This is a genomic window from Chryseobacterium sp. CS2K3, assembly GCF_059515185.1.
Window position 1 is genome coordinate 230685 of record NZ_JCAKRW010000004.1, and the last position, 57671, is coordinate 288355.

At 34.3% G+C, this 57671-nt stretch carries 58 protein-coding genes and 1 other RNA gene (2 of these 59 cut by a window edge); 54 read left to right on the plus strand and 5 right to left on the minus strand.

All coding sequences use genetic code 11. The annotated features are described in order from the left end of the window. The 23 genes from atpG to AC5YGG_RS08570 all read left to right on the plus strand — a co-directional run. Nucleotides 1-225: the 3' end of an ATP synthase F1 subunit gamma gene (gene atpG, locus AC5YGG_RS08460; RefSeq protein WP_496144081.1), read on the plus strand. It extends 639 nt beyond the left edge of the window; the window shows 225 of its 864 coding nt (coding positions 640-864); its start codon lies off the left edge, out of view; it ends in the stop codon at nt 223-225. A 270-nt stretch (nt 226-495) separates the two neighbouring features. Beyond that, nucleotides 496-1854, plus strand: a complete 1359-nt coding sequence (locus AC5YGG_RS08465; protein ID WP_496144082.1) for a hemolysin family protein — start codon at nt 496-498, stop codon at nt 1852-1854. 11 nt (nt 1855-1865) lie between these two features. Next, the gene (locus AC5YGG_RS08470; RefSeq protein WP_496144083.1) at nt 1866-2171 is read left to right on the plus strand and encodes an ATP-dependent Clp protease adaptor ClpS; all 306 of its coding nucleotides are present in this window, start codon (nt 1866-1868) and stop codon (nt 2169-2171) included. A 497-nt stretch (nt 2172-2668) separates the two neighbouring features. After that, the gene (gene udk, locus AC5YGG_RS08475) at nt 2669-3283 is read left to right on the plus strand and encodes a uridine kinase (RefSeq protein ID WP_496144084.1); all 615 of its coding nucleotides are present in this window, start codon (nt 2669-2671) and stop codon (nt 3281-3283) included. Nucleotides 3284-3288: 5 nt separating this feature from the next. Beyond that, a complete protein-coding gene (locus tag AC5YGG_RS08480) occupies nt 3289-3645 on the plus strand; it encodes an FtsB family cell division protein (RefSeq protein WP_068943509.1) in 357 nt (118 codons plus the stop codon). A 105-nt stretch (nt 3646-3750) separates the two neighbouring features. Continuing rightward, nucleotides 3751-4914, plus strand: a complete 1164-nt coding sequence (locus AC5YGG_RS08485) for a methylmalonyl-CoA mutase family protein (protein WP_496144085.1) — start codon at nt 3751-3753, stop codon at nt 4912-4914. 395 nt (nt 4915-5309) lie between these two features. Then, nucleotides 5310-6455, plus strand: coding sequence for a class I SAM-dependent methyltransferase (locus AC5YGG_RS08490; RefSeq protein ID WP_496144086.1), 1146 nt, complete (start codon nt 5310-5312; stop codon nt 6453-6455). Between the two features lie 128 nt (nt 6456-6583). Further along, a complete protein-coding gene (locus AC5YGG_RS08495; RefSeq protein WP_496144087.1) occupies nt 6584-6859 on the plus strand; it encodes a hypothetical protein in 276 nt (91 codons plus the stop codon). Between the two features lie 169 nt (nt 6860-7028). Continuing rightward, complete coding sequence (locus AC5YGG_RS08500) at nt 7029-8408, plus strand: dipeptidase (RefSeq protein ID WP_496144088.1); 1380 nt, start codon at nt 7029-7031, stop codon at nt 8406-8408. A 243-nt stretch (nt 8409-8651) separates the two neighbouring features. After that, complete coding sequence (locus tag AC5YGG_RS08505; RefSeq protein ID WP_496144089.1) at nt 8652-9569, plus strand: T9SS type A sorting domain-containing protein; 918 nt, start codon at nt 8652-8654, stop codon at nt 9567-9569. A 260-nt stretch (nt 9570-9829) separates the two neighbouring features. Beyond that, nucleotides 9830-10720, plus strand: coding sequence for a choice-of-anchor J domain-containing protein (locus AC5YGG_RS08510; RefSeq protein WP_496144090.1), 891 nt, complete (start codon nt 9830-9832; stop codon nt 10718-10720). Between the two features lie 79 nt (nt 10721-10799). Beyond that, nucleotides 10800-11507, plus strand: coding sequence for an SDR family oxidoreductase (locus AC5YGG_RS08515; protein WP_496144091.1), 708 nt, complete (start codon nt 10800-10802; stop codon nt 11505-11507). A gap of 200 nt (nt 11508-11707) precedes the next feature. After that, complete coding sequence (locus tag AC5YGG_RS08520) at nt 11708-12454, plus strand: electron transfer flavoprotein subunit beta/FixA family protein (RefSeq protein ID WP_065398045.1); 747 nt, start codon at nt 11708-11710, stop codon at nt 12452-12454. A 41-nt stretch (nt 12455-12495) separates the two neighbouring features. Continuing rightward, a complete protein-coding gene (locus AC5YGG_RS08525; protein ID WP_496144092.1) occupies nt 12496-13443 on the plus strand; it encodes an electron transfer flavoprotein subunit alpha/FixB family protein in 948 nt (315 codons plus the stop codon). A gap of 188 nt (nt 13444-13631) precedes the next feature. After that, nucleotides 13632-14231, plus strand: a complete 600-nt coding sequence (locus AC5YGG_RS08530; RefSeq protein WP_496144093.1) for a bifunctional nuclease family protein — start codon at nt 13632-13634, stop codon at nt 14229-14231. Between the two features lie 22 nt (nt 14232-14253). Then, on the plus strand, nt 14254-15636 hold the full coding sequence (locus tag AC5YGG_RS08535) for a nucleoside permease (RefSeq protein WP_496144094.1): 1383 nt from the start codon (nt 14254-14256) through the stop codon (nt 15634-15636). A 297-nt stretch (nt 15637-15933) separates the two neighbouring features. Further along, nucleotides 15934-16338: a hypothetical protein gene (locus AC5YGG_RS08540; RefSeq protein ID WP_496144095.1), complete on the plus strand. Its 405-nt coding sequence runs from the start codon at nt 15934-15936 to the stop codon at nt 16336-16338. A gap of 2 nt (nt 16339-16340) precedes the next feature. After that, complete coding sequence (locus tag AC5YGG_RS08545) at nt 16341-16751, plus strand: hypothetical protein (RefSeq protein WP_496144096.1); 411 nt, start codon at nt 16341-16343, stop codon at nt 16749-16751. A 58-nt stretch (nt 16752-16809) separates the two neighbouring features. Further along, complete coding sequence (locus AC5YGG_RS08550) at nt 16810-17988, plus strand: acetyl-CoA C-acyltransferase (protein WP_496144097.1); 1179 nt, start codon at nt 16810-16812, stop codon at nt 17986-17988. 106 nt (nt 17989-18094) lie between these two features. Continuing rightward, a complete protein-coding gene (locus tag AC5YGG_RS08555) occupies nt 18095-19585 on the plus strand; it encodes an MFS transporter (protein ID WP_496144098.1) in 1491 nt (496 codons plus the stop codon). Nucleotides 19586-19820: 235 nt separating this feature from the next. After that, nucleotides 19821-20747, plus strand: coding sequence for a mevalonate kinase family protein (locus AC5YGG_RS08560; RefSeq protein WP_496144099.1), 927 nt, complete (start codon nt 19821-19823; stop codon nt 20745-20747). A gap of 10 nt (nt 20748-20757) precedes the next feature. Continuing rightward, nucleotides 20758-21687 carry a UbiA family prenyltransferase gene (locus AC5YGG_RS08565; protein ID WP_496144100.1) on the plus strand — a complete coding sequence of 310 codons (930 nt, stop codon included), beginning with the start codon at nt 20758-20760 and terminating at the stop codon, nt 21685-21687. Nucleotides 21688-21750: 63 nt separating this feature from the next. Beyond that, nucleotides 21751-22923 (plus strand): proline dehydrogenase family protein, encoded by a 1173-nt coding sequence (locus AC5YGG_RS08570; RefSeq protein ID WP_496144101.1) that lies wholly within the window; start codon nt 21751-21753, stop codon nt 22921-22923. 539 nt (nt 22924-23462) lie between these two features. On the opposite strand, the gene AC5YGG_RS08575 is transcribed toward AC5YGG_RS08570, so the two are convergent. Beyond that, nucleotides 23463-23999 (minus strand): helix-turn-helix domain-containing protein, encoded by a 537-nt coding sequence (locus AC5YGG_RS08575; protein WP_496144102.1) that lies wholly within the window; start codon nt 23997-23999, stop codon nt 23463-23465. 942 nt (nt 24000-24941) lie between these two features. Here AC5YGG_RS08575 and AC5YGG_RS08580 point away from each other — a divergent pair. Next, a complete protein-coding gene (locus tag AC5YGG_RS08580) occupies nt 24942-26051 on the plus strand; it encodes a M14 family zinc carboxypeptidase (protein WP_496144103.1) in 1110 nt (369 codons plus the stop codon). A gap of 613 nt (nt 26052-26664) precedes the next feature. Here the strand turns inward: AC5YGG_RS08580 and AC5YGG_RS08585 are convergent. Beyond that, the gene (locus tag AC5YGG_RS08585) at nt 26665-27180 is read right to left on the minus strand and encodes a DUF4920 domain-containing protein (RefSeq protein WP_496144104.1); all 516 of its coding nucleotides are present in this window, start codon (nt 27178-27180) and stop codon (nt 26665-26667) included. A 142-nt stretch (nt 27181-27322) separates the two neighbouring features. Here AC5YGG_RS08585 and AC5YGG_RS08590 point away from each other — a divergent pair, with 142 nt between their 5' ends. The 7 genes from AC5YGG_RS08590 to AC5YGG_RS08620 all read left to right on the plus strand — a co-directional run bounded on the left by AC5YGG_RS08590 (nt 27323) and on the right by AC5YGG_RS08620 (nt 36574). Next, complete coding sequence (locus AC5YGG_RS08590) at nt 27323-28735, plus strand: APC family permease (RefSeq protein WP_496144105.1); 1413 nt, start codon at nt 27323-27325, stop codon at nt 28733-28735. 169 nt (nt 28736-28904) lie between these two features. Then, nucleotides 28905-29345 (plus strand): GPW/gp25 family protein, encoded by a 441-nt coding sequence (locus tag AC5YGG_RS08595; RefSeq protein WP_065394267.1) that lies wholly within the window; start codon nt 28905-28907, stop codon nt 29343-29345. 24 nt (nt 29346-29369) lie between these two features. After that, nucleotides 29370-31253 carry a type VI secretion system baseplate subunit TssF gene (locus AC5YGG_RS08600; protein ID WP_496144106.1) on the plus strand — a complete coding sequence of 628 codons (1884 nt, stop codon included), beginning with the start codon at nt 29370-29372 and terminating at the stop codon, nt 31251-31253. A 97-nt stretch (nt 31254-31350) separates the two neighbouring features. Further along, on the plus strand, nt 31351-32238 hold the full coding sequence (gene bla, locus AC5YGG_RS08605) for a class A beta-lactamase, subclass A2 (protein ID WP_496144107.1): 888 nt from the start codon (nt 31351-31353) through the stop codon (nt 32236-32238). 243 nt (nt 32239-32481) lie between these two features. Next, the gene (gene uvrA / locus AC5YGG_RS08610; protein WP_496144108.1) at nt 32482-35313 is read left to right on the plus strand and encodes an excinuclease ABC subunit UvrA; all 2832 of its coding nucleotides are present in this window, start codon (nt 32482-32484) and stop codon (nt 35311-35313) included. 84 nt (nt 35314-35397) lie between these two features. Further along, a complete protein-coding gene (locus tag AC5YGG_RS08615) occupies nt 35398-36225 on the plus strand; it encodes a hypothetical protein (RefSeq protein WP_496144109.1) in 828 nt (275 codons plus the stop codon). A 214-nt stretch (nt 36226-36439) separates the two neighbouring features. Beyond that, on the plus strand, nt 36440-36574 hold the full coding sequence (locus tag AC5YGG_RS08620; RefSeq protein WP_076550267.1) for a bacteriocin-like protein: 135 nt from the start codon (nt 36440-36442) through the stop codon (nt 36572-36574). Nucleotides 36575-36607: 33 nt separating this feature from the next. Here the strand turns inward: AC5YGG_RS08620 and AC5YGG_RS08625 are convergent, their stop codons facing one another. Continuing rightward, nucleotides 36608-37156, minus strand: coding sequence for a hypothetical protein (locus tag AC5YGG_RS08625; protein WP_496144110.1), 549 nt, complete (start codon nt 37154-37156; stop codon nt 36608-36610). Nucleotides 37157-37294: 138 nt separating this feature from the next. Here AC5YGG_RS08625 and AC5YGG_RS08630 point away from each other — a divergent pair, with 138 nt between their 5' ends. The 4 genes from AC5YGG_RS08630 (at nt 37295) to AC5YGG_RS08645 (ending at nt 38942) form a co-directional block, all read left to right on the plus strand. Beyond that, nucleotides 37295-37807, plus strand: coding sequence for a DUF421 domain-containing protein (locus tag AC5YGG_RS08630; RefSeq protein ID WP_496144271.1), 513 nt, complete (start codon nt 37295-37297; stop codon nt 37805-37807). 5 nt (nt 37808-37812) lie between these two features. Further along, on the plus strand, nt 37813-38304 hold the full coding sequence (locus AC5YGG_RS08635; RefSeq protein WP_496144111.1) for a GNAT family N-acetyltransferase: 492 nt from the start codon (nt 37813-37815) through the stop codon (nt 38302-38304). Between the two features lie 126 nt (nt 38305-38430). Further along, nucleotides 38431-38616, plus strand: a complete 186-nt coding sequence (locus AC5YGG_RS08640) for a quinol oxidase subunit 4 (RefSeq protein WP_496144112.1) — start codon at nt 38431-38433, stop codon at nt 38614-38616. A gap of 104 nt (nt 38617-38720) precedes the next feature. Then, the gene (locus AC5YGG_RS08645; protein ID WP_496144113.1) at nt 38721-38942 is read left to right on the plus strand and encodes a hypothetical protein; all 222 of its coding nucleotides are present in this window, start codon (nt 38721-38723) and stop codon (nt 38940-38942) included. Between the two features lie 39 nt (nt 38943-38981). Here the strand turns inward: AC5YGG_RS08645 and AC5YGG_RS08650 are convergent, their stop codons facing one another. Next, entirely contained in the window at nt 38982-39296 is a 315-nt protein-coding gene (locus AC5YGG_RS08650; RefSeq protein WP_065394274.1) for a DUF4286 family protein, read from the minus strand. Between the two features lie 148 nt (nt 39297-39444). Between AC5YGG_RS08650 and gyrA the strand changes: the two genes are divergently transcribed. The 6 genes from gyrA (at nt 39445) to AC5YGG_RS08680 (ending at nt 46466) form a co-directional block, all read left to right on the plus strand. Continuing rightward, nucleotides 39445-42054, plus strand: coding sequence for a DNA gyrase subunit A (gene gyrA, locus AC5YGG_RS08655; protein ID WP_496144114.1), 2610 nt, complete (start codon nt 39445-39447; stop codon nt 42052-42054). Between the two features lie 28 nt (nt 42055-42082). Continuing rightward, nucleotides 42083-43120 (plus strand): tetratricopeptide repeat protein, encoded by a 1038-nt coding sequence (locus tag AC5YGG_RS08660; protein ID WP_496144115.1) that lies wholly within the window; start codon nt 42083-42085, stop codon nt 43118-43120. 212 nt (nt 43121-43332) lie between these two features. Then, on the plus strand, nt 43333-44169 hold the full coding sequence (locus AC5YGG_RS08665; protein ID WP_496144116.1) for a 1,4-dihydroxy-2-naphthoyl-CoA synthase: 837 nt from the start codon (nt 43333-43335) through the stop codon (nt 44167-44169). 74 nt (nt 44170-44243) lie between these two features. Then, the gene (gene menA, locus AC5YGG_RS08670; protein ID WP_496144117.1) at nt 44244-45173 is read left to right on the plus strand and encodes a 1,4-dihydroxy-2-naphthoate octaprenyltransferase; all 930 of its coding nucleotides are present in this window, start codon (nt 44244-44246) and stop codon (nt 45171-45173) included. 17 nt (nt 45174-45190) lie between these two features. Beyond that, nucleotides 45191-45637, plus strand: a complete 447-nt coding sequence (locus AC5YGG_RS08675; RefSeq protein ID WP_496144118.1) for an SRPBCC family protein — start codon at nt 45191-45193, stop codon at nt 45635-45637. A gap of 142 nt (nt 45638-45779) precedes the next feature. Beyond that, a complete protein-coding gene (locus AC5YGG_RS08680) occupies nt 45780-46466 on the plus strand; it encodes a metal-dependent hydrolase (RefSeq protein ID WP_496144119.1) in 687 nt (228 codons plus the stop codon). 116 nt (nt 46467-46582) lie between these two features. Here the strand turns inward: AC5YGG_RS08680 and ffs are convergent. Continuing rightward, nucleotides 46583-46680: signal recognition particle sRNA small type (ffs, locus tag AC5YGG_RS08685), an RNA gene on the minus strand. A gap of 131 nt (nt 46681-46811) precedes the next feature. Here ffs and AC5YGG_RS08690 point away from each other — a divergent pair. The 13 genes from AC5YGG_RS08690 to AC5YGG_RS08750 form a co-directional block, all read left to right on the plus strand. Continuing rightward, nucleotides 46812-47414 (plus strand): DUF4199 domain-containing protein, encoded by a 603-nt coding sequence (locus AC5YGG_RS08690; RefSeq protein WP_496144120.1) that lies wholly within the window; start codon nt 46812-46814, stop codon nt 47412-47414. Between the two features lie 15 nt (nt 47415-47429). Further along, on the plus strand, nt 47430-48380 hold the full coding sequence (locus AC5YGG_RS08695) for a glycosyltransferase family 2 protein (protein ID WP_065394281.1): 951 nt from the start codon (nt 47430-47432) through the stop codon (nt 48378-48380). Next, nucleotides 48380-48769, plus strand: coding sequence for a hypothetical protein (locus AC5YGG_RS08700; protein ID WP_496144121.1), 390 nt, complete (start codon nt 48380-48382; stop codon nt 48767-48769). The genes AC5YGG_RS08695 and AC5YGG_RS08700 overlap by 1 nt, the downstream gene beginning before the upstream one ends. A 110-nt stretch (nt 48770-48879) precedes the next feature. Beyond that, nucleotides 48880-49365, plus strand: a complete 486-nt coding sequence (locus AC5YGG_RS08705) for a hypothetical protein (protein ID WP_496144122.1) — start codon at nt 48880-48882, stop codon at nt 49363-49365. A gap of 120 nt (nt 49366-49485) precedes the next feature. Next, nucleotides 49486-49737 (plus strand): hypothetical protein, encoded by a 252-nt coding sequence (locus AC5YGG_RS08710; RefSeq protein ID WP_496144123.1) that lies wholly within the window; start codon nt 49486-49488, stop codon nt 49735-49737. Between the two features lie 170 nt (nt 49738-49907). Further along, nucleotides 49908-50609, plus strand: a complete 702-nt coding sequence (locus tag AC5YGG_RS08715; protein ID WP_496144124.1) for a GIN domain-containing protein — start codon at nt 49908-49910, stop codon at nt 50607-50609. A gap of 159 nt (nt 50610-50768) precedes the next feature. Further along, nucleotides 50769-51125, plus strand: a complete 357-nt coding sequence (locus tag AC5YGG_RS08720; RefSeq protein WP_496144125.1) for a four helix bundle protein — start codon at nt 50769-50771, stop codon at nt 51123-51125. A 257-nt stretch (nt 51126-51382) separates the two neighbouring features. After that, nucleotides 51383-53098: a phospho-sugar mutase gene (locus tag AC5YGG_RS08725; RefSeq protein WP_496144126.1), complete on the plus strand. Its 1716-nt coding sequence runs from the start codon at nt 51383-51385 to the stop codon at nt 53096-53098. A gap of 19 nt (nt 53099-53117) precedes the next feature. Further along, complete coding sequence (locus AC5YGG_RS08730; RefSeq protein WP_496144127.1) at nt 53118-54017, plus strand: hypothetical protein; 900 nt, start codon at nt 53118-53120, stop codon at nt 54015-54017. A 29-nt stretch (nt 54018-54046) separates the two neighbouring features. Continuing rightward, on the plus strand, nt 54047-55300 hold the full coding sequence (locus AC5YGG_RS08735; protein ID WP_496144128.1) for a pyridoxal phosphate-dependent aminotransferase: 1254 nt from the start codon (nt 54047-54049) through the stop codon (nt 55298-55300). 252 nt (nt 55301-55552) lie between these two features. Further along, complete coding sequence (locus AC5YGG_RS08740) at nt 55553-56539, plus strand: phosphatase PAP2 family protein (protein ID WP_496144129.1); 987 nt, start codon at nt 55553-55555, stop codon at nt 56537-56539. Nucleotides 56540-56789: 250 nt separating this feature from the next. Next, complete coding sequence (gene kdsB / locus AC5YGG_RS08745; protein WP_496144130.1) at nt 56790-57512, plus strand: 3-deoxy-manno-octulosonate cytidylyltransferase; 723 nt, start codon at nt 56790-56792, stop codon at nt 57510-57512. A 93-nt stretch (nt 57513-57605) separates the two neighbouring features. After that, nucleotides 57606-57671 carry the 5' portion of a histidine kinase gene (locus AC5YGG_RS08750; protein ID WP_496144131.1) on the plus strand. It continues 597 nt past the right edge of the window, so 66 of the gene's 663 nt are visible here — the first part of the coding sequence; the start codon lies at nt 57606-57608; its stop codon lies beyond the right edge, outside the window.

The window sequence follows — 57671 nt, forward strand, 5'->3', positions numbered from 1 at the left end:
GATAACTTGATTCCAAAGTCTATCAAAACTCAGGTTTTCAAAGCAATCTTAGATTCAGTAGCATCTGAGCACGGAGCAAGAATGACCGCAATGCACAAAGCAACAGATAATGCTCAAGCTTTAAAGAATGATCTAGTGATCTTCTACAACAAAGCAAGACAAGCTGCAATTACCAATGAAATTTTGGAAATTGTTTCAGGAGCAGAAGCTTTGAAAAATTCGTAAAGAATTATTTTAACATACAATCCAAAAGCATCGATATTATCGATGCTTTTTTGTTGTGTAAAGTCCAAAAAACTCATTTAACACTCAAAATATCTCTTTATATTAGAAAAACATATTACGTATCCAAATATTTTTTTAATTCTAAAATAGGTAGGTTTTAGAAGGTGAAAATTCTTCAAAAAAAATCCTTTATTGAAATAATCTATCCCCGATTCAGGTTATTTATATTTTGCATATCTTTGTAGCTAATATAATTTATACAACTTTTAAATGGACTCGGACATAGTCAGGCTTTTGCTGGCCTTATTTCTTGTTTTACTAAATGGCTTCTTCGTAGCCGCAGAATTTTCAATTGTTAAAGTTCGTTATTCTCAAATTCAACTTAAAGCTGCAGAAGGGGATTCTATGGCAAAGCAGGCAGAACATATCATCAAGCATTTGGATGAATATCTTTCCGCTACACAATTAGGTATTACGTTGGCTTCCCTTGCCCTGGGTTGGGTAGGAGAGAGCGCTCTTCATCATATCGTTGAAAATATTTTTCATTCACTTAATATAAATATGAGTCAGGCTACCATCACTTCGGTAGCATTGATAATAAGCTTTGTATTAATTACCATTATGCATATTGTATTTGGAGAGCTTATCCCTAAATCAATTGCCATCAGAAAATCTGAAGCAACAACAATGGCAACAGCGGTTCCATTGAGAGTTTTCTACACGATTTTTAAACCTTTTATCTGGTTGATGAACTCAATGTCTAACGGTTTTTTAAGACTTGTAAAAATCCATCCGGCATCTGAACAGGAGATTCACTCTACAGAAGAACTACAGCTTTTGGTAAAACAAAGTGCGGACAGTGGTGAAATTGAGGAAGAGAACTATGAAATTATCAAAAACGCATTTGATTTTACAGATCACTCTGCGAAACAGATCATGGTTCCAAGACAAAACATAACATCAATTGACTTTGAAGAAGATATCAACGAAATTATCAACAAAATTATGGACAGCGGATATTCCCGTATTCCTGTTTATCTTGATTCTATTGATAATGTAATAGGTATTTTCTATACAAAAGAAATTATCAGAGAATATGTAAAAAGGAAAGGAGCTTTAGATCATGAAGATCTTAAAGACCTAATGCGTGATGCCTTTTTCGTGGTGGAAAGTAAGAAAGTTTCAGACTTATTAAAAATTTTCCAACAGAAAAAACAACACCTTGCCATCGTTATTGATGAATTTGGCGGAACTGAAGGTATTATTACCCTTGAGGATATTCTGGAGGAGCTTGTAGGAGAAATTCAGGATGAAGAAGATGAAGAAGAAAAAATTGTTGATAAAATTGCTGATAATACCTATTGGGTACAGGCTACACAGCCTTTGGATGAAATTAATGAATTTTTACCTAAAAAATTACCACTTTCTGAAGAAAGCGAGTATAATTCATTAGCAGGATTTATCCTTTACGAATTGGAAGATATTCCTGAAGAAAACCAGGAATTTGACTTAGATAACTATCATTTCAAGATCCTGAAGATGAACAATAAGAGTGTAGAACTCGTAGAATTGGTTTATCTGGAACCTAATGCTCTTGATAATTTAGCAGACAAAATTGGAGAAGTTTAAAAATAGTTACTATGAATTTTTATAATACTATAAAAGACTACGAAAATCCAAAACGTCAGTATGAAGAAGAAGTTCTTGTGCTGGATGATACGGATGACGTCTACAAACTTGTATTACATAATGATGATATTCACACTTTCGATTATGTAATTGATAGCCTGATCGAGATTTGTAAACATACATTGGAACAGGCAGAACAATGTACAATTCTTGTTCATTACAAAGGCAAATGTACAGTAAAAACAGGCTCATTGGATCTTTTGAAGCCTATGCACGAAAAATTAATTTCACGCGAATTAACAAGTGAAATCGTATAAAAGAAAACCGACCAAACAAAGGGTCGGTTTTTTTGTGAAAATCTTTTAGGAATATTCCATGATAAGTCATTGTCATTCCGCTGTAGGAGGAGCTTCATGATTTAAATATTCTAAAATTTATGCCCCAGTTTTCATTTTTCTATAAATTTTTTTATACGGGCGTTCGCAAAATTTCTTAAGTAAAAAATAAAGAATTACACAGAGGCATTAATATTTAGTCAAGGCTTTATAGAGAACATTGCTGAATGAAATGCCTTTGCGAGCAAAAAATATCCATATAATTTTATAAATCCTTTGCGTATCTCTTGCGTTTAAAATAAAAAGACAAACTTTTTTTCTTCAAATCCATCCAATTTTAGGCAATGTCATAATTTTTGAGATTAATTACTTTAAACTCAATATATAAGAATTACCTAATTGCTCAATTTCGCTCCTTTCATTGCCACATTTTATCTAAAATAGTATATTTGTACCAACTATAAAGAAACAAAAAAACAATGCTTGTAATAGGAATTGCCGGTGGGACAGGATCCGGCAAAACTACAGTTGTTGATAAGATACTTCAGCAGCTTGATATCGAAGGAATGAATATCCTTTCTCAGGATAATTATTATCATGACAACCAAGGTCTTACATTGACAGAAAGAGAGGCTCTGAATTATGACCATCCGAAATCAATAGATTTTGAATTATTGATAAAACACGTAAAAGCTTTAAAGAATAATGAGCCTATTGAACAGCCTATTTACAGCTTTGTAACACATTCCAGAACGGGAGATCACGTTACTGTAGAACCTAAAAATGTATTGGTAGTAGAGGGAATTTTGGTTCTTACCAATAAAGAATTATTAAAAGAATTTGATCTGAAAGTATTTGTACATGCAGACTCTGATGAAAGATTAATCAGAAGGATCAGAAGAGATACCCAGGAAAGAGGAAGAGATCTGAGCGAAGTATTACACCGTTATCAGACTACTTTAAAACCAATGCACCAGGAATTCATTGAGCCATCCAAGAATGAGGCTGATCTTATTATCCCGAATATGAGACAGAATTCCGTAGCGATTGATTTTTTAACTACTGTTATTAAAAACTCGTTGAGAAAACATTAAAAAAAATGGAAGAAAATAACCTTATCAAAGACATTCAGCCGAAATCTGAAACATTCAAACTTATCCAAAAATATGTGTTGAATAAGTATACCATTACGATCTGTCTGTTTTTGGTATGGATGATTTTCTTCGACAAAACCTCATTTCTTGTAATTAACGAACTGAATGGTGAGATTCATAAATACGAAGATCAATTGGAGTATTACAAAAAAGAATACGAAAAGAATGATGCCTTCTACAAAAAATTGATGAACAACAAATCAGAGAAAGAAAAGTACGCAAGAGAGAATTATTTTATGAAAAAGCCTAACGAAGAGATCTTTATTCTGGTAGTCGACAGTACAAAAGTCGCTAAGAAATAAAAGAGTGGTAAAGGGCAGTAGTGAATGGTAAATGGGGTATTGATGAAAGCTATTCACTTGCGAGGCAAAATTCACCATCAACAATTCACAATTTAAACAAAACTAATGTCAGATACAGCTACACTTCCAAACTGGGAAAATTTAGTAAAAAAACAGCTTAAAACAGAAGATATTTATCCTATTCTTGAAAAGGAGAACCTTGAAGGGATAGAGGTGAAGCCTTTTTATACAGATGTTAAAAAACCTTTGGTAAATCTGCCAAAAGTTGAAGAAAGTACTCATTTGGTGGCAAGATATCATGAAAGTCTGGAAGAAGAAGTATTTGCCTTTTTACTTGATCAGAATGTTGAAAATCTGGATGAAAAAACCATTTTTATTAACAATAAAGAGCTTGCAGGACATATCAGCCCACAGGAAAATGATCAGTATTTTTCTTTAATTGATGTGTTTAATGAAAAAGAGGCAACTATTGATGATCAGCTGGCAAAAGAATTATTGTCAAAAGAATTCAAAAGAAGCATCTGTGTTGATATTTCACTACATCAGAATGCAGGCGCTGCTATTTATCAGCAGCTTGGTATTGCTTTGGCAAAAACAAAAGAGCTTGTAGAAGCATACGGATCGGAAATACTTAATAAACTGATCTTTAAAATTGCGGTAGGTGGAAATTACTTCTTTGAAATGGCAAAATTAAGAGCCTTTAAAATGGTTTTTAATCAACTTTCAAAAGAATATGGGTTGAATGAAATTCCTTACATATTTGCAGAAACCTCACTTAGAAATAAAGCCATTTCCGACAATGAAAATAACCTGATCCGTTCTACATTGGAGCTGGCTTCAGCAATGATTGGAGGGGCAGATGCCGTTTTTACAAACAATTATCTTGTAGAAAGAAGTACAGATAACTCTGAAGAAATTTCTTTCAAGCAACAGATTGTTCTGGCTTACGAAAGTATTATTAATGTATTCGAGGATGCCGCTAACGGGAGCTATTATGTTGAAGATATTACTCAGCAGATTGCAGAGAAATCTTGGGCTTTATTTGTTGAAATAGAAGAAGCAGGAGGTTACTTGGAGCTCTTAAAACAAGGAATCATTCAAAAAAAGATCTACGAGCAGGCTATTGCTGAGCAACAATGGATAGAAGAAGGGAAAATAAAGCTGATCGGAGTTAATTTATATCCAAAATTAGACGTTAAAAAGGCTATTAATGATCTTTATAACGAAAAAGAAATACAAGCCGTTCGTTGGGCAGAAATGTTTGAATAACCTTTTTAAACCACGGATTACACATATTTTCACAGATGATTATTCATAATATTCTGTGAATTTTTTTATACCATAGGTTTAAAATATAAAACAACTACTGAAAATTGAATTCAGTAAGGTTGATAATGTAAATATCTTAAAACTGACAAATTTAAAATTAGGGCTTTTAGTCAATTTTAATACCGACTATATTGATAAAAGTATTTTTAGAAAAATAAATGGAATGATAGATTAAACCAAGAATAATCATCCGTAAATAGGTGAAGACTGTAAATATTTTAATTTCACCACAGATTACACAAATTTTCACAGATGATTGCGTATAATGTATTGGCTATATATTTTTAATTAACAAAAAACAAAACATAATCATCTGTGTAAATCCGCGAAAATCTGTGGTTAAACTATTAAATAAAAAAGTCCAAGACTATATCAATGCGAATCTAAAAGCAGATTTGCACTCTCTATTGTTAAAAAAATCTCCGTTTCCTGAGGTTTCCATACAGGAAATTGTGCAGCAAATCAAAGGAAAACAAGTAGCAGAAAGAAAATTTCCCTTTTTATTGAAAGAAGGAATTATCTTTCCGCCACAACTCAATATGGAGCAGTCTTCATCTGAAAAAACAGCCCTTTATAAATCAGAAATTTTAAAAGGAAAAAAGTTTATTGACCTTACCAGCGGATTTGGAATTGATGCTTATTATCTGTCTCAAAACTTTGAGGAAGTTACTTTAATAGAGCAGAACACAGAGCTTTTGGAGATTGTAGAGCATAATTGGGGTGCTTTAGGAAGAAAAGCAAGATTTATTAACCGTAAATTAGAAGATTTTCTGAATGAAAACCAAGAATATTTCGATACTGTTTATTTAGATCCGGCTCGAAGAGATCAAAATAAAAATAAGGTCTTTCTTTTAGAAGATCTTTCTCCCAATATTCTTGAAATCCACGAGAATTTATTATCAATATCAGATCAGGTGATTATTAAGCTTTCTCCTTTGATTGATTTGAAGTATCTTGTTTCCGTTCTCCCGAATATTTTCAGAATAGATATTATTGCCCTTAAAAACGATGTAAAAGAAGTCGTAGTCTTTTTGTCTAAAGCAAATAGAAACGGGATTATTTGCAATTGTGTGAACCTTGAGAGCGGAGAATCTGCCTTTAGTTTTACATTTGGAGAAGAAGAAAATGCTCAATCTGAGTATTCCGAACCTGAAAAATTTATTTATATTCCCAATAATTCTATTTTAAAAGCTGGAATCTTTAATTTAATTGCAGAGAAATTCAGGGTAAAAAAATTACACCCCAATACTCATATTTATACTTCTGCTGATAAGAAAGAAGACTTTCCCGGAAGATTTTTTGAAATGGAAGTTGTTGATTCTAAAAACATTAAAAAGAAAGAGCAATTCAATATCATTTCAAAAAACTATCCTTTAAAGCCTGAAGAAATTAAGAAGAAATATGCATTAAAAGATGGCGGAAATAATTACCTTATTTTTACACAATCCAAAAAAGGGAAAATTATTTTAAAATCAGTCTAAAAATGTTGCCGAAAGAAACAGGATTTCTTAATTTTGGGCAATCTAAAATTTAAGCATGAAATTGCACCTTGTTTAGACAAATAGAATAGTGCGATTTTATATGATCATTAAAAAAATAAATTTTACATATGAAAAAATTAGTTATATGTTTAGCGATTGCAACAGTAGCTGTAAGCTGTAAAAAAGTACCGCAGGGAGGAAACAAAGGTACTTTGAAACTTGAAGAAGGAGTAGAAAGATATTCTGACGATGCTCAGGGTGGAGAAGCTCATGCTACACATGAGGCTACTGCTGAACACAAGGAAGAAGCTGCAAAACCAGAAACTGTAGCTCCTAAAACAGATAGTACTGCTGCTGCAAAGCCTACTGAAACCAAAGAAGAGGCTCCAAAAGCTGGACACTAATTATCAGTATACAATATACAATTGCCCTGTACAAGCAGGGCAATTTTTATTTTTAAAAATGACTGTTCCGCTAATTCCGGTGAAATAATCCTCTTCTTTAGAAAATCTATAGGTTTTTGCTTGGTCCAGCGGTGCATTTTTTTTAATTTTAACAAAATAAATTTTTACAATGCAAGAGACATTAAATTACATCAACGAAAACAAGCAGCGTTTCGTAGATGAATTATTTGAGTTATTGAGAATTCCTTCCATTTCTGCAGATCCGGCATATAAAGATGACGTATTAAAATGTGCAGATGTAGTGGCAGCACACCTTAAAAATGCAGGAGCTGATAATGTTGAAGTTTGCCAGACTAAGGGATATCCAATCGTTTTCGGAGAGAAAATTTTAGATAAAAGCTTACCTACAGTATTGGTATACGGACACTATGATGTTCAGCCTGCTGATCCATTAGAATTATGGACAAAACCTCCTTTCGAACCTTATATCGAAAAAACTGAACTTCACCCGGATGGGGCAATCTTCGCAAGAGGTGCTGCTGATGACAAAGGACAGTTCTTTATGCATTTGAAAGCTTTCGAAGCAATGATGAAAACCAATGCTCTTCCTTGCAACGTTAAATTTATCTTAGAAGGTGAAGAAGAAGTGGGATCTGTAAGCTTAGGAGATTGGGTAAATGAAAATAAAGAAAAATTAGCTTGTGACTGTATTTTAATTTCAGATACTCATATTTACAGTAACGAACAACCGACGGTTACAACGGGCTTAAGAGGATTAAGCTATGTAGAAGTAGAGGTAGAGGGTCCAAACAGAGATCTACACTCAGGACTTTACGGTGGCGCAGTTCCAAACCCTATCCACGTTCTTTCAAGAATGATCGCTAATCTGATTGATGAAAACGGTCATATCACTATTGATGGATTCTATGATAACGTAGAAACGGTTTCTGATGCTGAGAGAGCTGAAATGAACAAATTGAAAGACAATCCTGAAGAATTCAAAAAATCAATCGGTTTAAGCAATATTGAAGGAGAAAAAGGATATACAACATTAGAAAGAACATCTATTCGTCCTACTTTAGATTGCAACGGAATTTGGGGTGGTTATACAGGTGAAGGCGCAAAAACAGTAATTCCTTCAAAGGCTTTTGCTAAAATTTCAATGCGTTTGGTTCCTTACCAGACTCCTCAGGAAATCACTGAAAAATTCACAAAATATTTTGAAAAAATTGCTCCGGATACAGTAAAAATTAAAGTAACACCACACCACGGAGGTATGCCTTATGTTTTGCCTACGGATACTAAAGAATTTGCTGCAGCAAAACAGGCAATGGAATCTGCATTCGGAAAAGAAGTCCTTCCATACAGAGGAGGAGGAAGTATTCCAATTACAGCTATGTTTGAGCAGATTTTAGGAGCTAAATCTGTATTAATGGGATTCGGATTGGATTCTGACGCGATTCATTCCCCAAATGAGCACTACGGATTATTTAACTTCTATAAAGGAATTGAAAGTATTCCAATGTTTTTTGAAAATTATTCAAAATAACTATTGAATATTTATAAAATATTTTTACATATCAAGGTGTCTCTTTATGAGATGCCTTTTTTATTGGCTAATTATGATGTGAAAGAAAGTGTTGAATGTGTCTGATATTAGTTTGAATTGAGAGTATTCTAATAGGACTTTAAAAATAAATTCATTGAGAATAAAAGCTTTATTTTTTATTTGAAATAAAATATTTCATCTTTTAGGGAAAGTTTATATTTTTAATACAAACTTGAATTTACCATGAAAAAAATTTACACAATCGCTTTTTCTTTGTTGATGACCTTATGTTTTTCGCAACAAACAGCATCCTTTGAAAGCAATGAAGGATTTACAGAAGGAAATATCCACGGACAGGGAGACTGGATTAGTACTCCTACCGGAGGAATTCCTGAAAATATCACCAATCAAATTATATGTGTTGATCGTGCTACAGATGGAGAACGTTCCCTGAAAATTACAAAAGAACCGGTTTTTGGTACGCAAACAGAGCCTATTATCGGAGCTTTTTATCTTCCGCCAACACCACTTGCATATAATAATTTTTCAGTGTCATTTGATATTAATATGTCACAAATTGGCGGATCCGTTTTTGGTTTTCAGGGGGTAGATAGTATTACTGAGCAGTTTATTGTAAGGGTAGATTTTGATAAAACCGGAGTTATGAAAATATTACGTTCTGTTTCCGGTGTACCACAACTTATCTCAACAGGGCAGACCTGGTCACCAGATACCTGGTATAAAGTAAAGATAGTAGGATCAGCGATGGAAATCAAATACTATTTAAATGAAGTTTTAATTTATACAGATACTGTTGTTAATCCATTAAATATAGATCAATTACGTTTTGTGCATGACAATGCTATAGGAACAGCGTATATTGATAATGTTAAGATTAATAATGAAATAATTCTCTCTGTTAAAGATTCAGCAGCGAAAAGTGAGAAGCTTAGTTTGTATCCCAATCCTGTTGAAGATTATCTCCATGTAAAATCGAAATCTAAGCTTGATGAAGTTGAAATTTTTAATTTGCATGGACAGAAAATTGATATAATTTATACAGATAATATGATAAATGTAAAAAAACTTCAACCCAATGTGTATGTTATAAAAACGGTAATTGATGGTGAAGTTTATTATCAAAAATTTATAAAAAAATAATTTTATTGTAATAGTCTAAATATAGGCGTTTTCTTAGAAAACGCCTATATTCTTATGTTTTTTAATATATAACACTTGTAACCTTTTAAGTAGTTTTTTTGTTTATTATGTATTTATTATTGCTTATTTTTGATATATTTTTAATTTTAAGTTTTTGCGTATTTTCATGTTTTAAATTGTTTTAAATTAATTTTTTTAATGAATTTGCTTTTTTATTTGCATTTAAATTATTAGTTTTACATAAACTAAAAAAAATTATCATGAAGAAAACTTTACTACTGGGTGCATTTTTAGGATTATGCTCTTTAAATGCCCAAACAACAATCTTTGAAGACAGTTTTGAAACTTACACTAATTTTGCAATTAGTAATGTGGGCAACTGGACACTGACGGATGTTGATTTAAAATCAACTTACGGATTCCAAGGTATTACTTTTGCTAACTCAGGTGTAGCAAAGTCATTCCAAGTTTTCAATTCTACAGCTACAACACCAGTGATGACGCCAACAGCTGCATCCAACTGGACTGCAAAAACAGGATCTAAAATGATGGTATGTTTTGCGGCAGGCAGCTCTCCATGGAATAACGACTGGATGATTACTCCGCAAATGCAATTGGGATCATCAGGAAACAATCTTAGTTTCTGGGCAAAGGGATGTGATGCTACTTTTGGGGCAGAAAAATTTAAAGTCCTAGTTTCTACAACTAATACAGCAACGGCAAGTTTTACTGTAATAAGTCCTAATCCTGTTACAACTCCGTCTGATGCAACTTGGCATGAGTATACTTACAATCTGGATGCTTACAGCGGGCAAAATATCTATATTGCTATTCAATGTGTATCACAAGACCAATTTGGATTTGCTGTTGACGATTTCAAAGTTACTACAACAGGAACATTGGCAACATCTGAAGTTTCAAAAGCATCTGCTGCTTCAGTGTCTGTTTTCCCTAATCCTGTTACTGATGTTTTGAATATTAAAGCTAAAGACAAAGTAAACAGCATTGAAATCTATGACATCAGCGGAAGAAAAGTAAATGCAGATTTAGATGGAGATAAAGTAAATGTTAGACATCTGAATCCGGGAAGCTACATTATCAATATTGAAACTAAAGCGGGTAAAACTACCGAGAAATTCATAAAAAAATAATACCTGATAAATCTTAGTATCAGTAAAACGCTCCAATTGGGGCGTTTTTGTTATTTTAGGGAAATAAATTTTAAAGATTATGACAGAGAATAAAACAGCTTATATAACAGGCGGAACAAAAGGGATAGGCTTTGGAATTGCTAAAATTTTGCTTGAAAATGGTATTTCGGTAGCATTTTCAGGGAGAAGAAAAGAAGATGTCATGAAGGCAGAGGAAGATCTTAAACAATACTCAACTCATGTGTTGGGAATTGTATCAGATGTAAGAAGTTTAGAAAGCGAGCAGGAAGCCATAAAATTTGCAGTGGAAAAATTCGGAAGACTGGATTATGTGATTGCCAATGCTGGGCTGGGAATATTTAAACCTGTAGATGAACTTACCGCTGAAGAATGGAATGATATGATAGAAACCAATCTTACAGGTGTTTTTTATACCTTAAAAGCTTCCGTAGAAGAACTGAAGAAAACAGAAGGTTACTATATTACCATTTCAAGTCTTGCAGGCGCAAACTTCTTTGAAAACGGAACAGGTTATAATGCTTCCAAGTTCGGAGTAGTAGGCTTTACACAAGCCGCCATGATTGATTTGAGAAAATATAATATAAAATCTACCGTGATTATGCCAGGATCAGTTGCTACACACTTTAACGGAAATATTCCGTCCGAAAAAGACAATTGGAAGATTCAGCCGGATGATATGGGAAATCTGATATTGGATATTCTGAAGATGAATTCAAGGGTTTTGCCTAGTAAAATTGAGTTTAGAGCAACAAAACCAGCAAAGTAAATACTTCTAATGTATTGAATAATAATTTAGTAAGTATTATGCATGCATAATATATTTTTTATTTATATTAGCAAAAATTAATTCAAACAAAATCTATGCATAAGCCGTCACGATTTTATGCATAAAAGAGAAAAAATAAAAGAGTACACATGAAACCGTAAGGTTACATATGATCAAATAAAAAAAATTAAGAACAACATATGAAAATATTAGTTTGTATTAGTAGTGTGCCGGATACTACTTCCAAAATTAACTTTACAGCAGACAAATCTGCTTTCGACAAAAATGGAATTCAGTGGGTAATCAATCCTCTTGACGAATTTGCGCTGACAAAAGCAGTTAAACTTCAGGAATCTCAAGGAGCAACAGTAACAGTAATCAACGTAGGAGATGCTGCTACAGAGCCCGTAATCAGAAAAGCATTGGCTATCGGAGCTAATGATGCAGTAAGAGTAAACCTTGATCCAAAAGATAGCTATTCAACAGCAAAAGAAATTGCTGCTGTAGCACAAAACGGAGGATATGATCTTATCCTTTGCGGTAAAGAATCTATCGATTATAACGGTGGATCAGTACCGGGAATGGTAGCTCAGTTACTAAACCAGCCTTTCGTAAATGCATCTGTAGGATTAGATGTAAACGGAAGCGAAGCTACTGCAGTAAGAGAAATCGAAGGAGGAAAAGAAACTATTTCTGTTAAATTACCAGCAATTATTGCAGGACAGAAAGGATTAGTAGACGAAAAAGACCTTATCATTCCAAACATGAGAGGAATTATGTCTGCTAGAACAAAACCTTTACAAGTGGTAGAACCTACTTCTTCTGAAGTAAAAGTTCAGGGAGTATCTTACGATAGTGTTCCGCCAAGAGCAGCTGTGAAAATGGTATCTCCGGATAATTTAGATGAATTGGTAAGATTACTTCACGAAGAAGCTAAAGTAATCTAATCTTTAAATTTTTCAATCTTTTAATTTTTAAATTTAAAACAATGGCAGTATTCGTATACGCAGAAAATATAAACGGAGTTTACAAAAAAGCAGCTTTTGAAGCAGTTTCTTACGCAAAAGCTATTGCTGATAAAGCTGGAGATACAGTTACAGCAATCTCTGTAAACCCTACTGATTCTTCAGATTTATTATACAAATATGGAGCATCAAACGTAATCAACATTAAGGACGAAGGTCTTAAAAACTTCTCAGCTAAAGCATATGCTCAGGCTGTAAATGAAGTGGTAGATGGAAATATCATCGTTTTCCCTCACACTACAGACGCTTCATCTATTGCGCCAATGTTAGCTGTAATGAAGAATTATTCTTTAATTACAAACGCTTTAGAGGCTCCGGAAAGCCTTTCTCCTTTCCAGGTAAAGAGAAGAGCATTCTCAGGTAAAGGATTTATGCATGCAAAAGCTGAAGGAAACGGAGTAATTGTTACGGTTTCTCAGAACGCTTTCGGTGTTAAAGAAAATGCTGTATCAGGTTCTGAAGAAGTGAAAAACTTATCAGTAGCCAATGAAGATACTAAAGTGATTTCTCACGAACAAAGCTCAGGTAAATTAGACCTTAAAGAAGCAGAAGTTGTAGTTTCTGCAGGTAGAGGTATGAAAGGTCCTGAGAATTGGGGAATGATTGAAGATTTAGCAAACGTTTTAGGTGCAGCTACAGCTTGTTCTAAGCCAGTTTCTGACATCGGATGGAGACCTCACACAGAGCACGTTGGGCAAACAGGTAAAGCTATTTCACCTAACCTTTACATCGCGGTAGGTATTTCAGGAGCTATTCAGCACTTAGCTGGAGTAAACTCTTCAAAAACTATCGTAGTAATCAATAATGACGCTGAAGCACCATTCTTTAAGTCAGCAGATTACGGAGTAGTAGGAGATGCTTTCCAGATTATTCCTGCATTAACAGAGAAAATTAAAGCAATCAAAGGATAAGAAAGTGAATTGTGAATAGTAAATCCGCTTTGCTCGTAAATTTTTAATTAAATAATTCACCTGCGAAGCAAAATTCACTATTGACGTTTGACAATCATTAACAATACAATAAAAGCTCGGCTTTCCGGGCTTTTATTTTTGTGTAAAAAAGTGAAAACACAACAAAAAATTAATCTATATTTGTAGCTATGGATTATAAACAGCTAATTATTCGCGGAATATCGTACAGCCAGACTCAATCTGGTGCGTATGCATTGTTACTGGAGCATGAAGAAACACACATAAAATTACCTGTTGTTATAGGAAATTTCGAAGCTCAGTCGATCTCTCTTGGACTAGAAAAAGATATCCATCCACCGCGTCCTCTTACCCATGACCTCTTCACAAAATTTATCGTTTCTGCCAATTATGAACTGATTTCTGTAATTATTTATCAAATTGTAGATGGCGTTTTCTTTTCAAATATCAACTTCAAAAATAAAGTGACCGAAGAAGAATTGATTCTTGATGCAAGAACTTCTGATGCCGTTGCAATGGCGGTAAGGTTCGATGCCCCTATTTTTACTACGCAGCAGGTTCTGAACGAAGCTGGAATTTTACTTGAATTAGAAGATGTTTCAAGAGAAGAAGAAAGCTTTTCAGAAACAGTACAGACAGAAGATAGCCTAAAATCATTGTCTATGGAGGAACTTCAGAAGCTATTGGACGATGCCGTTAAAGAAGAAGATTACGATACCGCCCTTGAAATTCAGGAAGAAATCAAGAGAAGGAAAAAGAAAATTGACTAAAGAGATACTTTTTATATAAACTATGAATTTAAAATTACGACTGACCATCCTCAGTTTTCTCCAATTTTTTGTTTGGGGAGCATGGCTGATTACGATGGCGAACTTCTGGTTTGGCACAAAGCATTGGGACGGAACTCAGTTTGGAGCTGTTTTCGGAACAATGGGAATTGCTTCCATTTTTATGCCTACCATTACTGGGATTATTGCTGATCGTTGGATAAATGCAGAACGAATCTTCTCAGTATTACACATCCTTTATGGGGCTATGCTTTTCATATTGCCGCATTCTGCAGATCCGAACTCATTTTTCTCGGTAATGCTTGTCGCAATGTGCTTTTATATGCCTACCATTGCCCTTACCAATTCAATTTCCTATACCATTCTAAAGAATAACGGACTGGATGTAGTAAAAGACTTCCCACCCATTCGTGTATGGGGTACTATTGGATTTATTGTCGCAATGTGGATTACAAACCTTAGTGGAAATAAAGCTACAGAAGGACAGTTTTACATTGGAGGAGCAGTAGCTATCTTTTTAGGAATTTACGCTCTTACTTTACCAAAATGCCCACCACAAAAGCTTATTGATAAAGACGCTCCACTATCTGAACAGCTGGGACTGAACGCCTTTAAGCTTTTTGGAAACTATAAAATGGCGTTATTTTTCCTGTTCTCAATGCTTTTAGGAGCAGCACTTCAGTTGACAAATGCGTATGGTGATGTATTCTTGAGTGAATTTGCCCATTTTCCAAAATATGCAGATTCATTTGTAGTACAGAGATCTACCATTATTATGTCAATATCTCAGGTATCAGAAACATTATTTATTCTGGCAATCCCTTTCTTCCTTAAGAAATTCGGAATTAAAAAAGTAATGTTGATGTCCATGTTGGCATGGGTACTTAGATTTGGATTCTTTGCGTACGGAGTACCGGATGGCTTTGGATTATCTTTAATTATCCTTTCATGCATCGTGTACGGTATGGCTTTCGACTTCTTTAATATCTCAGGATCTCTTTTCGTAGAGACTACAACAGATAAAAAGATCCGTTCATCAGCACAAGGGTTATTTATGATGATGACAAATGGTTTCGGAGCTGTTTTTGGCAGCTATATTGCAGGTTGGGCTATTGATAAATTCTTTACGCATAAATTTAATACGGCAACAGAATTATCAACTTATCTGGAAACAACACCGGATAATCCTACTTTCTTAGAAATTTTAAAAAACAGTTTCAATGCAGTAGTAAATTCAGACGGAACACTTTCTTCCGTTGTAATGGTAAAAGACTGGCACCAGATTTGGCTGTCATTTGCTATTTATTCATTGGTTTTAGCTATATTCTTTGCTGTTTTATTTAAGCATAAACATAAACCTGAAGATGTTTCCTCTGTGAACCATTAATTCAGCTAAAATAAGTAACATATAATTGCACTTTCTATAAGAAGGTGCAATTTTTTTGTTTTAAACCAGTTCATAATTAGGATTTATCTATTAATAAGTATAAAAAGTGTGGTTAGAATTATGATAATGATTATTTGTGTATTTTAAATTTATTAATATATTGTTAATATCGTTGTTGAATATTTAATTTTTAGCATATTTCATTGTGACTAATGGTTGTTAGGCAAGTGAATTACATGTTTGGAAGCAGATGATTTGAAAATGTGTTTTTTTTTGTATTTTGGCACTTTAGTAAATATGAAAAATATTCAGTTATTAGGATTGTTATTAGTGGTTGTAGGAAGTTTTATGCCTTTGGTGCATGTTCCTATTATTGGCAACTGGAATTATTGGAAGCTGGACCACTACTTGGCTATAGCATGTTGGATTTTTGCAGCGTGTGCAGTCTTTGGAATTGTAAATAGCAGCGCAAAAATTGTAAGATTTTTTGGAATCCTGCTAATTCTTTTATTCACATTTACCCTGGTTGCTGTTAAAATGCAGTCTTTAGAATACTTCAGCTTCTTACCATTCAAATCCTGGAGAGAAACATTTGCAGGAGTCGTTAAACTAAAATGGGGATGGATTGTAGAGTTCTTAGGCGCTTTTATGATGATTCTACCAGGAAATAATAAAAAAGTAAATCAACGTACACAAATTTAGTTATGGATCTTTTTAAAGTACTTTCAGCTGGATTTTTACTGTTGTCAGCTTCTCAGATTAAAGCTCAGGAGTCTGCTCAACAAAAACTGGACAACCCTGTTAAATGCTCAAATATAAAAGAAGGTAAATTTCTTAGAGCCAACTATCCGGAAGCCATTTGGCATATGATCATTAAAGATAATGTTCAAACGGAGTATTTCAACAACGGAAAAGATTTTGTAAAGTCAACCCTCGTTTTTTTGGATGACTGCAATTATAAAGCAATTGTGACAGAGAAATCTTCAAAGGAAGATCCGGCACAGATAGGAGATGTCTTCAATAATAAAATTATAGCCACTCAGGATAATATGCTGAAGGTTAACAGTAAGATTGAAGGATCCCAATTTGATATCGTCTACATAAAAGTAAAATAAATTTAATTATAAAAAGTGAAACTAAGGTTTCACTGAGCAAAAAATAAAAATTATATACATGAAAGAAGTATTCATTGTTTCCGCAGTAAGAACTCCTATGGGGAGTTTTATGGGAAGTTTGTCAACAGTTCCGGCTACTAAATTAGGAGCTACTGCTGTAAAAGGAGCATTAGATAAAATTGGTTTAGATCCTGCAAACGTTCAGGAAATTTATATGGGGAATGTATTACAGGCAGGAGAAGGGCAGGCACCGGCTCGTCAGGTAGCTTTAGGAGCAGGTCTTTCTGTTACTACACCATCTACTACTGTAAATAAAGTTTGTGCTTCAGGAATGAAAGCTGTTACAATGGCTGCACAGGCAATTAAAGCAGGTGATGCAGAAGTAATTGTTGCAGGAGGTATGGAAAACATGTCTTTGGTTCCTCATTATTATAACGCAAGAGTTGCAACAAAACTTGGAGATATCAAAATGCAGGATGGTATGGTGTTGGACGGGCTTACTGACGTTTACAACAAAGTACACATGGGCGTATGTGCAGAGAAATGTGCGGTAGATTATAGCATTACAAGAGAAAATCAAGATAATTTCGCGATAGAATCTTATAAAAGATCAGCAAAAGCTTGGAGCGAAGGAAAATTTAATGAAGAAATCGTACCGGTTTCTATTCCTCAAAGAAAAGGTGAGCCTGTAATCTTTGCTGAAGATGAAGAATACAAAGCAGTAAACTTCGACAGAATTTCAACACTTCCTACAGTTTTCAAAAAAGAAGAAGGAACAGTAACAGCTGCTAATGCCTCTACATTAAATGATGGTGCTTCTGCGTTAATCCTTGTTTCAAAAGAAAAAATGGAAGAATTAGGATTAAAGCCATTAGCAAAGATCGTTTCTTACGCTGATGCAGCACAAGAGCCTGAAAACTTTACAACTGCTCCGTCGAAAGCATTACCTATCGCCCTTAAAAAAGCAGGGTTAGAAATTTCAGATATTGATTTCTTCGAATTTAATGAAGCTTTCTCTGTAGTAGGATTGGCAAATAACAAAATCTTAGGCTTAGATGCTTCTAAAGTAAACGTAAACGGAGGTGCTGTGGCACTAGGGCATCCACTTGGAAGCTCCGGCTCAAGAATCATAGTTACTTTGATCAACGTATTGAAGCAAAATAACGCAAAATACGGTGCAGCAGCTATCTGCAACGGTGGTGGTGGAGCTTCTGCAATCGTGATTGAAAATATATAACATTCTGTTTCAGAATATATTGCCATTAAGGAATCGATAATTTTTTTAAAAACTTATCCATTTCTTAATGGTTTTTTTATTTTTGTGCTACTAATATTTATTTGAAATGTCTGAAACTGAGAATCGACAGCCTAAAAACATAAAGAATAATCCGAAGATTATGAAAGCCTGGGCGGTATATGACTGGGCAAACTCCGTGTATTCCCTGGTTATTACTTCCACTATTTTCCCTATTTATTATTCCATTCTTACCACAGCTTATGAAAAGAAGGAATATGTTACGGAAACAAAACAATGGATTGATGTCCCGGTGAGGCACATGATCAAAATTTTTGGAGAAGAATATCAGCCGGATGCGGTATATGGATATTCATTAACGATATCATTCTTTATCGTAGTATTATTATCTCCGTTCTTGTCTTCGCTGGCAGATACTATTGGGAACAAAAAGTCATTCTTACAGTTTTTCTGTTATCTTGGAGCAACATCATGTATGGGGCTTGCAATGTTTACAGGAATGCATAATGTATTTTTGGGGCTCCTCTTCAGTATTACAGCAAGTGTCGGATTCTGGGGAAGCTTAGTCTTCTATAATTCCTTTCTCCCGGATATTGCAACGCCGGACAGGCAGGATGCACTTTCTGCAAGAGGATATGTATACGGATATATCGGTTCTGTAGTTTTAGTGGTAATCTGTTTAATCCTTATTCAGGTTTTTGCAAAAGGAGCGGCACAGCAATTATTATTTACAAGAATCAGTTTCCTTTTAACAGGAGCATGGTGGTTCGGGTTTTCACAATATACATTTAAACATCTTCCACAATTTGGAGACGTTAAAGATAAACTTCCTAAAGATCTGGTATTATTAAATTACAAGAATATCTTTAAAAAACATGAAGAACAGGGAGGATTCTTTGAAGTGTTAAAAGATAACATGAGCTTTTATAAAGACATTGCGAAGGAAAGCTTTCATGAACTTTTCAAAGTAGGAGGAGAATTATTCAAAGACCGAAATCTGAAATTCTTTCTTTCAAGTTTCTTCTTTTACAGCGTTGGGATGCAAACGATCTTCCTTATGGCTACTTTATTTGGGAAAAGTGAGATTAATCTAGCTCAGGATAAACTGATTGGAACCCTTTTGGTAATCCAGATTGAAGCCATTATCGGAGCAGTAATTTTCTCAAGACTTTCCAAAAGAATCGGAAACAGAAATGTTATTTCAATCGCTATTTTCCTATGGATTGTTGCTTGTATCTGGGCTTATTTCTTAAACAAAGAAAATCCTACAGTAGAATATCAGTTCTATGGAGTAGCAGCAGTTGTAGGATTGGTAATGGGAGGTCTTCAGGCAATGTCCAGATCCACTTACTCAAAATTACTTCCGGAAAACTCAATGGAGAATACAACCTATTTCAGTTTCTATGATGTATTGGAGAAAATTGCCATTATTATCGGTACGTTTATCTTTGCAACATTGATTGAGCATTTTAATAATATGCGTATTGCAGCTTTATCCATGACATTATTCTTCGGTGCAGGATTGATTTTAATCCGATTCCTGAAGGTCAAAATGAGAAAAGACAGAGAAACACTATAAAAATTAAAAGACGTTATTTTTAACGTCTTTTTTTATTTTTTAACTTAAACTTAATTCTTATTCAAAATCTGAGCTGATATAAAGTAAGATGGGAATTTTTTTTGATCTCGATACTTTTTTTCGTATTTTTATATAGTAATTGAGTGAAGTGAAACCAAAAAACTAATAATTCGGTCCAGGTTTTGCTTATATTCAACGGAATAATTTTAACTTTGCAAAAAGATTTATTGTCAAGATGACCAACCCTTTATTTTATGCAAAAATAATTCTGTTTGGAGAATATGGAATGATTGAAGATTCCCAGGGGCTTGTAGTACCTTACAGCTTCTATAAGGGAACTTTAAAATTTTCAGATTTGAGTTCTGAATTTGAACTTAATTCCAACAGGCATCTGCAGAAATATTCAGATTTTCTTACCACGCTTGATCTTTCTGATGATTTTACATTAGATATTGAAAGCTTCAAGAATGATATTTCAAACGGACTTTTCTTCGATTCTAATATTCCTCAGGGATATGGAGTGGGAAGTTCAGGCGCTTTAGTGGCTGCTATTTTTGAAAAATATTCAATAAGTAAATTAAATCCTGAAAATATTTCCAAAGAAAATCTTAAAAAATTAAAGGCAGTTTTCGGTGAAATGGAAAGTTATTTCCATGGGAAAAGTTCAGGAATGGATCCTCTGATCTGTTATATGAACCTTCCGATTCTTATTGAAAATAAAGAAAATCTTGATAGAGTATCCATTCCCGACGGACAAGAAGGTAAAGGAGCCATCTTTCTGATTGATTCCGGAATTACAGGTGAAACAGGACCTATGATCCAGATCTTCTTTGAAAAAATGAAAACAGAAGGTTTCCGTAAAACATTGAAAGAAGAATTTATTCGTTATAACAATGCATGTATAGAAGCTTTTCTTAAAAAAGATATGAATCCTTTCTTTAGAAATCTTAAAAAACTTTCTCACTGGGCTTATGAACATTTCCGTCCTATGATTCCTGAAAGTATTTTTAACATCTGGAAAAAAGGTCTGGATTCCAATGCGTATTACCTAAAACTCTGTGGAAGCGGTGGTGGAGGCTATATTTTAGGCTTTACCCAGGACTATGAAAAAGCAGAAAAAATGCTTGACGGCTTCCAAAAAGAAGTTATTTACAGATTTTAAATAGATTGGAATGAATTCTGAAAAAGAAACTTTCCAATCTAAAAACTATATTTCAAAATCTCTACTTTACAGATTTTCTCAATTTGTGGGCTTTTTACTTGGAGCACGTTTTTTTGTGGCTGCTCTTTTAACGTTCGCCCTTTATGTTTCCACTTTTTTTCTGTTTAATCAGGAAGAATCCTTTAGAAATTTCGTTTTTGACTTCAAAGTACACGGGATTATTTTCTGTACTGTTCTTACTATTTTAGCCGGTGGGATTATCAATCAGTTCTACGATCTGGAAAAAGACCATATTGTAAAACCGTTCAGAACAAGAATTCAAAGTTTCATTAAGCAGAAATATTTCTTATATGCTTATCTTGGGCTGAGTGCCATTTCTTTAGGAGTGGCTTGGATGATTTCCCATAATGTGTTTATTTTCTTTGTAGTATATCAGTTTTTTATGTGGTTTTATAGTCACAAATTAAGCAGAATATTAATACTGAATAATCTCACATTTGTAAGCCTTACCTTATATCCGTTTTTTGGGATGATGGTATATTATGAAACTTTTTCCAAGAAGGTTTTCCTGATGGCTGTTTTTCTTTTTCTGATTCTTTTATGCATTGATATCGTAAAAGATACACTTACAAGAAGTGTAGATAAAGCCTTTGGGTATATTACAATCCCTAATTATTTTAAAAGCAGAAATACAAAAATCATTCTTATATCGTTGCTTTTGGTAACCATGGCGGTTTCTATGAAGATTATCACCAAAACGGGTGTGACGGGATTTATGGCTTACTACTTTGCCGGCGGATTATTTATCATGATTCTTTGTATCTATCTTTTTTTAAATTCCAGCAGGAGAAGTAGCTTCCTCACATTGAACATATTACGTTTTTGGGTTTTCGTGGGAATTATAGCGATGCTTTTAAACGGAATTGAACATAAATTATAAAAAAATTCTTTAAATAAACTAAGGTTATTATTACCTTTGCGTAATTAAATTTAATAAATAGGAATGCCCATTTTTAATGATACTAAAGTTGCATTTGCAGACAAGTCAGATGCACAATTGAGAAAGGCTTACTGGATGTTTAAAATGATTGAACAACCTGCACTTACCAGCCTTGGAACATCTGTTCTTAATTTTACAGTACACAACAACTTTCCATTCGTTACCGGAATTGTAAAAAACACTTTGTTTGAGCAGTTTTGTGGTGGTGAAACCCGTGAAGAAAGTATGAAGGTAGTAAAACAGCTTTTCAAAAGAGGAGTTGGGAGTATTTTCGACTATTCCATTGAAGGGAAAGAAGATGAAGCAACTTTCGATGCCGTATGTAAAGAAATTAAGGATATTGTAAGGTTCTCAGTAGGAAATCCGGCAATTCCTTTTATTGTATTTAAGCCTACCGCATTTGGAAGAATTGATCTTTATGAAGCTGTTGGAAAAGGTGCTGAACTTACTACAAGTCAGAAAGAAGAATGGGAGAGAGTGGTAAAAAGATTTGATGAGGTATGTGCTCTTTGTCATGAAAATGATAAAAAAGTAATGGTAGATGCTGAAGAAACCTGGATGCAGGATTCGGCGGATCAGCTTTGTGAAGAAATGATGGAGAAATATAACCAGGAAAAACCAATCGTTTGGAATACAATCCAGATGTACAGAACCGGAAGATTGGAATATATGGAAGCACATCTTCAAAGAGCAAGAGAAAAAAATTACTTTATCGGATATAAGATCGTACGTGGAGCTTATATGGAAAAAGAAAGAGCGAGAGCAGCAGAAAAAGGATATGCAGATCCAATTCAGCCAAATAAAGAAGCTTCAGATAAAAATTACAATGCAGGAATTGATTTTGTAATGAATCACCTGGATAAAGTATCTGCTTTCTTTGGAACTCACAATGAAATTTCTTCTGAATTGATCATGGATAAAATGAAATCCAAATCTTTGGAAAATGGAAATCCACATGTTTATTTTGGACAGCTTTACGGGATGAGTGATAATATTACATTCTATCTTTCTGATAAAGGTTATAACGTGGCTAAATATCTTCCATATGGTCCTGTAAAGGATGTTGTACCATATCTTACGAGAAGAGCTCAGGAAAACACCTCTGTAGCCGGACAAACGGGAAGAGAGCTTGGACTGATCAAAAAAGAATTAGAAAGAAGAAAAAGCAGCAGATAGACTTTGCTTTTAAGATAAGGAAAGACCCGCAATTTCGCGGGTCTTTTTATTTGGAGATAATTAAACAGAAATCTTATTAAAACTTGCTTTCAATGACTAATAAGTTTCTGTAAAATAAAAGTAATTGATTATCAATATACTTCATGCTTAATATTAAATTGCTTAGTGAAAATAAATAACTTATATTTTTAATTATTAATCTATTTGTATATAGTATTAATTATTTGTTAAAATAATTAAATTTTTATTGCTGATTTTATTTAAATTTTTTATATTTGATATGACTATAAGAATTAATAAAATAATGTTTTATGATCATATTGTTAATATATAAATGATTCATTTTATATTTTAAATTACCGCCATCTGATATAAAGATTAAAGTTCCGGATATAAAGCAATAAATGCTCATTAAAACAAGAAAAATAATATCTCTGGATGTTTATATGTCATTCCAGTTAAAAAACAAATAAAGCATAATAGCTTTAGTTTTCTTCTTCAAATATTTTTTAGCCTGACTAATTCCTTAGTCAGGTTTTTTATGGCTCAAAACTTTCAAATTTTCCATTTTCATAGAACAATACAATACGTTTTATCTTATTGGTTTGATTTCCAATAGCTTGACTTATTATTTCTTCTGGAGAAATTTCTAATCGCTGAGAATCGGATATTTTTTCTGAAGCTTTACTTTGCGACGGAATAAAGGATTCTACAGGACTTGTTTCGGGAAGCTTTGTTTCCGTTTCATCACTCCCGAATTCATTATCGTTATTCATCATTGTGAACAGGTCGGGGAGAGGAGTTGTTTTTACAGTATCCTCTTCAGCTTCTTCTTTGTAAACTTCAGGGGTAGGCAATTCTGATTTTATCATTTCGCCTTCACCCGTTACTAACCAATCCCAAAGAAGTTCGGGGAAACGAGATTTTATTTTTATGATAAACTCCAGAGAAGGTTTATTTCTTCCGGACGTAATATGCGAAATCGAAGAACGCTGTACATCGATCTCATCTGCAAATTCAGATGGAGTAAGATTGGAGTACTCGATAACTTTTGAAATTCTTTCGTTTAAACTCATAAAAATAAGCCTTTAATTATGTTACAAATGTAAATAATATAATTTACAAAAGCAAATAACAAATGTAAAAGAAATGATAATTCATAAATACACAAATGTAAATTAATTTTAAATGATTGATATTCAAAATAATGCATATTAATTACATTTGTGTTTTAATATTGTAATCCGTAAATTCTATTATTATATAAAAGTATGAGTTGGGTAGATTTGCCATTATAAAAATATATTTTTGAATGGATAATGTTCTTTTTAAAGCTCTGTTTTATCGACTAAATTTGTTTACAATAGTAATTTCTTCATAGAAGCCTTAGAATGCTTTAAAATACTGCTTAAATACGTTTAAATAAGGCTTTATAATAATATACAAATGTAAAATGATTACATGAATTACATGATATAGACCATATTTACAATTGTTAGCCCTTAAATTTCTTTATTCTCTTAAAATTCATTTTTTGATAAGTTTGATCTTTAAATAAAATTCTACTTTAAGTCAAAAAATAAAAGTTTTATCAATTGTAGAGGTATTTACAATTGTATTTGCCTATACAAACGTGTATTTTATCTATTTTATTTGTTTAAAAAAGTTATGCCTATCTGTCTTAAAACAGGTAGTTTCTTACTTCAAGTAATATTAAAAATACTATTTAAATAAACTTCATAACCAATTGATTTATATTAATTTAAATATATTGTTTTAAATTATTCACAATCCACAATTTTATCCACAGACAAATTGTCTGTATAGGTTGTTTAACAATGTTACAACTGTTAAGTGACTAATCAACCTGGAATTTGATTATTTAACTTTTGTAAATTTAATTTTATAAACAGAAAAATTAAAGAAAAGTTGTAATTTTACAATTGTTTACAAATGTTAATCTAGTTTTTATCCCTTAAAATGGTTAATTTTGATTCTTGTAAACTATATATCGAATAATGAACTTTGAACATATTTACTCTGCAACCCCCGATTTCCCAAATCGCTATATTTCCCCTGAAAAATTATTTTCTTACCTACAGGCGAATCTCAACGATTATATAACAGAGATCGGAAAATCATTTTTAGACAAACCTATTTATCAGTTAAGCATCGGAACCGGAAATATCCAGGTGTTGGCTTGGTCACAAATGCACGGGAATGAATCTAATGCAACTCATGCAATGCTTGACCTTTTGACAACTCTTGATAAGGCTCCGGAATTGAAGAATGATCTGTTCAATAAAATAAGACTTGATTTTATCTTTATGCTGAATCCTGACGGATCCGAAAAATGGACAAGACTGAATGCTTCAGATATTGACCTGAACCGTGATTTTCATAATGAAGCAAGTAGGGAGATTAAATTCCTTAAAAATGTAGCGGCTTCTAAGAAGTATGATTACGCTTTAAATCTTCATGAGCAAAGAACTATTTTTACAACAGATGGTATTCATCCGGCAACTCTTTCCTTTTTAGCACCATCTGAAAATGTAGAACGAACAGTTACTGAAAACAGAAAAAAATGTATGGCTGTGATCGGTAGCGTTTATACTCATTTAAAAGATATGATCCCTAATCAGATCGGCAGATATTCTGATGAGTTTTATCCGACTTCTACCGGAGATAATTTCATTAAAGCAGGAATGCCTACTATATTATTTGAAGGCGGGCACTTTATAGATGATTATACAAGAAAGGGAACTCGAAAATATTATACTGTTGCATTATACTATGCATTAAAAGCAATCAGTGAACTGAACTCTGATATCGAAGGTTGGGAAACTTACCTTGAAATTCCGGAAAATAAAGAAACGCATTATGATATTATATATAGGAATGTAAAACTGAATACAGACCACGAATGTATTTTAGATATTGCAGTTCAATATAGAGAAATGAAAGAAGAGGGGCAGGACGATATTTCCTTTATTCCTTTTGTTATGGAAGCAGGGGATGTGAAAAAAAGAAAAGGATGGATAGAAATAGATTGTACGGGAAAAAGATTTGTTTCTGATAATAAATATCCAAAACTGGATGCAGTAGTAGATTTTAAAATAGAAGATTAAGAGTTTCGGCAATCCTTTGGATTGCCGAACTTTTTGTTGGAATATATATAAAGATATAAAGCGTGTTAGGAATTTTCTCTAAGATTTGATTATTCAAACACATTTATTGTAGAGAAAGAATCTGTAAAATTCGCGAGATTTATCTTCAATAGAAACGGGCTTTAGCCTGTTTAACAGAATAGGGGATCAAGCGCAAAAGTTGTGGGGCTTAGAATATTTAGATCAGTTTAATTTTAAAATTTAACGCAAAGGATTTCTATTATCTGGTGTTGTATTTTAGGAAGCAAAGGTTGAATCAATTGTATTGATTCTTTCTAAGCGTACGCGTATCTACATCGCTTCATCAGCGACTTTTGTCTCTTTTTTAGCTCCCTTATCAATAATCAATTCCATCATGTCTTTGCGTTTATAGAAAATTTAAGTATAAAGCTTAGAGGAGTAAAAAGATAATTTATTTTTTCTTCAGATTAACGAAACTTTTTGCGTAGCCCCCAACTTTTGCTCCTGATCCAGAATAGGTTATTCAACGGCTTTAGCCAAAATCCAAATTATTAAAACAAACCTCCGGAGAGCCTTCTCCGGAGGTTTGTTTATTTTTTATCCTGTTCGTATCTTAGTTCACCACTTTAATACCACTTGCCAGGAATCTGATCTCTTCTTTCGGCTGTGTAATGGCATCAATTTCAGCTTGAGGTTTCTTAGCATCTTCTGCATAATGTTTCTGCTCATCTACAGAAATCACTTTTCTTTCCGCATTTCCTTCCAATACTACATTTTTACCTTTTAAAGCAGTTGGAACGAAGAAAGCATAATCTTTCATTTTTACGAAAAACTGCGAATTATCTTCAGTCTGGATTGTTAACCAGCACCCTTTTTTCTCACAAACATCAGTTACTTTCCCTTTGATTGCTATATTTTCCAGCTTTTTATTTTCTTTTTTAAGCTTTTTTCCTAATTTTTCTACTGAAATTGCTTTAGATTCAGTGTTGGAAGCAACTCCTGCTCCGTAAGCATCACCTACAAGAGCATTTCCTGCTGGAGGACCTACTTTTTTCTGAGAGGTCTCCTGTGCAAAAGTAAAAGTAGAAGCACTTACAGCTGCCGCAAATAATATCGCTTTGAATTTCATTGTTAATATTTTCCTCAAAAATACTAATTAAAATCGAATCATAAACTGATAAATATTGATAAAAAACAGGTCGTTCTGTAAAATTTTAATAAAATTCAAAATGAAAGAGAGATTTGTTTATATTTGACGCCTATACTTGACTATGCAAAAAAAACTGAAATTATGGGATGCCATTATGCTTGTGATGGGATCTATGATCGGAAGCGGAATATTTATTGTAAGTGCCGATATGATGCGAAATATGGGGTCTGGATTCTGGATGATCGTTGTATGGATTATAACCGGTGTGATGACAGTAGCTGCTGCGATAAGTTACGGTGAACTTTCCGCGTTATTTCCAAAAGCTGGAGGACAATATACTTATCTGAAAGAGATCTTTGGAAAAAGAATGGGCTTTTTGTACGGTTGGGGTCTGTTTACCGTGATACAAACAGGAACAATTGCTGCTGTAGCAATGGCTTTTGGTAAATTTACAGCATATCTTATACCTTCACTTAATGATGCTGCTCCTATTTTTCAGAGTGGTGAGTTTAAAATTACATGGATACAAATTTTAGCAATCGCAGTTATTCTTCTGCTTACTTATATCAATACAAGAGGAGTACAAAGTGGCAAGATTCTACAGAATATATTCACAGGATCTAAGATTATAGCATTGATTGGTCTAATAGCATTAGGTTTCATATTAGTTGATTTTTCTCATTTAGCAGAAAATTTCAGTTGGGGAACAGATGCTTTTAGCAATCTTAAAAAAGATGTAAGTGGAAATTTCTTAAAAGATGGCTGGGAGCCCATTGGTGGCATGACTTTATTGGGAGGTATCGCCGCAGCTATGGTAGGCTCTGTTTTCAGTTCTGTGGCGTGGGAAAGTGTAACTTTTGTGTCTGGGGAAATAGAAAATCCAAAAAAAAATGTAGTGAAGTCAATGATCTACGGCACTTCGGCTGTAATGATTCTTTATATTGCGGTCAATTTTGTTTATTTGAATGCATTAGACAGGGATTCAATTGCCTTTGCAGCTAATGACAGGGTAGCAGTAGCGGCATCACAAAATATTTTTGGAAGCGCAGGAACTATTATCATAGCTCTTTTAGTGATGGTTTCTACTTTTGGATGTGATAATGGACTAATCTTAGCCGGAGCAAGAGTTTTCCAGACTATGGCAAAAGATGGAATGTTCTTTCAGTCGGCAGTGAAGAATAATAAAAATGAAGTTCCGGAAAATGCATTATGGATGCAGGGTGTCTGGGCTTCTTTACTATGCCTGAGCGGACAGTACGGAAACTTACTGGATATGATTTCCTTTGTGATCGTTCTGTTCTATATGATTACAGTCTTCGGGGTAATTTATCTGAGAGTAAAACAACCGGCATTGGAAAGACCTTATAAAACGTGGTTATATCCGATAACTCCAATTATTTATTTGGTGATCGGTACCTGTTTTTGTATTCTTCTTTTAATATATAAACAACAATATACATGGCCCGGATTTTTATTAGTTCTTCTTGGGCTTCCGGTGTATTATTTTATTAACCGAAAAAACACGGATCATTAAAGTAAGATAATGAATATAATATAGATAATAGATTCAGGACTTTCAATTCATTTTGAAGGTCCTTTTTTTGAATAATATTTTAATTTATTATGGCAATTATTTAGTGAAAATGTGTATTTTGGTATTTCGTTTTTAAGAAAGCGGAACCATGAAGTAAAAACAATAAGTTATGGATACACCAAATTACAGAATGCCCTTCGTACCCTCTACGCTAATGACTGAAGGTGGCAGTATCGATACCTGCGATATGGGAGAAAGTATAGCCCATAATATTATGCTGCTGATCACCACTAAAAAAGGAGAGAACAGATACGATGAAAACTATGGAAATGACGTTTGGAACCTGGAATTTGATAACGGAGTAACAAGCGCCATTTGGGAAAGCGTTTTTATCAAAAGCCTTAGAAGACAGATCCAGGAATATGAACCGAGGATCGTACAGCCGCAGATAGATGCCAATATACAATTTGTAGAACACAGCTACGATACTAAAGAACACACCGAAATCAAAAAGAAAGTAAGAATTGCCATCAATGCAAAGATGGAGGAAACAGGAGAACGTTTCAGTTTTTCAACGGAACTGTTCCTAAGCCCGATGTCTATTGATTAATATTTTTAACAGCGAAAAAAAATTATGAATTTAGATCAGAATATTTATTCTAAAGAATCAGTAAAAGCAAGAATGCTTCAGAATGCAACTAAAGTTTGGGGATTGAAAAGCCCACAGTCTTTAGATCCGTTTGTAAAACTATTGATAGACGCATTCAGTACAGAAGTATTTAAAGCAAATAACGAAATACAGACAGTAAATGCCCGCATTTTAGAAAAACTGGCAAAACTGTTGACCCCATCTATTTATACACATCCCATTCCGGCACATTCTGTTGCTTTTACCCAACCTTATGAATCTTCTGAGGTTTTACTTGAGCACACAGAATTTTTCTTCCGTAAGCAGATGACTTCTACCATTAAATCGGAATCGGATAAGCAATTGAATATCCCTTTTACACCGGTAGGAAATGTAAGAATCAACAAAGTACACACTTCTATAATGTTTGTAGGAAACACGTGTTACAGTATTGATGATCGTTTCAATAAAATTCCTATTGCAAGATTTCAGGGAAAACCCGAAGATTACAGAAAAATTACCATAGGAGTTGATGTAAGCAAATACGTAAGTGAAAACTTCCCTAAATATCTAAGTATATTCTGCTCCAATCCTGCATTTGAGCATTTGGACTTTGTGTATAAGCTATTGCCCTATATCACTGTTTCAAGTAACGGAAATCCGTTATTTGTACGGGAAGGTTTAAGTTACCTTACAGAAAATCAGGTTGATGGATACGAACAAATGTTTAAAGAACAATCCATTAAAAATAAGGTAATTGAAGATATAAAAAGTATCTACCGTCATAAGTTCATTGAGATTACCGGAATTTCCAATAGTCTTTTCTCAGAACCGGGGCAGCTTCCTCAAAACCTTGAATTCCTTGCCTCAAAAGAAGAAGTGGTAAAATATATTGATAATAAGCGTTATCTATGGCTTACTTTTGAATTCCCGCCACAATTTTCTGCAGAAATTCTGGACAACTTCTTATTTGTATTAAATGCTTTTCCAATTTACAACAGAGGTTGGAAGAAAACAGAATACAGTCTTGATATCATGGGAAATAATATCCCTTTGGTAACAGACGAAGGAGAACATTTCCTGTATGTAGATGAGGTTCAGGATGGAGACGGAAGAAAATATACCGAGATCCCTTTTACTCCGGCTGATGATCTTAAAAAAGGATTGTACACCGTAAGAAAAGGAGGAATGGAGCGCTTCACAAGCAGAAATGCAGTAGATATGATCGCAAATGTTCTCGAACTTACCAGGGATGAAATTGCTGCATTTTCACTTCTCAACAGAGACAACGTAAAAGGAGTCCTGAGTGAAATGTCTGACAAGATGAAGTCTATGGTGCAGAAAGTAAATAATGCCAAAAGAAATATAAGACAGGAACTGAACTATGTGATCATGGAACCTGTTGAAAAAACAGATCATACGTATGCTTCATTTTGGGTTACCCATTGTACTTTCGCCAATCATATGCGTCCGGGAACAGAACTTTCCAATCAGTTGAAATCTCAGACCATAGTATTGCTTTCAGAAACATTGGGCGGTGCCGAAGAACAAAAAGGTACAGACAGTATTCAGGCTTATAAATATGCATTAACTACAAGGGATAAGATCATTTCCCTTGAAGATGTAAAAAACTATTGCCGAATGATTCTGAAAGATGAATTAAGGGAAGTAAGAGTAAGGAGAGGAACAATGATCAGCAATAAGCCTAAAGAAGGTTTTGTAAGAACTGTTGAAGTAGAAATTGTTCCGCAGAATTATTCCTTCTATGGAAGAGCATATTGGGAAAATATGGCAAATATTCTTAGAAATCAGATTATTGCTAAAGCTATAGACGGCATCGAATATCTTGTAAAAGTTACTAACGAAGACGTTGATTTTCAGGATATGTAAAAATTTAAATTATAATAAAAAATGTCGTAGAAATACGGCATTTTTAGTACGCTGCTCATTATTGAAAGTAACTAAATCTAGCAGAAAATATTTTTTAATGAAAAAATTATCAATTATTATATTATTGTGTCTTTTTAATTTTCAACTGAAAAGTCAGACCATTCAGGATTTAAGAAATAAAATCAATCATATTATTTCAGCAAAAAATGCAACTGTTGGAATATCCATGAAGGGAGTGGAAGATAAAGATACTTTAAGTATTAATGGAAATAAACAAATGCCGATGCTTAGCGTATTTAAATTTCACATCGGATTGACGGTTTTGCATCAGGTAGATAAGGGAAAATTAAAATTGGATCAAAAATTTTTCATTAAAAAAGAAGATCTGATGCCTGAAACCTGGAGCCCGATCAGAGATGAATACCCTGAAGGAAATATGTACCTGACATTAGACCAGCTATTAAGATATACCGTTTCTCATAGTGATAATAATGGTTGTGATATTCTGTTGAAAATTATTGGAGGGACAAATACTGTGCAAAAATTTATTACCAAGCAAGGAGTCAAAGACTTTACAATAAAATTGAACGAAGCAGAAATGAATACCTTTGATAAATTTTATGTTAATGTTACAACTCCTTTAGCAACAACTTATCTTTTGGAAAGGTTTTACAATGGAAAAGTTTTGGGACCTAAAAGTACTAAATATCTTTACCAGATCATGGTAGAAACTTCAAGAGGATTGTCCTGGATGAAAGCAGGATTTCCTCCGGGTACAGAACTGGCTCACCGAACCGGAATCTCAAGTAGAAACGATAATAATTTAAGAGCAGCAATGAATGACGTCGGGATTGTTAAACTTCCTAATGGCAAACACTTTATACTATCTGTATACCTTAAAGACATTAATGAAGAACTTACCGATACTGAAAAAATTATTGCTGATATTGGGAGTGCGGTTTGGGAATATTATATAAAAAAATAAAGGTTTATAGGCAAATAGTCATAATTAACCCATTCAATAGAAACAGACTTAGTCCGTTTTTTATCATACCATCTATCTATTGGCTCTAACTAAAACCTATTGGATATTTATTATCATAAATATAAAAATCAAGCCTCATATTAACAAAATTATAAAGAAATTTATGATGCTGATAATAAAAAAAATTCCATAAAATTCCGTAATTTTGCACGTTGTGATTTTCAGGCAAAGTCACTCCAAATTATGAGCAAATCAACAGAATATATAGAAGTTTACGGGGCACGTGAACACAACCTGAAAAATATTAATGTTAAAATTCCACGCAATGAACTGGTAGTGATTACCGGGCTTTCAGGGAGTGGAAAATCGTCACTTGCCTTTGATACTATTTTTGCCGAAGGTCAGCGTCGTTATATAGAAACATTTTCTGCTTATGCCCGTCAGTTTTTAGGAGGGCTGGAACGTCCCGATGTAGATAAAATTGAAGGACTTTCACCCGTTATTGCCATTGAGCAGAAAACAACCAATAAAAACCCTCGTTCCACTGTAGGAACCGTTACGGAGCTCTATGACTTTTTACGTCTTTTATATGCAAGAGTTTCAGATGCTTACTCTTTGTCTACAGGACAAAAGCTGGTGAGCTATACAGAAGATCAGATTCTGGATACCATTAAAGAAAACTACAAAGGAGAGAAGATCATGCTACTGGCTCCTGTTGTACGTTCCAGAAAAGGACATTATCATGAACTTTTCGTACAGATGGCGAAAAAAGGTTATGGACAGGCAAGGATTGATGGCGAATTGCAGGATATTGAATATGATTTAAAGCTTGACCGTTATAAAACCCACGATATTGATATTGTTATAGATCGTTGGATCATTGGCGAAAGTGCTTCTGAAGGCAGAATGGAAAAATCTCTTCGTACCGCAATGGAAATGGGAGAAGGAATTATCGGAATTCAGAAACTGGGAAGTACAGATATTGAATATTTCTCCAAAAACCTGATGGATGCCGAAACAGGACATTCATTAGCGTTGCCGGAACCGAATACATTTTCATTCAACTCTCCAAAAGGAAGCTGCCCGGACTGTAAAGGCTTAGGAACAATTAAAAAAATCAATACAGATTATTTTGTAGATAACCCAAAGCTATCCATCAACCAGGGCGGATTGTTACCATTGGAAGACATTAAATCTAATAAATGGATTCTTTCACAGATCAAAAACATCCTTGAGATCTTCGGATTAGGAATGACAACACCATTGCAGGATATTCCCGAAGAAGCTTTAGACTATATTTATCACGGGTGTCATAAGGAATTTAATAAAGATCTGAAGTATGCAGGAATTACTAAGAAAATAAAAATCAGTTTCGATGGTTTGATTGCTTTCATGGAAGAAATGATTGAAGAAAAAGAATCCTATGAAGCTGTTTTACTGGAAAGACACTTTACCACTGAAGAAACCTGTCCCGAATGTCATGGAACACGCCTTCAGCCATCAAGCTTAAGCTTTAAAATTGATGGGAAAAATATTGCTGAAGTTAATGCGTTGAGTTTATCAGACTTAAAAGAATGGCTGGCAGATGTTAAAGATAAATTCTCAGAAAAAAATAAAATAATTGCTCACGAGATCTTAAAGGAAATCGAAACCAGACTTCAGTTCTTATTAGATGTAGGTTTAGATTATTTAAGCTTGAGCAGAAGTTCAAAAACCCTTTCTGGTGGAGAATCTCAAAGAATTCGTCTTGCCACACAGATCGGATCTCAACTTGTGAATGTATTATACATTTTAGATGAACCAAGTATCGGACTTCACCAAAGAGATAATGAAAGACTGATTAATTCTCTGAAAAACCTTAGAGATATCGGAAACTCGGTTTTAGTGGTAGAACATGATAAAGATATGATTCTGGAGGCTGATGAGGTTCTGGATATTGGTCCCAGAGCCGGAAAGTTCGGAGGAGAAATTCTTTGGCAGGGAAAACCGAAAGATCTTTTAAAAGCAGATACCATTACCGCACAATACATCAACGGGAAAAGAAAAATTGAAATTCCGGCAGAGAGAAGAGCTGGAAGCGGTAAAAATATTCTGTTAAAAGGAGCTACCGGAAACAATCTTAAAAATGTAACGCTTGATATTCCATTAGGAAAACTGGTTGTGGTAACCGGAATTTCAGGAAGCGGAAAATCATCATTGATTAACGGAACATTATACCCAATCCTTAATAAGCATTTTTACAGAGCTGTTCAGGAACCTTTACCTTATAAAAAGATTGAAGGACTTGAAAATATTGATAAAATTGTAGACGTAGACCAGACTCCAATCGGAAGAACACCGCGTTCAAATCCTGCAACATACACAGGAATGTTTACAGATATCAGAAACCTTTTTGCAGAATTACCTGAAAGTAAGATTCGTGGTTACAAACCGGGAAGATTCTCCTTCAACGTAAAAGGTGGAAGATGTGAAACCTGCCAGGGTGGAGGATTGAAAGTGATTGAAATGAATTTCCTTCCGGATGTATATGTACATTGTGAAACCTGTAACGGGAAACGCTTCAACAGAGAAACTTTGGAAGTTCGTTATAAAGGAAAATCTATTTCCGATGTATTGGATATGACCATTGATGAAGCAGTAGAATTTTTCCAGCCGATTCCTAAGATTTTTGCAAAAGTAAAAACATTGCAGGACGTAGGGTTGGGATATATTACGTTGGGACAGCAGTCGACAACTCTTTCAGGAGGTGAAGCACAACGTATCAAACTGGCAACAGAACTGGCAAAAAGACAAACCGGGAATACCTTATATATTCTGGACGAACCTACCACGGGATTACACTTTGAAGATGTTAAAATTCTGATGGATGCAATTAATAAATTAGTAGAACTTGGAAATTCATTCATCATTATAGAACATAATATGGATGTCATTAAACTTGCAGACCACATTATTGATGTAGGACCGGAAGGAGGAAAACATGGTGGACAAATTGTGGCTCAGGGAACTCCCGAGGAAATTGTGAAATCTAAAAAGAGCTTAACAGGGAAGTTTTTGAAGAGAGAACTGGAATAGAATACATTCATCCAATCATACAAAAGAATTTGCGAAAGCAGATTCTTTTTTTATTTTTACCACGATCAAATTCAAACGTTAATCATGAGAAAATATACAATTCTGGCGTTGTTTCCGCTTCTTTTATCATGTAAAGAAGAAAAACCAGTATCTACTACACCTGTTGAAGCAAAAACACAGAAAATAGATAGTATTAAAACCAGCGAAGTAGAATTTCAATTAGATAAAAATACAGTATTTGGAGTGTATCAATTGACGGATAAAGATATTGCCATCTGTGTTCCTGTACAATTTGGGAATGACGATTTACCCTTATCTAAAAAATATGAAAATTTTCTTGCCAAAGATTCCCTTCCGTGGATCTATAATAAAGAAATGAAGGATTATAAATATTATGATACATTATTTGTAGACCGATTAATTTATAATAAAAGGTTTGAAGAAGTCTTTAAAAAAGAAATGAAGGACAGCTATTTCGTTTACGGAACCCAATCCTTCCAGGAATGTAAAATCAAAAGAGTTGTTTTCCAATCTACAGAATGTGGCAGTGACTATATTGCTTATATCCTCAATGTTGATAAAAACCAAATTGGGCATCCGCTAATAGCTTCAGAGAAAGAAATTCCCTTGAAATATGATAATGATTATAAAGAAATCAATAAAACCATAAAAAAATCTGCTGCCAAAGAAAGTACAGAAAATAATTATGGATTTGGAAATTACAATCCTCTGGTTTATGGAAACTATAAAAACCTTTACTTTACCTATTACGATGATTTTAAATGGTATGATAAAAAATCCGGATCCAATTGCCAATTCCCTGAAAGAGCAATCTTTGAATTAGATTCTAAAGGGAAAGTAAAGATGTTGTGGAGTTCAGAATTGGATCTTCTTGGCTTACCTTGTCTGTAATATCTGTAAACCTTTGATGTTGCTTGTTCTGTGATAAATAAGCTTCCAAAAAACATGAAAATGACTTATGTAGCTTACAATGTTTGTGTTATAGGTTTTAAATGTGTTTTTATTTCATTTTATAAATGAAAATTCTGTAAAAATTATGCACAAAACTGTAATAAATTAATAACGAATTCATGTTAGTTTTGTCAAACCATAAAATTAAAACTATATGAAAAATTTAAAGAAACTGACTAAAGTAGATTTAAAGTCAGTGTACGGAGGACAGCCAAAACAGTATTGTACATATTGCGAATGGGCAGACAAAGTATTTTGCAGCGAAATTCCAATTGTTCAGTGTCCATAAAAAAAACAAGACCGCTTATAAAAAGCGGTCTTTCTATTGATGGGTGCTCTGTATAAAGCCTTTCATTTCAGTTTTCAGATCGCTGGAACTTTTGATAGAATCAAAAATGATATTGTCAATTTTCCATTTTTGATCAATATTAACAAGTTGTACCTTATCCTTCCAGATTACCTTGGGACTTGCCATATCATATTCAAATTGAATAAGTGCTTCAGCTGTTTTTCCTTTAACAGTAATAGATTCTATCTTATAACTGCTATAACCTTCATATAAACTCGAAAAAATTGCACCTTCAAATATCAAAGGCTTTTCATCCGGATGATCACTGCTCTTTACTTTCTCAATATCTGCTTTTGAAGCATTTATTGCGCTTTCCAAAACCTTCTTTAAATCTTTAGAAAATAAATCCTCAGAAATTGGTTCGTTATAGATGGCGTCATTAGATTTACCATATTTATTATAAAGCTCATTTATCTTTTTTTCAATGGCTGTATTAGCGGACCTGGCTGATGGAGCAGTATTTTTTGTACATGCAATAAAAAAGAACAGCATACTTATGTATAGAAATAATTCTTTCTTCATAAAAAATATTTTGAGAAAAAGCTCAAATCCTGTACCAATAAAGGATGAGGTTGCTCAAAACTGAGAATTTACTGAAGATTAAAACAGGTAAGCTGAAGCAATCATAAAAATCAATACATTTGATCAGATAAAAAAATGATGGATTCTATACTTAACGTTGTTTTCCGTTCCCTTTGTGTTTATCTTTTTATGGTAATTGCAATTCGATTATTTGGTAAAAATCAACTTTCCCAGCTGAATGCCGGAGATGTAGTGTTACTGTTATTAATTTCTAATGCAGTTCAAAATGCTATGGTAGGCACCAATACCTCGCTTGAGGGAGGAGTTGTTGCGGCATTGGTTTTGTTTGTTGTTAATTTTATTCTGAAAAGATTTATGTTTTCCAGCCGCTCATTTGAAACGCTGATGGAGGATGATCCTGAAGTTCTCATTAAAGACGGTATTGCAGATCAGGCAGCACTGAACAGGGTGAAAATTACACAGAGTGAGCTGGAAGAAGCGATCCGAGAACATGGTATAGAAAATATTAAAAATGTTAAGTTATCAGTTCTCGAAGTTGATGGCAACATCAGCGTGGTTTCAGAAGATGAAAAAAGCAAACAAACCCATTATTCAAGAATTAAAAGAAAATATAAAAGAAAATATCACTAATCATAATGAATTACGAATTAAGAGAAATGCTTCCTAATGACGAAGCAAGAGTCTTGGAAATCTTTAAGCAGGGAGTAGACGGCGGAATTGCTACGTTAGAAACAGAAGTGCCCACCGTGGAAGCCTGGAATATGCAATACTTCAACGATTGCCGTTGGGTTTTGGAAAACGAAAATAACGAAGTAGTAGGATGGTGCGCCTTAAAGCCTGTGAGCAAAAGAGAATGTTTTAAAGGAGTTGCAGAAGTAAGCATTTATTTTGATAATGAATATCAAGGTAAGGGTTTGGGTTCAGTATTGCTTAAAAAGCTAATTTTGGATAGCGAAGACCACGGATTCTGGACCTTACAGACCAATATCTTTTCCGAAAATGAAATGGCAATAAAATCTCATCAGAAAAATGGCTTCAGAATGGTTGGAGTTCGCAAAAAAATAGGAAAACTCAATGGAGAATGGAAAGATCTGGTGATGATGGAAAAAAGAAGTGAGATTGTTTAATGAGAAATAATGCTGTGAGTATATTTCATTGTAGAAAATCCACCTTACCTCCTAAGCACTGAACTTTAAGCAATTTGGTCTGAACCTTGCTATAAGTCATCTATTAGTTAGAAAAAAGAAGAAAGAATGAAAACGATATTTAAGATTACAGGAGCTTTGATAGTCATGTCTATGTTTACGTCCTGTGTAGCCTATGATAATGGTGGATATTATCAGACAAAGAAAATTCCGCCCGGACAGGCTAAGAAAATATATGGAGGTAGCGCAAAAGATTATGCACCGGGACAGGTAAAGAAAAGAAACAGGTATTAAGAAAAATATAAAAAACAGAAATTCAATAATTAATTTTTTTCATTTAGGCTATTTTGGTATTAACCTTGATATATTTCGCTACTAAGTTTGAAAAAGTGAAAATAATGAAAAGTATGTTTAAGATTATGGGAGCGGGGGCGGTAGTGTTCATGCTGGCATCATGTGTAGTACAGGAACCTCACGGAAGAAGAATGCCTCCCGGTCATGCAAAAAGAGTATATGGTGGTAGCGCAAGATATTACGCGCCTGGTCATACCAAGACCGTTTATATTTATGAAGATCGTGGTCATCACCACAAAGGACGTGGTCATAGACACCACAGATAATAAAAAAGCACTGAATATTCAGTGCTTTTATTTTTGTTATTATAACCTTGATTTTTTCGGATTTAGCAAAGTATCGAAAATTAATACCTCCTGTCCGAATTTATTTTCAATATGCTCAGCAATATTTTTCAGTTCGCTTTCAAGAAAGTCATTCCTTAAATCATCATTATCAAAGATTAACAAAAGGTTATAATTCTTTCCTTCATCAATATAATCACTGTGAACTTCCGAAAGGATATACTGGTTTACATCCATTAGATTTTCGGTCATTAAAACCAATGTTTCGTCAATATAATTTTCCCATTCTTCCAGATTATTTTTCGTGCAGTGGAAAGTTATACTTAATACGCTCATATTTTAAGAATTTTTAAGATTTTGTGGATAAATTCTAAGGCAAAAATCGGCATTTTTTTCGTAAATTAGCCCGTTAATAAAAATTCAAAATAAATAATTTTCAGACTTTCAGCTAAAGGTCTGACTATCATTATAATAAAATTTGTTTATGCAAAAAGAAGGAGAAAGACTGATTCCTATCAACATTGTTGATGAAATGAAGTCGTCTTATATCGATTATTCGATGTCGGTTATCGTTTCAAGAGCGTTACCAGATGTAAGAGACGGCTTGAAACCCGTTCATAGAAGAGTACTTTATGGTATGTATGGATTAGGGGTTTTTTCTAATAGAAAATATTTAAAATCTGCGAGAATTGTTGGGGATGTTTTGGGTAAATACCACCCGCACGGAGACTCCTCTGTATATGATGCGATGGTGAGAATGGCTCAGGACTGGAGCTTGCGTTATCCTCAGGTAGACGGACAGGGTAACTTCGGTTCCATGGATGGAGACCCGCCGGCAGCAATGCGTTATACCGAAGCAAGACTGAAAAAAATCTCTGATGAGGTTCTTTCTGACCTTGACAAAGAAACGGTTGATTTCCAGAATAACTTCGACGACAGTTTGCAGGAACCAACAGTAATGCCAACGAAAATCCCTAACCTTTTGGTGAACGGTGCGTCAGGTATTGCGGTAGGTATGGCAACGAATATGGCGCCACATAACCTATCAGAATCAGTAGATGCCATTTGTGCTTATATTGATAATAAAGATGTTACAATTGATGAATTAATGCAGCACATTATTGCTCCGGATTTCCCTACAGGAGGTATTATCTACGGATATGACGGAGTGAGAGACGCTTTCCATACGGGAAGAGGAAGAGTTGTATTAAGAGCAAAAGTAAACTTCGAAGAAATTGGAAACAGAAATGCAATTATTGTAACAGAAGTTCCTTATCAGGTTAACAAAGCTGAAATGATTGCCAGAACAGCAGAGCTTGTTAAAGACGAGAAAATCCCTGGTATCCACGAGATCAGAGACGAATCTGATAGAAAAGGGCTTCGTGTTGTTTACGAATTGAAAAATGATGCCATTCCAAACGTTGTTCTGAACCTTTTATATAAATATACAGCCCTTCAGACTTCTTTCAGCGTTAATAATATTGCGTTGGTACACGGAAGACCTGAACAGCTGAACCTAAAAGATATCATTCATCACTTTGTAGAGCACAGACATGAAGTAATCGTAAGAAGAACTCAGTTTGAGCTTAAAAAAGCAAAAGAAAGAGCACATATCCTTGAAGGGTTCATGAAGGTAATCGGAACTCAGGATTCATTAGACAGAGCAATTTCAATTATCCGTCACAGTGCAAATCCTCAGGCTGCAAAAGAAGGCTTGATCGAAGCATTTGAACTTTCAGAAATTCAGGCTCAGGCGATTCTTGATCTTAGATTGGCTCGTTTGACAGGAATGGAGCTTGATAAGATCCGTGATGAGTACGATACAATTATGAAAGAAATTGCTAATTTGGAAGATATCCTTGCCAATGAGCCAAGAAGATTCCAGATTATTAAGGATGAATTGATTGAAATCAAAGAAAAATACGGTGACGAAAGAAGAACTGAAATCGATTACTCAGGAGGAGAAATGTCTATTGAAGATATCATTCCGAACGAATCTGTAGTTCTTACCATTTCTCACGCAGGATATATTAAGAGAACTTCACTTTCAGAATATAAAATTCAAAGTAGAGGAGGTGTAGGTAATAAAGCAGCTACAACAAGAGATGCCGACTTCCTAGAATATATTGTTTCTGCAACGAACCACCAATATATGCTGTTCTTTACAGAAAAAGGAAGATGTTACTGGTTAAGAGTATTTGAAATTCCTGAAGGCTCAAAAACAGCAAAAGGAAGAGCAGTACAAAACCTTATCAATATCGAACCGGATGATAAGATCAAAGCATATATCAGAACCAATAACCTTAAGGATTCTGAATACGTAAACCAAATGAGCGTAGTAATGGTAACGAAAAACGGTACCATCAAGAAAACATCATTGGAAGCCTATTCAAGACCAAGAGTAAATGGGGTAAATGCTATTGAAATTAGAGATAATGACCAATTATTAGGAGCTTATCTTACCAATGGTACTTCTCAGATCATGATCGCTACTAAAAATGGTAAGTGTATCCGTTTCCCAGAAGAAAAAGTAAGAGAAGTAGGTAGAGGATCTATCGGGGTTCGTGGTATTGCGATGGAAGACGATGATGAAGTTATTGGTATGATTGTTGTGAATGATGTAGAGAACGAAACAGTACTTGTTGTATCCGAAAAAGGATATGGTAAGAGAACTGCAGTAGAAGACTACAGAATTACGAACAGAGGAGGAAAAGGAGTTATCACCCTAAACATTACCGAAAAAACAGGAAATCTGATTGCTATTCAAAACGTAACAGACGAAGACGGATTGATGATTATCAATAAATCCGGTGTTGCCATCAGAATGGGAATGGATGAAATGAGAGTAATGGGAAGAAATACTCAGGGTGTAAAACTGATCAATCTTAAGAAAAATGACGAAATTGCAGCCATTGCAAAAGTAGAAATGGATAAAGATGTAGAAGAAGATTCTGAAGAGATTGAGGGAGCTGAAGGAGAAGAAGAAACTGAAAACGGAATCCAGGAAGGAATGGAGTCTTTATTTGATAACCTTGAAGATAATAATACAACACCTCAAACTGAGGAAAATGAGAATTCAGATTCTGAAGAATAAATTGTACAATTAATATAAAATAGTTATTATGAAGAAACTAATTTTAGGTATAGCTATCGTAGCATCTGCTTTTGTTTTCGGACAGAAAGATGCAAATGCTTTGAATGCTCAACTTCAAGCTGCCAACAAAGCTGCTATGGATGCATATAACGCAAAAAATTATGCCGTTGCAGCTCCTAAGTTTGTAGAAGTTTACGACTTATTGAAAACTGCTGGACAGGACAATAAAATATACATGTATTATGCAGGATTGAGCCACGCGTTAGCTAATAACAGTGACGAATCTATCAAAATATATACAGATCTTGTTAATTCCGGATTTACAGGAGTAGAAACTACTTATACTGCAAAAGAGAAAAAAAGCGGTCAGGTGGTAAACTTAGATAAAGCTACTTGGGAATTGATGAAGAAAAATCCTGATTATTCAGATTTCAAAACTGAGCAGTCTAAAAGTGTAGAACCAGATTTGTATGAAACATTATCTTCACTACTTCTTAACGCGAAAAAAGGAAATGAAGCTCTTGTTATCATTGAAAAAGGATTAGCTAAATTCCCGAATAATGCTAAGCTTAAAGAAGCTCAGACTAATGCTTTCCTTCAATCAGGAAATACGGATAAATTCGTAAATGGTTTAAAAGAGCAGTTAGCAAAAAATCCTAATGATGCTACAAACTGGTACAATCTTGGAGTAATGCAGGCTAAAACACCAGCTACTGTTGCAGATGCTTTAGAATCATTCAAGAAAGCAGTAGAGCTTAAGCCGGATTTTGCTGATGCATATCAGAACCTAGTTTACACAACTATCGGTGATGATGCTAAAATCGTAGCAGAAATCAATGCTTTAAGAAAAGATAAGCCGGATGATGCTTCTAAATTAATCGATGCAAGAAGAGAAAGATTTAACAAAGCTTTGCCATTTGCAGAAAGCTGGTATAAAGTTGCTCCAAAAAATATCGATGCAGTTACTACATTAAAAGAAATTTATATCGTAACTAAAAACATGGATAAAGTTAAAGAAATGAAAGCTAAAGAAGCTGAGCTAAGTGCAGCGGCACCAGCAAAATAATCATTTTATAACTCAATCATAAAAAAGCTGAAACAGAAATGTTTCGGCTTTTGTTTTTTAATAAAGAAATATTATTCTTCACCACTTATTCTTAAAAGATTTTCTTTTCAAAACTCATCATGAAAAATATCTCTTATTTATAGAAATGAACTCTAAATTTCACCCTTAGAAATTCTCTGTAATTCCGTATCTTTGAGAAAAATTTTAACAAAATGATTGAGTGGAAAACCGTCAAGGAATACGAAGATATTACCTATAAAAAATGCAATGGTGTAGCAAGAATTGCTTTCAACAGACCGGAAGTACGTAATGCTTTCAGACCTAAAACAACTTCAGAACTATACGATGCTTTCTATGATGCTTCAGAAGACCCTTCAATAGGTGTTGTTTTACTTTCAGGAGAAGGACCAAGCCCTAAAGACGGAGGCTGGGCTTTCTGTAGTGGAGGAGATCAAAAAGCAAGAGGGCATCAGGGATATGTGGGAGAAGACGGAAGACACCGTTTAAACATTCTGGAAGTTCAGCGTCTGATCCGTTTTATGCCTAAAGTGGTAATTGCTGTAGTTCCTGGATGGGCAGTTGGTGGCGGACACTCACTTCATGTAGTATGTGATTTGACTTTAGCAAGTGAAGAACATGCTATTTTTAAGCAAACCGATGCAGATGTTACCAGCTTTGATGGGGGGTATGGATCTGCTTACCTTGCTAAAATGGTTGGGCAGAAAAAAGCTCGTGAAATCTTCTTTTTAGGAAGAAACTATTCTGCTCAGGAAGCTTTCGAAATGGGAATGGTAAATAAAGTGGTACCTCATGCAGAATTAGAAGATACTGCGTATGAGTGGGCACAGGAAATCCTAGGGAAATCTCCAATGTCTATCAGAATGCTGAAATTCGCAATGAACCTTACAGACGACGGAATGGTTGGGCAGCAGGTATTTGCAGGAGAAGCAACCCGTCTTGCTTATATGACAGAGGAAGCTAAGGAAGGAAGAAATGCATTCCTTGAAAAGAGAAAGCCAAACTTCGGAGACGATAAATGGATATCATAACATTGGTGATGAGTAATAAATAATGAGCCATTTTTTTCATTACTTATTACTCATTGCTTATTACTAATAAATTTATGACAGATTGGATAAAAGCCGCGAGGCTCAGAACTTTACCGCTTTCCTTAAGCGGAATTATTATGGGAGCTTTCATTGCAAAATGGAGACTTTACAGAGAAGGAGGAATCTGGGATTGGAAAATTTTTGCTCTGGCACTTTTGGTAACGCTTTTATATCAGATTCTATCAAATTATGCCAACGATTACGGAGATGGAGTAAAAGGAACTGATGCAAAGAGAATCAATGAAGCAGAAGCAAGAGCTGTGGCATCAGGTAAAATTACAGCAAAACAAATGAAAAATGCTGTCATCCTGTTTTCAGCATTATCTTTTATTGCTACCGTTGCATTATTGTATGTTGCTTTCATTCCTGAATATATGAATGAGTTTTATATCTTCATCGGACTGGGAGTGGCAAGTATTTTAGCAGCAATCGGATATACAGTAGGGAAGAAGCCTTACGGATATATGGGATTAGGAGATATCTTTGTATTTATCTTCTTTGGATTGGTTTCTGTATGTGGAAGTTACTTCCTGTTTACCAAAACATTCAGCTGGGATATTTTATTGCCTGGAACAGCAGTAGGAATGATGAGTATGGCAGTTTTGAACCTAAACAATATGAGAGATATTGAAAGTGATAAACTATCAGGAAAAAACAGCTTTGCATTAAGAATCGGATTTAAAAATGCGATGATCTATGAAATGATCCTGTTAAATCTTCCATTGATATTGATCTTGGCTTTCCTGGGGATTAATGGATTCTTTGAACAACAAAACTATTATGTTTTTATTGTGATGATCTTAATGTTTCCTTTGACAAAGCTGAGAAGAAGTATCATGTCGGTAAAAGAACCGAAGGAATTAGACCAATATTTAAAGCAGGTGGGGATTATGACGTTTGTAATGGCAATTCTTACGGCAGCCGGACTTAATTTATTTAACTAAATCTAAAATACTATATCATGAGTTCTAATGTCTATGTGGAAGCGCAGATGCTTATCAGAAAACCGATTGAAGATGTTTTTGAAGCATTCATCAATCCTGAAATCACTACTAATTTCTGGTTTACAAAATCTTCCGGAAAATTAGAAGAAGGTAAAACCATTACCTGGGAATGGGAAATGTATGGTGTGAAAAACATGGTGAATGTTCATCAGATTATTCCTAATCAACTGATAAAAACAGAATGGGGAGAACCTTCAGTACACGTAGACTACGAGTTTAAAGCTATGGAAAAGGGAACTCTTGTTGTGATTAAAAGCTATGGATTCAGCCAGACAGGCGAAGATCTGCTCAAACAGATTAATGACAATACTGGCGGTTTTACGACGGTTTTAGACGGTTGTAAAGCGTATCTGGAACATGGGATCAATCTGAGATTAATCGAAGACAAATTCCCATCGAAATAGATAAAGTAAATACACAACGCTTAGCGTTATAAAAAACACAGATGGCACGGATGCTTTCACGAAGTTCACTAAAATATGGAGTGTTATTTGTGAAATTATTTGAGTCATTTGTGTTTAATAATAATTGAAAATTAAACGTACAATGAAAATACAATTCTTAGGGCAAAATTGCTTCCTGTTCACGTACAAGGACAAGACAATTTTAAGTGACCCTTTCTACAACTACAAAAAAGCGGAATCAGGCTTTGATATTGCCGCTCAGAAAATCGATTACATCCTGTTGACGCATGCTCATGGAGATCATATTGCAGATGTAGCGGAAGTATTACAGCATTATCCGGAAGCTACCGTAATTGGAGTGCCAGAAGTATGCGGATACTTTACACAAGCAAAAAATACAGATGATGTGAACTTAGGAGGATCAGCAAAAATCGATGATCTTAAAATTTCAATGGTTCCGGCTCATCACACAAGTTCCTTCCCGGATGGAAGCTATGGTGGCGTTCCTGTAGGATATATTTTCAGACTTCCTGAAGGTAAAAACGTGTATTTAGCTGGAGATACAGGAGTAATGGCAGATATGGAGCTATTTCCAAGGTTATACGGGAATATTGACCTTTCTATCCTTCCAATTGGAAGCCACTACACAATGTGCCCGAGAAAAGCATCTTTCGCGGCAGCAGAATTATTAAAAACTCCAAAAGTAATCGGATGTCACTTTGATACGTTCCCTGCCATTGAAATTAATCATGAAAGTGCATTAAAGCATTTTGCAGATAAAAATGTAGAACTTGTTTTACCAAAATTGGGAGAGACGTTCGAATTTTAATCAAAAATAAGATTGAGGTAATCAAAAATTAGAAAAAAAGAATATGATGCGTAAGGTATTAAAAACAAAAAAAGATAATTATCAAATTACCTCTCTTCTCACTTTAAACCAAAAAAAAATGGCAAGCTATCTAAATCACACCGCTACGACCGATTACCTTTGCTGCGTTCCCACCCTGGAGGATTCTCAGGAGCTGGTTGTTTAGGACTTGCCGTTGCAAAGGTAGGAAATATTTGTAAACTTCAAAACTTTATTACAGAAAATTTGTCGAAAAAATGCAGTCGTAGAGCTAAACAGCTGACATTTAGGGGAATAATTTTTCAACTTTTTTCTAAAAAATTTAACATGACGAAAAGTCCATCAACACTAGGAATTATACTTTTTATCGCTACAATGATCGTTTTCTTTGTAGTGTACACTTTTTTTTCAGGAATCAATTATTTTGATATTTCACTGAAAGCCAATGCTTTTGTGCTGCCGATCTTATATGCAGGTGCCGCATTCTGGTCGGTAAAATCATATTGGAACAACCATAGAGTAGTAAGTTTTAAAGAAGCTTTCAAAAGAGCATTTGTTCCAATGTTCATCGGAGGAATTCTTTCGATTTTCAGTATTTATGCATTTTTAAACTTTGCAGATACTGATGCCAAAAAGCTTTTAAACTACCAATATGTTCAGAGACAGAAGTCAGAATTGGATACAGAATATACTTCGGCAAGAAAAATTTTAAAGCATCAGAAAGACATTGACGAGCTGGATCAGAAGTATAAAGAAAGGATTCAGAGCTTTACTCCGGAGGCTGTAAAAGGAAAAGATATGCTTACCGCAAGTCATTTTTCAGGATATTTTGCAGCAATTCTTATATTTTACGTAGTTTTGTCGGTGTTTTTCGGAGCGTTCTTCAGAACAAGAAGTATCTATCAGCCCGAAGAAACAAACGAAGCCTAATTTTATTAAAATTAAATGAACTTATCTATAGTTATTCCGTTACTGAACGAAGAAGACTCTCTGGAAGAGCTTTTTTCAAGAATTGATAAAGTCTGTCAAACCAGTAATTTATCTTACGAAATTTGGTTTGTAGATGATGGAAGTACGGATTTGTCGTGGAGTATTATTGAGAACTTAAAAGTGCAGTATCCTCAGATCCACGCTATTAAATTTTCCCGAAATTATGGGAAATCTCAAGCACTTCACGCTGCTTTTGCAAGAACAAACGGAGATGTTGTTATCACCATGGACGCCGATTTACAGGACTTTCCGGAAGAAATTCCTGAGCTGTATAATATGGTCATTCATGACAATTATGATATCGTTTCCGGGTGGAAAAAGAAACGTTTTGATAATGTAATGACGAAAAATATTCCGTCAAAACTCTTCAATGCAGCGGCAAGAAAAGTTTCAGGTGTTTATCTTCATGACTTTAATTGTGGTCTTAAAGCATACAAAAAGCAGGTAGTAAAATCTGTAGATGTATACGGAGACATGCACAGATATATTCCGGTATTGGCTGCCAATGCAGGGTTCAGAAGAATTACCGAGAAAGAAGTACAGCATCAGGCAAGACCTTACGGAACTTCAAAATTCGGAACAGAGAGATTTGTAAGAGGTTTCTTGGATTTGGTAACCCTTTGGTTTGTAAGTCGTTTTGGAGGAAGACCAATGCATTTCTTTGGAGCGGTGGGAACCTTAATGTTTATCTTTGGTTTTCTTTCCGCACTCTGGTTAGGAATTTCAAAACTGATTGACGTAGCAAGAGGAATCTACGGTCATCTGATCACCAATAATCCTTGGTTCTATATTGCTTTAACGATGATGATCATGGGAACATTATTGTTTGTAGCAGGATTCCTGGGAGAGATGATTATCAGAACAAACCGTGAGCATAAGAACTATAATATTGATGAAGTGATATAATGGAAGTACAGTTACCCAAGATTTATTCTAAAAAAGTAATCCTAGGATTCTCTATTTTTCTTTCAACACTCTTCGGAGGAGTTTTGTTGTTTCAGAATCTATTGAGTATTAATAAGAAGAAAGAAGCGTATATCGTATTGGGTATCTCTGTTATAATCACTATACTTTCGGGAGTCATTGTGAGTATTCCTGAAAACCCTAAAAGTTCACTTGCCTATTTGTGCGGTGTGGTAGGGGGATCAATTCTTTCATATTACTTTGTTCCAATGTATTTTCCAAATGAAGAACAATATCCCAGAAAAGCAATTTGGAAACCATTAATGGTAGCTGTTATTATTGTAGCAATTTTACTTACAGCAGCAATATATTCGCTACCAACTGAAAATTAAATTGTATCAGTATACTGAATAGAATACCTCGGAAGTGATAAACTTTCTGAGGTATTTTTTTTGATTCTTTAATTTTTTTCTAATCTTAGTGTAAAATAAAAAACACATAAATGGAAAATATTAGAATTGAAATTAAAGATATTCTCGATCTGGATACCCTTTCCAGAGAATATGATATTTCTAAAGAAGAACTGGTAGCCTTTCATAATCAGCATTGCGCACTGCACGAAATTATTCCCGGAAGTTTACCAAAATATCTTAAATATATTTATATCCCTGCCGGCAAGGAAAGTAAATGGAAAGAAAAAAATCTCACCATTTCACAAATAGTCCTTCCTGATTCCCCTGAAAAATCTACCTATGGTGTGCTGATAAAAAATACTTTATCGGAAACTAAAATACATTATCTTATTGATGTTCAGAGAGAGAATAAGAATGTTATATCTGTTGCCAGGCAAGACTTATACATCAATGATCAAAAAGCAGAATTGATGGCTGAAAAAATGATAGCAAGCAATAAAAAAGAAACATCCATAATCGGATGTTTTTTATTTATTTTTACCAGAAACAAACCATTAAATAGAATTAAATGTTGAATGTACAAAAGGTAATGCTCATTTTTGCCATGCTCTCTGTTTTTTCCTGTTCATCGAATAAGCTGGTAGGATCATGGGAATTTATAACTGTATGAGGGAATAATACCAAAAATTGATACCTTGAAAAACAAACAAAACCGGTCCCGATATGGAAATGGTATTTTGAGTTTTCATAAAAATAATTCCTTTAGTTCCAAAGAGCTCACAGGCGGTTATCTGCATCAAAACAATCTGCTGAAAATAAAATACGCTGATGATAAGGATACAACACAAATGAAAATTTCCTATATCAGTAAGAATCATTTGCTGCTGTCTTCATTGTCTGGGAAACCTACGGCATGGTTTTATAAAAAAGTGAAATATCAAAAATAGAGCTCTCGCTGAAAACTGAAAAATTGAAAAGTATCAGGTATTTTATTGTCAAAAGACAAAGATTTTTAGAAATTTTAATCCTATTTTTGTTAAAAGATATTATTGAAAGCCCTGAAAACTTTCAGTAGTACGGATCATAATGATCATCAATAGAATATTTAAAATTAAATATGAAAAAAGTACTATACACATTAATGTTGGTTGCAGTAGTTTCCTGTGGGAAAATTTCTCCAAAAGGAAATATTGAAAAGAAAGATGTGGATGTTTCAGAATTTGTAAACCTGGATTTGGAAGGTAAATTCCGTGTGTTTTATGCCAGAGGACCAAAGAATTTTGTAGAAATAGAGACGTATCCCAATGTAGCTGGTAACCTTGATGTAGATGTAAAGGATAAAACACTTTCCATCAAAGAAAAAAGAGGTACAAAAGGCGTAGACTTCTATAATATAACGATTTATTCAAAATATAATCTTGAAAAAATAGCAGTTTCGGATTCTGTGGAAGTTAATATTTCAAGTGAAATTAAAACAGATAATTTCAAGCTGAATATGAAAAATAATGCAAGCTTCATGGGATCTGTCAATACAAGAAGAGCAGAAGTGGAAATGCAGAACAGAAGCCGTGCTAATTTCTTAGGGTTAACCAAAGATGCATTAATCAAGATTTCAGATACCGCAAGCTTAATTGCTCCTTACTGGAAAATTACGAATCTGAATATTGATTCCAAAAACGGGAATTATGCAGAAGTAAATGTGAAAGACTCTTTAAAAGGAAATATTCAGAATACTGCAAAATTCATCTATTATAATGATCCAATCAGAGCATTTAAAGTAGAAAAAACAACGAAGGTTGAGAATAAAAAATTAGATTAGGAGGCTGGAAGTTGGGAGTTGTAAGCCGGAAGTTATTTTAGTTTACCAACTTCATTTTCTCATTCTAATTAAATATAAAATAAATCGCAGAAGTCTGAACTTGAGAATGCAATATCTTCATCTCTCAACTTCCTACTTCAGCCTTATAAAACAAAACAAATGAGCTTCAAATTTGAAAAACTGGTAATCTGGCAGAAATCTATGGATTTTGCTGAACAAGTTTTTAAATTGTCTCAGAGTTTTCCAAAAGATGAAGCTTTTAATCTTACTTCACAAATAAGAAGAGCATCGGATTCTATTGCTCTTAATATTTCGGAAGGAAGTATTTTACAATCAAAATTGGAATTTAAAAAATTTTTAGGATACTCGATCCGCTCTTTAGCCGAGACAGTAACCTGCTTATATAAAGCAAAAAATAGAAAATATATTGCAGAGGTAGAATTTGATGATTTTTATACTGAAAGTTATAATTTAATGAACCAAATTATTGCTTTTAGAAATCAGATAAAAGAATAATGAATTGAAAGGCTGGAAGATGGAAGCTGGAAGTGATTTTAGTTATCCAATTCCTATTTTACATTTTTTTAATCAAATAAAAAAGAATAATAGATAAAAAGGCAGAGTCTGAAATTGGGAATGTAATATCTTCCATCTCCCAGCCTCCTTCTTCCAGCCTTATAACAAAACAAATAATAAATAAAAAGCTGAATGGCTAAACTGGGATAAAAATAACCTCCCTCTTCCAGCCTCCAGCTTCCAAACTAAATTAAAATATGAATACATTAGAAAAAGCGAAACTTTGGTTAAGTGATACATTCGATGCAGAAACGAGAAATGCTGTACAGGCATTAATCGACAGTAATTCTCCTGATTTAGAGGATTCTTTCTACAGAGAACTGGAATTCGGAACAGGAGGAATGCGTGGGATTATGGGAGTAGGAACGAACCGCTTAAATAAATATACTTTAGGGCAGGCTACTCAGGGATTGGCTAACTATATGCTTGAGCAGTTCAAAGGAGAGGAAATCAAAGTGGCAATCGCTTATGATGTTCGTCACAACTCTAAAGAATTCGGAAAACTGGTAGCAGATGTTTTAACAGCCAACGGAATTAAAGTATTGCTTTTTAAAGATCACAGACCAACACCTGAACTTTCTTTCACAGTTCGTGATAAAAAATGTAATGGAGGAATTGTATTAACAGCTTCTCACAACCCACCGGAATACAATGGTTATAAAGTATACTGGAATGACGGAGCACAGATTGTCCCTCCAAATGATGAAGCGATCATTAAAGAAGTTTATTCTGTAAAATTTGACGAAATTAAATTCAACGGAAATGATGATCTGATCGAATGGATCGGAGAAGAGCAGGATGATGTATATATCGATGCATGCATTGAAAACTCTACGTATCAGAACGTTGGAAAGGAAAACTTAAATATTGTTTTCACATCCATTCACGGAACTACTTATACTACCATTCCAAAAGCTTTAGCAAAAGCAGGATTTAAAAAAGTAGATCTTGTAAAAGAACAAATGATCCCTAGCGGAAACTTCCCTACAGTAGAATCTCCAAATCCGGAAGAGCCTGCTGCACTGGAAATGGCAATGGATCTTGCTAAAATTACTAATGCAGACATCGTTATCGGAACAGACCCGGATGGTGACAGATTAGGAATTGCTGTAAGAAATCTTGAAGGAGAAATTCAATTATTAAACGGAAACCAAACCAATACGATTCTTACTTATTACATCCTGAATGAATGGAGAAAACAAGGAAGAATTACAGGAAAAGAATTCATCGGTTCTACAATTGTGACTTCTGATATTTTCTATGACATTGCACAGAAATTCGGTGTGGAATGTAAAGTAGGTCTTACAGGATTCAAATGGATCGGAAAAATGATCCGTGAAGCTGAAGGAACTCAGAAATTTGTGTGTGGTGGAGAAGAGAGTTTCGGTTTCATGACCGGAGATTTCGTTCGTGATAAAGATTCTTGTGGAAGTATCCTTGTAGCTTGTGAAATTGCAGCATGGTGTAAGGCAAACGGAAAAACAATGTATCAGTACATGATTGAGATCTATCAGGACCTTGGAATGTACTATGAAGGATTGGTAAACGTAGTAAGAAAAGGAAAAGAAGGAGCTGAAGAAATTCAGAATATGATGAAAAACTTCCGTGAGAATCCTCCAAAAGAACTGGCAGGTTCTTTAGTAGAAGAAGTGAAAGACTTTAAAGAGCAGACAAGCCTTACAGTCTCTACAGGTGATAAAAAAGTAATGAACGATATTCCTAAGTCTAACGTATTAATTTATTATACACAGGATGGAACAAAGGTTTGTGTAAGACCTTCAGGAACAGAACCAAAAATTAAATTCTATGTTTCAGTAAAAGAAGTAATCAATTCTGAAGCAGATTTTGAAGATAAATTGAAATCATTGGAAGCAAAGATCGGAGCTGTTAAAACAGACCTGAAGTTGGATTAACCTTTGATAAAGCTTATAAATGATAAAAAAAATTGTAGCAGTTTGCCTACTGTCTGTAGCTGTAGTTTCCTGTAAAAAGGAAGCTTCAGTTTCAGATACAAAGTCGGTAAGTGATTCAATTGCTAAAAACGAAAACCAGGAAAGTCAGTATAAACCTATTGATACAGCATGTACCCCAGATCATCAGCCTGCGGATTATATTGCTGCTCTTCAATGGTATCGTACTAAAATAGACAAAGAAATTTCGGAAAACAGCCCGGAGCAAAACAATAAAGTGTATGAAGACTATGTGAAAATCAGAGAAAAATACACGGTTTGTTTGAATGTTTCACAAACTGAGATCTTAGACCAATATGTAGAGTATCATACAGGAGAACCTGATACTTATAATTTGCCGGATAATGTAAAGAAAATGGCTGCCGAACTGGGCAAAGTAGGGCTTGAGTTCCGTGTGATGGGAGAAGGGCTTACTGAAATTCATTCGCTACCCGGATATTATGAATCAGTGTTTAAAAATAAAGTAACTCCAGATTATGACGCCTATATTTCACAGATGGCAAAAGATAATAAGGAAAATTATGCCGTAAATGGCGGGCTTTTGATCACTTGGGAGGAATTGGGAGACAGATTGATTGAATGGGAGAATTTTATAAATAAATATCCTAAAAGTCCATTGATTAAAACAGCAAAAGAAAATTATCACAATTATCTGCTGGATTATCTCCTGGGAATGGATAGCAGCAGGATCTATGACAGTGAAGAAGGAAAAATATATGATGATATAAGAGAAGAGTACAACCGAATCATCAAAAAATATCCGAATTCTCAGACCGCAAAAAAAACTAAAGAACTAATAGCCGCTTATGATGCCCATGTACCCGTGGATCAAATAGATGAGAAAATCAACTTAAGAAGATAATATATTAGTAAATTTTAAATAAGAATAAAGTGAAAGTTTCAAAATTAGCAGCGAACCTGATCGGTTCTGAAATTGTAAAAATTGGTAACGAAGTAAATGATCTAAAAGCAAAAGGAGCAGAAATTGCCAATCTTACTATTGGTGACCTGAATTCTAATATCTATCCTATACCAGCATTGCTGAAGGAAGAAATTCAGAAAGCCTATCAGAATAATCTGACAAACTATCCACCTGCCAACGGACTTTTATCTTTAAGAAAAGAAGTTTCCAAAGATTTAAAAACAAGATGGAACCTTGATTATTCACCAAACGATATCCTGATTACTGCAGGTTCAAGACCTCTGATCTATGCAGTATACAAAACAATTGTGGATGAAGGTGATAAAATTGTATACCCTACACCCTCTTGGAATAACAACCACTATGCTTACCTTACTTCAGCCAACGCAGTAGAAGTAAAAACAAAGCCTGAAACCAACTTCCTTCCAACAGCTGACGATTTAAGACCACACTTGGACGGAGCAGTTCTATTGGCACTTTGTTCACCATTGAACCCAACAGGAACAATGTTTACAAGAGAGCAGCTTTCAGAAATCTGTGAATTGGTCATCGCTGAAAACAAGAAAAGAGGTGCAGACGAAAAACCGTTATACTTAATGTATGACCAAATCTATTCTAACCTTACTTTTGGCGCAGAACACGTAGATCCGGTTTCTCTTTTCCCTGAAATGAAAGAATATACCGTATATATCGATGGTATTTCAAAATGCCTTGCTGCTACAGGAGTACGTGTAGGATGGGGATTCGGTCCAGCTCATATCATTGATAAAATGAAAGCTCTTCTTACCCACGTAGGAGCTTGGGCACCAAAACCAGAGCAGGAAGCAACTGCAAAATTCTATGAAAACCCTGAAAATGTAAACGTATTCGTAGAAGACTTCAAAGGAAAGCTTGAAGAAAGCTTAAAAGTACTTCATGGCGGAGTTCAGGATTTAAAAGCTAAAGGACTTTCTGTAGACAGTATTGAGCCGATGGGAGCACTTTATCTTACCATCAAGCTTGATTATATCGGAAAAACAAAACCTGACGGAGCCGTTATTGAAAACTCTTCAGATTTAGTATTCTATCTGATCAATGAAGCGGGGGTGGCTTTAGTTCCATTCTCAGCGTTCGGAGAGGATAAGTCTGAACCTTGGTTCCGTGCTTCAGTAGGAGGATTAGCTGTTGATGAGATCAAAGTAATGCTTCCAAAACTGGAAAATGCTTTGAACAATCTGAAGTAATCCACTTCATTAATTTATAAATATACCAGTGTACCAAATTCTCCAATGTTTTAAGTTGGTTAATATTGTTACACTGGTATATTGTTATATTATTACATTGATATATTATTTTAATTATATAAGCTAAACATAGTTTGATATTAAAAAAATTAAATAAATATTAAAATCAGATAAACACTTTGTACAAAAGTTATCTAGAGATTATCTTTGAGCCTTTATAAATGAAGAATAAACAGGGCTGAAAATATAATAATGAAAAAACTGAGATTTCTGTTGCTGCCAATATCTGTATTGGTATATTCACAAGAAGCTGATACATTGAAGGTGGAAAAACTCCCAAAGGAATCAGAATCTCCAAAAGTACAAACTTATACCTTAAAAGACGGATCTGTCAGAACTTATCCCAAGCCCAAACTTTTAGACTTCGTTACCAAATTACCTAGGAATTTTATCAATACCAATAAAGATTTCGTAGCAAAAGATCATGCTTACTATTTAGGTGGTGCTGTAGCTTCCACACTCATTCTTCTGCCTTTTGACCAGAAATTAATCGATAACTCCAGAGAGCTCGGAGAAAGATGGGGAATGGATAAAGATAACAACTATACCAAAGTAGGAGGTGTATTTAAAATTCCAAAAGATATCGGATCTACTTTATATCTGATCGGAAACGGTTCCACTTTAGTATTACTTGGAATTGGTTTCGGAACTTATGGTCTGATTAAAAATGATTACAGAGCACAGGCTACAGCAAGCGGATTGATGGAAAGTTTAATTCTTTCAGGTGTTTTTACTCAAGCCATCAAGAGAATTACAGGTAGAGAAAGCCCTTTTATAGCAGAAGAATACGGACACAAAGGAGGAGTATGGAATCCCTTTCCAAGTTTTTCGGCATTTGGTAAGAATACATCCAATTATGATGCAATGCCATCAGGGCATTTAACAACCTTTATGGCTGGGATCACGGTTATTGCAGACAATTATCCCGATGCCGTATGGATAAAACCTGTGGGGTACACATTAGCCGGAGCTTTATGCTTTCAGATGATGCAAAGTAAAGTTCACTGGGCTTCAGACTATCCTTTAGCATTATTAATGGGATATTTCATTGGAAAAACAATCTCAAAAAGCAGATATACTTCTTCGGAAGGTACCATTGGAAAAACAAAGTATAAATTTGATCTTACAGCATCCCGCCAATGGGAATACAATATGATAGGCGTAAAACTATCTTTTTAAATTGACTCATTTATTTTTAAAAATCTATACCCAATTCTCACTTTTTCATTGAAAATGTGGGAATTTTTCATTTTTGAAAATTAGAAATTGCAGTATTTGCCAAGAGACTTAAAAAGAATACCACAATTTATGGAACAAACTAAAATAGTTTTCACTACTTTTGATCTGAATATAGACTGTTATTCCCTTATTTTACGATAAAAGAGTAGCAGACTTTAAATTAAAAAGACTTAATTAATATTTCTATTAAATGAAAATAATCGCTGTCATCCCTGCGCGCTATCAGGCAAGCCGTTTTCCGGGGAAACTTATGCAGATTTTAGGAGACAAAACAGTTATTACCACTACTTATCAGAATGTATTGGAAACCAATTTATTTGATGAGGTTTTTGTGGCTACAGACTCTGAAATTATCTTTGATGAAATTGTAAACCACGGTGGAAAAGCCGTTATGACAGGACAGCATGAAACAGGAAGTGATCGTATTGCCGAAGCAGTACAGAATATCGATTGTGATATTGTGATCAATGTTCAGGGGGATGAACCATTTCTTAAACTGGAGCCTTTACAACAATTAATTGAAGTCTTTAAGAATGACGATCAGCAGGAGATTTCATTGGCATCTTTAAAAATAAAACTATCTGAAAAAGAAGAAATAGAAAACCCGAATAATGTAAAAGTAATCACAGATAATAACGGTTTTGCATTATATTTCAGCCGTTCTGTAATTCCTTTTCACAGAGAAATTTCTTACGATGTAGACTATTTTAAACATATCGGAGTATATGCCTTCAGGAAAGAGGCGTTACTACAGTTCTCAAAACTGGAAATGAAACCCCTTGAAATCTCTGAAAAAATAGAATGTATCCGCTATCTTGAATATGGAATGAAGATCAAAATGATAGAAACCAATTTCGTAGGAGTAGGAATAGATACTCCGGAAGATCTTGAAAAAGCAAAGAAGTTAATTTAATTGAAATCATGCGAATTTGCACTTAGCTCACTTTTTCAGCCTTTTTGCAATTTTGCTCAATTCCCCTTATATTTGAAATTATAAATAAAATTAATGAAGAAGTTACTGTTAGTATTTGGACTGGTATTTTCACACTTAACATTTGCCCAGACCGCAAAG

Coding starts and splice junctions, on each gene's coding strand:
- AC5YGG_RS08500 (WP_496144088.1), top strand. CDS start 7,029: ATGCAAGAGACATTAAATTACATCAACGAAAACAAGCAGCGTTTCGTA.
- AC5YGG_RS08630 (WP_496144271.1), top strand. CDS start 37,295: ATGGATTCTATACTTAACGTTGTTTTCCGTTCCCTTTGTGTTTATCTT.
- AC5YGG_RS08590 (WP_496144105.1), top strand. CDS start 27,323: ATGCAAAAAAAACTGAAATTATGGGATGCCATTATGCTTGTGATGGGA.
- AC5YGG_RS08525 (WP_496144092.1), top strand. CDS start 12,496: ATGGCAGTATTCGTATACGCAGAAAATATAAACGGAGTTTACAAAAAA.
- AC5YGG_RS08465 (WP_496144082.1), top strand. CDS start 496: ATGGACTCGGACATAGTCAGGCTTTTGCTGGCCTTATTTCTTGTTTTA.
- uvrA (WP_496144108.1), top strand. CDS start 32,482: ATGAGCAAATCAACAGAATATATAGAAGTTTACGGGGCACGTGAACAC.
- AC5YGG_RS08660 (WP_496144115.1), top strand. CDS start 42,083: ATGAAGAAACTAATTTTAGGTATAGCTATCGTAGCATCTGCTTTTGTT.
- AC5YGG_RS08675 (WP_496144118.1), top strand. CDS start 45,191: ATGAGTTCTAATGTCTATGTGGAAGCGCAGATGCTTATCAGAAAACCG.
- AC5YGG_RS08645 (WP_496144113.1), top strand. CDS start 38,721: ATGAAAAGTATGTTTAAGATTATGGGAGCGGGGGCGGTAGTGTTCATG.
- AC5YGG_RS08565 (WP_496144100.1), top strand. CDS start 20,758: ATGAATTCTGAAAAAGAAACTTTCCAATCTAAAAACTATATTTCAAAA.
- AC5YGG_RS08570 (WP_496144101.1), top strand. CDS start 21,751: ATGCCCATTTTTAATGATACTAAAGTTGCATTTGCAGACAAGTCAGAT.
- AC5YGG_RS08720 (WP_496144125.1), top strand. CDS start 50,769: ATGAGCTTCAAATTTGAAAAACTGGTAATCTGGCAGAAATCTATGGAT.
- bla (WP_496144107.1), top strand. CDS start 31,351: ATGAAAAAATTATCAATTATTATATTATTGTGTCTTTTTAATTTTCAA.
- AC5YGG_RS08560 (WP_496144099.1), top strand. CDS start 19,821: ATGACCAACCCTTTATTTTATGCAAAAATAATTCTGTTTGGAGAATAT.
- AC5YGG_RS08585 (WP_496144104.1), bottom strand. CDS start 27,180: ATGAAATTCAAAGCGATATTATTTGCGGCAGCTGTAAGTGCTTCTACT.
- AC5YGG_RS08535 (WP_496144094.1), top strand. CDS start 14,254: ATGAATTTAAAATTACGACTGACCATCCTCAGTTTTCTCCAATTTTTT.
- AC5YGG_RS08530 (WP_496144093.1), top strand. CDS start 13,632: ATGGATTATAAACAGCTAATTATTCGCGGAATATCGTACAGCCAGACT.
- AC5YGG_RS08520 (WP_065398045.1), top strand. CDS start 11,708: ATGAAAATATTAGTTTGTATTAGTAGTGTGCCGGATACTACTTCCAAA.
- AC5YGG_RS08620 (WP_076550267.1), top strand. CDS start 36,440: ATGAAAAATTTAAAGAAACTGACTAAAGTAGATTTAAAGTCAGTGTAC.
- AC5YGG_RS08695 (WP_065394281.1), top strand. CDS start 47,430: ATGAACTTATCTATAGTTATTCCGTTACTGAACGAAGAAGACTCTCTG.
- AC5YGG_RS08690 (WP_496144120.1), top strand. CDS start 46,812: ATGACGAAAAGTCCATCAACACTAGGAATTATACTTTTTATCGCTACA.
- AC5YGG_RS08575 (WP_496144102.1), bottom strand. CDS start 23,999: ATGAGTTTAAACGAAAGAATTTCAAAAGTTATCGAGTACTCCAATCTT.
- AC5YGG_RS08740 (WP_496144129.1), top strand. CDS start 55,553: ATGAAAAAACTGAGATTTCTGTTGCTGCCAATATCTGTATTGGTATAT.
- AC5YGG_RS08545 (WP_496144096.1), top strand. CDS start 16,341: ATGGATCTTTTTAAAGTACTTTCAGCTGGATTTTTACTGTTGTCAGCT.
- AC5YGG_RS08595 (WP_065394267.1), top strand. CDS start 28,905: ATGGATACACCAAATTACAGAATGCCCTTCGTACCCTCTACGCTAATG.
- AC5YGG_RS08580 (WP_496144103.1), top strand. CDS start 24,942: ATGAACTTTGAACATATTTACTCTGCAACCCCCGATTTCCCAAATCGC.
- AC5YGG_RS08555 (WP_496144098.1), top strand. CDS start 18,095: ATGTCTGAAACTGAGAATCGACAGCCTAAAAACATAAAGAATAATCCG.
- gyrA (WP_496144114.1), top strand. CDS start 39,445: ATGCAAAAAGAAGGAGAAAGACTGATTCCTATCAACATTGTTGATGAA.
- AC5YGG_RS08635 (WP_496144111.1), top strand. CDS start 37,813: ATGAATTACGAATTAAGAGAAATGCTTCCTAATGACGAAGCAAGAGTC.
- AC5YGG_RS08615 (WP_496144109.1), top strand. CDS start 35,398: ATGAGAAAATATACAATTCTGGCGTTGTTTCCGCTTCTTTTATCATGT.
- AC5YGG_RS08495 (WP_496144087.1), top strand. CDS start 6,584: ATGAAAAAATTAGTTATATGTTTAGCGATTGCAACAGTAGCTGTAAGC.
- AC5YGG_RS08700 (WP_496144121.1), top strand. CDS start 48,380: ATGGAAGTACAGTTACCCAAGATTTATTCTAAAAAAGTAATCCTAGGA.
- AC5YGG_RS08515 (WP_496144091.1), top strand. CDS start 10,800: ATGACAGAGAATAAAACAGCTTATATAACAGGCGGAACAAAAGGGATA.
- udk (WP_496144084.1), top strand. CDS start 2,669: ATGCTTGTAATAGGAATTGCCGGTGGGACAGGATCCGGCAAAACTACA.
- AC5YGG_RS08640 (WP_496144112.1), top strand. CDS start 38,431: ATGAAAACGATATTTAAGATTACAGGAGCTTTGATAGTCATGTCTATG.
- AC5YGG_RS08505 (WP_496144089.1), top strand. CDS start 8,652: ATGAAAAAAATTTACACAATCGCTTTTTCTTTGTTGATGACCTTATGT.
- AC5YGG_RS08485 (WP_496144085.1), top strand. CDS start 3,751: ATGTCAGATACAGCTACACTTCCAAACTGGGAAAATTTAGTAAAAAAA.
- AC5YGG_RS08550 (WP_496144097.1), top strand. CDS start 16,810: ATGAAAGAAGTATTCATTGTTTCCGCAGTAAGAACTCCTATGGGGAGT.
- AC5YGG_RS08650 (WP_065394274.1), bottom strand. CDS start 39,296: ATGAGCGTATTAAGTATAACTTTCCACTGCACGAAAAATAATCTGGAA.
- AC5YGG_RS08725 (WP_496144126.1), top strand. CDS start 51,383: ATGAATACATTAGAAAAAGCGAAACTTTGGTTAAGTGATACATTCGAT.
- menA (WP_496144117.1), top strand. CDS start 44,244: ATGACAGATTGGATAAAAGCCGCGAGGCTCAGAACTTTACCGCTTTCC.
- AC5YGG_RS08705 (WP_496144122.1), top strand. CDS start 48,880: ATGGAAAATATTAGAATTGAAATTAAAGATATTCTCGATCTGGATACC.
- AC5YGG_RS08510 (WP_496144090.1), top strand. CDS start 9,830: ATGAAGAAAACTTTACTACTGGGTGCATTTTTAGGATTATGCTCTTTA.
- AC5YGG_RS08730 (WP_496144127.1), top strand. CDS start 53,118: ATGATAAAAAAAATTGTAGCAGTTTGCCTACTGTCTGTAGCTGTAGTT.
- AC5YGG_RS08665 (WP_496144116.1), top strand. CDS start 43,333: ATGATTGAGTGGAAAACCGTCAAGGAATACGAAGATATTACCTATAAA.
- AC5YGG_RS08540 (WP_496144095.1), top strand. CDS start 15,934: ATGAAAAATATTCAGTTATTAGGATTGTTATTAGTGGTTGTAGGAAGT.
- AC5YGG_RS08680 (WP_496144119.1), top strand. CDS start 45,780: ATGAAAATACAATTCTTAGGGCAAAATTGCTTCCTGTTCACGTACAAG.
- AC5YGG_RS08715 (WP_496144124.1), top strand. CDS start 49,908: ATGAAAAAAGTACTATACACATTAATGTTGGTTGCAGTAGTTTCCTGT.
- AC5YGG_RS08600 (WP_496144106.1), top strand. CDS start 29,370: ATGAATTTAGATCAGAATATTTATTCTAAAGAATCAGTAAAAGCAAGA.
- kdsB (WP_496144130.1), top strand. CDS start 56,790: ATGAAAATAATCGCTGTCATCCCTGCGCGCTATCAGGCAAGCCGTTTT.
- AC5YGG_RS08625 (WP_496144110.1), bottom strand. CDS start 37,156: ATGAAGAAAGAATTATTTCTATACATAAGTATGCTGTTCTTTTTTATT.
- AC5YGG_RS08470 (WP_496144083.1), top strand. CDS start 1,866: ATGAATTTTTATAATACTATAAAAGACTACGAAAATCCAAAACGTCAG.
- AC5YGG_RS08480 (WP_068943509.1), top strand. CDS start 3,289: ATGGAAGAAAATAACCTTATCAAAGACATTCAGCCGAAATCTGAAACA.